The following is a 57,671-nucleotide window of genomic DNA, read 5'->3' on the forward strand; positions in this document are numbered from 1 at the left end:
CCCGGCGTGCTGTCGGGCGCGCGCGGGCTCTCCCACGTTGGCGAGCACTCCCTCGGCTGGCTCGCGCTCGCCGGCGCGGGCGCGCTCGCCGCACACCGCCGAGGTGACGCCATCGCACGTCGACGCTATGTCGAGGCCGGGGCGGGAGCGTTCACCGCGCACGCCGCATCCGTCGTCATCAAGCGGATCGTGCGACGACGTCGTCCGAACCACCCGGACATCCGCGTCGGAGTCGGCACGCCGAGCAAGCTGAGCTTCCCGTCGAGCCACGCCACGTCGACGACTGCCGCCGCGATCCTGCTGGGCCGAGCCGCCGGTCTGCCGGCCGCCGCGCTGCCCGCCGCGCTGGTGCCGCCCATGCTCGTTTCACGTTTGGTGCTCGGTGTCCATTACCCTTCCGATGTGGCTGCGGGTGCGATCGTCGGGGCGCTCACGGCCGGAGCGGTCATCGCCGCCGATGCGAAATACGAGGAGCAGTAGATGAGCGAGGAGCCGAACGACACCGGCGTCACCGGTCCGCCGAAGAGTCTTCCGGCGGGACTGATCAAGGCGCTGCGTCCCCGGCAGTGGGTCAAGAACGTCCTGGTCTTGGCCGCCCCGATGGCCGCAGGCAGCGACACGCTGACCGACGGTGCGGCCATGGGACGTGTCGGGATCGCCTTCGTCGCCTTCTGCCTGGTCGCGTCATCGATCTACCTGATCAACGACGCACTCGACGTCGAAGCCGACCGCGCGCATCCGACTAAACGGTTCCGGCCGATCGCGGCGGGCGTGGTGCCCCGCAATCTCGCGTTCGCGCTCGCCGTGGTGCTCGCCGTCGCATCTGTCGGCATCGCCTTCCTGGCCAACTGGCAGACGGCCGTCACCATCGCCGTCTACCTGTTGATTCAGCTCGGCTACTGCTTCGGGCTGAAGCATCAGGCCGTCGTCGACGTCTGCATCGTCTCGTCCGGCTTCCTGCTCCGTGCGATCGCCGGCGGTGTGGCCGCCGAGCTGCCGGACGGTCTGTCGCAGTGGTTCCTGCTCGTGATGGCGTTCGGTTCGCTGTTCATGGCCGCGGGCAAGCGTTACGCAGAACTGCAGCTCGCCGAGCGCACCGGTGCGAAGATCCGCAAGTCGCTGCAGTACTACACGACCACCTACCTGCGTTTCGTCTGGACGCTGTCGGCGACCGCCGTCGTCCTCTGTTACGGGTTGTGGGCATTCGACGCCAGCCACGAGGAGAACGTCTTCTACGCGATCTCGATGGTGCCGTTCACCATCGCGATCCTGCGGTACGCGGTCGACGTCGACGGTGGCCAGGCCGGCGAGCCCGAAGAAGTCGCGCTCGGCGACCGGGTGCTGCAGGCACTCGCCGTGGCGTGGGTGGTTCTCGTGGCTGTGGCCGTCTATGTCCCGGTCTGAGACAGAGCGTTCCTCACTGCGTGACCGCCTGAACGGCAGTCGCTTGATCGCGCCGGTCGCGAGCTTCTCGATCGGTGCGATCGCGGTGACCGTGCTGTTCGCGATCGGCGCCTGGCAGCGCCGATGGATCGCGGACGACGGACTGATCGTGCTGCGCACGGTGCGCAACCTGCTCGCCGGGAACGGCCCCGTGTTCAACGCGGGCGAGCGTGTCGAAGCGAACACGTCCACGGCGTGGACCTACATCATGTGGTTCTTCTCGTGGGTCACCGGAGCCGAGCACACTGAGTACGTCGCGCTCTGGGTGGCGCTGATCCTGTCGGTGTCCGCGATCCCGCTCGCCATGTACGGCACGGGACGCCTCTACGGCGCGCGGGTCACGTCAGCAGGCTTCGGTCTGCTGCTGCCGCTCGGCGCGATCGTCTACATCGCGCTACCGCCCGCCCGCGACTTCGCGACGTCCGGCCTGGAGAACGGACTGACGATCTTCTGGGTCGCGGCGCTCTGGTGTCAGCTGATCGCATGGGCGCATCGCCGCGGCAGCGAACCGACCCGGTGGTCGCGGACCGCCTTCCTGCTTCTCTCGTTCACCGCTGGCCTCGCGCCGCTGATCCGTCCCGAGGGCGCCATCGTCGGCGTCCTCGTCCTGCTGCTCCTGTTCTGCTCGCAGATCAGTTGGAAGATGCGGGTCGCGATGGTCGTCGTCGCAGGCGCTCTGCCCGTCGGCTACCAGATCTTCCGCATGGGCTACTACGCGGTGCTCGTCCCCAACCCGGCGATAGCCAAGGACGCCAGCGGGTCCAAGTGGTCGCAGGGCCTGCAGTACCTCGGCAACCTGTTCGGCCCGTACGCCCTTCTGCTGCCGGTGATCATCGCGGCGGTCGTCGGGGTGCTGCTGGCCGCGGTCGCCCTCCTGAATCGGTCCACGACCGTCGAGGAGGCCGACGGCGTGGCCGGGGACGGCCCGTCGGCCGAGCGTGACGACGACCTCCCCGAGGTTCTCGACGATCACGCTGCACCGTCGTCGCGTGAACGGTTCGTCCGGCGTGCCTCTTCACTGTCGACCGGCTGCCAGAGTTCCCGCGCGGTCGTCGCGACGATGCTCGTCGCGGGACTGATCCTGTCGGTCTACTGGGTTCGTCAGGGCGGCGACTTCATGCACGGCCGTGTCCTGCTCACCCCGTTGTTCATTCTGCTGCTGCCGGTCATGGTGGTTCCCGTCGTCGTTCCGGCAACTGTGCGGACCCGCAGCGGACAGCTGCGGCTCGCGGCAGCGGTCGCCGTCCTCGCCGGTGTCGGAGCCACCGTCTGGTGGGGTGTCGCCGTCCACGCGAACACCCTGCCCAATGCGGGAACTACGATCGGCCGCAACGGGATCGTCGACGAACGAACCTTCTATGTCACGAACATGGCGAACGAGAACCCGGTGACGGCGGAGGACTACCTCGAATATCCGCGCATGAACGCGATGGTCGAGACGATCCGTGACGTGCACACGACGGGCGGCATCATCCTGCCGTCGCAGAACTTCGACGAGTGGTACGTCGCGGCGCTGCCCGACAAGATGCCGCCGGGTGTCCCGCGACAGACCACCGTCTACTTCCTCAACCTCGGTATGACGAGCATGAACGCGCCGTTGGACGTCCGAGTGGTCGACCAGATGGGTCTGGCGTATCCGCTCGCCGCGCACACGGCGCGTCTGGAGGACGGACGCATCGGGCACGACAAGGACTTGTCGAGTGCATGGGTCGTCGCCGAATCCGGTGGGGTGATCACTCGCCCTGGCCTGCCCGCGTATATGTCGAGGGATCAGGTGAAGTTGGCACGGGCCGCGTTGAAGTGCCCCGACACGCAAGAGCGATTCGCGTCATATCAGGACACGTGGACGTTCGCGCGGTTCAAGGCCAATCTGACCGACTCGCTGCACTTCAGCGGGTACCGGATCGCTCGCCAGCCCGAGTACGAGATCCTGCGGTGCGGTCTGCAGATGCCCGCGAACCTCGATGAGAAGTAACGAAGCGGATCCTGTGATCTATATGAGTGAGAGATACGACAAGAGCTTGCCGTCGATGATCTCGAAACGGTAACGTCCTTTCGCGATCGATCGATAAGAGTGTGACAAGGTTCGACCCCCGTGGGTCGGATGCGAATCGGATGGCTGCACCAGTACCGACACGCGTGATTCGAATCACAGCGTTTGGGTTGGGGTGCTGCTCCCGATAAGCTTCGTCCATCCGATGCGGATGTGGCGTGAGTGAATCGCGAGAGGCACCGGCCGACAGAAGGTCCGAGGGTGGGGAGTCCACCTCCGGGTCGGAACAACGTTAGGGAGATTTCAGTCAATGCGTGAAGCGAAGAGCACGCGGCGCCTCGGGCGCAAGGTGACGGCGGTCGTCCTCGCGGTCGTCACCGCGCTGGGCATGATGAGCACGGCCATCGGTTCGGGCAAGGCAGACGCGGCCCCGGGGTTCCAGGAGTTCTGGATCGATGCGTGCGGAATGCCGACTAACGGCGCATTCGGCAACAAGTCGATGGCTCCGGGCAAGGTCAAGGTCCGTGCCTGGAAGAAGAACTCGAACCAGCGCACCGTGATCCTGCTCGACGGCATGCGTGCCCGCTACGACCGCAGTGGCTGGGAGATCGAGAGCAACGTTCAGAACCTGGTGAACCACGGCGTCAACGTCGTCGAGCCGGTCGGCGGGCCGAACAGCTTCTACACCAACTGGGATGCGCCCTCGAACTTCAACGGCCAGAAGAAGCGGTACATGTGGGGTTGCGTCATCGACAACCGCCTGGTGCCCGCTCTCCGCAGCCGCGGCTTCAAGGGCAAGCGCAACAAGTACGCGATCATGGGCCTGTCCATGGGCGGTAGTGCCGCGCTCGTCCACGCTGCGAAGCGCAAGGACCTCTACTACGCAGCAGGCTCGCTGTCGGGTTACAACTTCCTGACCGCTCCGGGCATGCGCACCATGCTCCGTGTCGCGATGCTCGACGTCGCACCGGCGCCCTGGAACATCGACTCGATGTGGGGCGCTCCGTGGAGCCCCCGCTGGGCTGCCAACGACCCGGCACGCATCATCAACCAGCTGCGCGGCCTCAAGCTGTACATCGGTGCCGGCAACGGTCTGTTCGGTCGCTACAACTACCCGCAGAACGTCATCGACGACTTCTTCAAGGGCACCCCGCTGGAACTCCTGGCATTCGCCCAGACGAAGGCTTTCGAACTGAGCGCGACGGTCCAGGGGCTGCGTCCGATGACCTACTACGCCAACGGCACCCACGCCTGGGGCTACTGGCAGGACATGGTGTGGAACGCACTGCACCGCGGATTCTTCCGCTGATCCGAGTCTGACTCGCTTCACGACGAGGCGCCTCCCGTACGGGAGGCGCCTCGTTCTTTTTGTGGGCTCGTCCCGTCGACGTATCCGTGTGTGGCGGCACGCGAGAGTCGACTGGCCGATCAGGAAAACCCCAGGTCGCCGCGAACCGTATGAAACATTAGTCACACAATTCACACGAGTAACAGCGTGGCGCGCACAAAACCCTCTACCTTCAGTGTAGAAAAACCTCAGACACGCGTGCGCGGACAGCGCGCGGAGACGAACCCGGGGCACCTCGAGGAGCACGAAGTGAAGATCTGGAAGACGGCGGCCATGCCGCGCAAGGTCGTGGCGGCGGTGGCTGTGGCCGCGAGCGCGACACTCGTGGTCGGCGGTGCGCCGATCGCGCATGCCGACCCGAACCCGGCGCCGACCACGCAGGTCGCGCCGAAACCGGAAAAGAAGACTCCGGAGAAGAAGGCGCCGGAGAAGAAGAACGATCGATCGAAGAAGAACGATCGGTCGAAGAAGAACGATCGGTCGAAGAAGCGCGCAGACAACACTCCGGCCGCCAAGCCGACGGCGCCTGCGACGGTGACGAAGGTCAATTGGTACTCGGCGCACCGCGTCGCGCTGTGGGTGCATTCGCCCGCGATGAACACTGACATCCAGGTGCAGATGCTGTTGGCCCGCGACTGGTTCGCCAAGCCCGCCGCGAAGTTCCCGCAGCTGACCATGCTCGACGGTCTGCGTGCGCAGGACGACCAGAGCGGCTGGATCATCAACACCAACGTCGAGCAGTTCTACGCCGATAAGAACGTCAACGTGGTTCTCCCGGTCGGCGGCGAGTCGAGCTTCTACACGGACTGGAAAGAGCCCGACCGCGGCAAGAACTACAAGTGGGAGACGTTCCTGACCAAGGAGCTGCCGCCGATCCTCGAGAACGATTGGCGCTCGACCGACGTCCGCGCCGTCGAGGGCCTCTCGATGGGTGGCAGTGCGGCGATGATGCTCGCCGCGCGGAATCCCGGCTTCTACAAGTTCGCCGGCTCGTTCTCGGGCATCCTGCAGTTGACGTCGTACGGCATGCCGCAGGCGATCCAGTTCGCGGTGCGCGACGGCGGTGGGTACGACTCGGCGAAGATGTTCGGCCCGCCGAGCGATCCCGCGTGGAAGGAACACGACCCGTATCTGCTCGCCGACAAGCTGAAAGGCACCAGCCTGTACATCTCGTCCGGCAACGGCGTCGTCGGCCCGCACGACAAGCCGTCCGACATCCCGCTGCTCGCGACCAACTACTCGGGCGTCGGTCTGGAAGTCCTCTCGCGTGTCACCAGCCAGCAGTTCGCGTCCAAGTTGGGCCGCCTGGGGATCCACGCGCAGGCCGTCTACCGGCCGTCCGGCACCCACACGTGGCCGTACTGGCAGTTCGAGATGGTCCAGGCATGGCCGCAGGTGGCCGGCGCACTCGGACTGTCAGGCGACAAGGTCGCGTGCACCGTGGGCGACGCCTTCAAGAAGGCTCCGCAGATTCGCGGGCTCGGCGGTTGCCTCACCCCCGAGTACGCGGTGCCCGGCGGGCGCGCGCAGGACTTCCGCAACGGTCGCATCTTCACCGGTCCGAAGGGGCCCAAGGTGGTGGGCGGAGCGATCGGCGGCGTCTACGTCCCGACCATGGAGCGGCTCGGCCTGCCGACGTCCGACGAGAAGACCGGGCGGGACGGCGTCAAGTACAACACCTTCGAACGCGGCAAGATCGTGTGGACGCCGCAGACGGGCGCGCGGGTCGAGTGACCTGGGGCACCGCGTGTCTGAACGCTCCCTGAGGATTGTCCGTGCCTTCGGCGTGGGGTCCCGTTCGGGCCCCGATTCCGACTGTCGATGCAGGTAAGGTCGCAACCATGAGTGTGAAGTTCTTCCGCGTCGCGGCGATCACGAGTCTTGCAGTGATCGCCGTGGGTGCGTTGGCGGCGTGCAACGACTCGACGACAACGAGCGCCCCGATCGGCACTGACGCCGTCACCACGACGTCGGTCGACGCATCCGACTCGTCGCTCGCGTCGAAGTCGTCCGCTGACGAGGAAGCCTCGAAGGAGGCCGCGGACGGTGCCTCGCGCGCCAGTTCGTCGGCGCCCGACACCGAACCCAACACCTCGACTAAGGTGCCGAAGAACTTCCCCGGGGTCACCACGCCGAGCGGTTCCAAGCTGACCAGCGCGGAGAAGGAGTACCTGGCCGAACTCAAACGCCAGAACGTCGAGTTCATGGGCGACACCGACAACAACGTCGCACTCACCATGGGGCAGTACGTGTGCGCCCAGCGTGCACAGAAGACCGATTCGACGATGATCAAGGCGTTCGTCACTGCCGCGATCGGCCCAATGACCGATGGTGAAGCGCAGGCGAAAGGGCAGGCGGCCAAGGTGATCAACGCCGCCGATCGTAAGCTCTGCTGACCAGGTGAGAAAACGAAAGGGATCCGCTTCCCGCAGTCTCGGGAAAGTCGCGTTGATCGTCGCGTTCCTCGGGCTCGTCGCTGTCGCACTGGTGGCGGTCCTGTTGTTCGTGCTGTTGAAGCCGCCACCGCCCGAACCGGGCGGGAAGACCCCGCCGCCGAGTTCGGGTGCGCCGGAACGCCCCGACACCCAACCCGCCGACTGTTCGGACGTGCTCGCACTCGTCGTGCCCGGCACCTGGGAGTCGAAGGCGAACGACGACCCGCACAATCCGACGGCCAACAAGCGCTCGCTGATGCTGAAGGTCAGTTCGCAACTTCAGGAACAGTTCCCGGAGAGCACCGTGGACGTCTACACCGTTCCGTACATGGCGAAGTTCCGGAACCCGGCCAACCTCGGCGACCGGCAGGCCACCTACAACACGTCGCGCGCGCAGGGACGCAAGCGCGCCGAGGAGAAGATCGCCGAGACCTCCGAGCACTGCCCGCTCACCAAGTACGTGTTGATGGGCTTCTCCCAGGGCGCCGTCATCGTCGGTGACATCGCCTCCGACATCGGCAACGAGCGTGGGCCGCTGCCTGCACAGGATCAGGATCTCGTCCTCGGCGTCGGATTGATCGCCGACGGCCGTCGCCAATCCGGCCAACAGCACGATGTGGGGCCCAGCCCGGACGGCGTCGGCGCCGAGGTGTCGCTCGGCGGATTCGGGTCGCTCGTGCCCGGCACCACGATGAGTGGCGCCCGGTCGGGCGGATTCGGCACACTCGCCGACCGCACGTATTCGATCTGTGCCAAGGGTGATCTGATCTGTGATGCGCCGACGGTCACCGCACCGCTCAAGGCCATCGGTCAGTTCGCCGACGCCGCGAACAATCCAGTTCACGCCATGTACGCGACCACCCGGTACTGGGAACTCGACGGTGCTCCGGCGACGGAGTGGATGGCCGATTGGGCCGCTCGTCTGATCAACCGACAGAACTGACGGGTAACTTTCCCGCCGAGTCCCGTGCCCGATCACGCTGCGTGGTTGGGAAGACGCGGTGTACCTGCGGTAATCTGCTCGGGTTGAGGCCCCGGCCGTCCGGCCGGGCACACCTGAGACGAGGAGACGCTTCGTGAGCACTTCGGACTCGGCGACGCATAACGCCGACGGGTTGCGTAAGTTTCGTTTCGGTGCAGGCGGTGAAGGGAACAAGGACGAGGGCGGCGCGCGCAAGTTCGTCAAGCTCGCCCAGACCGCCGAAGAGTACGGGTACGACACGTTCGCGATCCCCGACCACCTCGGAAACCAGGTCGGCCCGCTCGCCGCACTCGGGGCGTTGTCCCAGGCGACCAGCACGATTCGGCTCGCCACCTCTGTCCTCGCCAACGGTTTCCGTCATCCGGCCCTCCTCGCGAAGGAGGCGACGACCATCGACGTCCTGTCGAAGGGGCGTCTGGAGCTCGGTATCGGCTCCGGCTGGATGAAAGAGGAGTTCGACAAGGCAGGCATCGAGTTCGGCACCCCGGGCGAACGCATCCGACGGCTCGACGAGGCGCTGACCATCCTGGATGCTCTGATGCGCGGCGAGACCGTCGACTTCGACGGCGAGTTCTATCAGATCAACGGTCTGCAAGGCACACCCCGGCCGCGTCAGGGCCCGCGACCGCCGATCGCGGTCGGTGGCGGCGGCCCGAAGATGCTGGCGTTGGCGGCCAAGCACGCCGACATCATCTCGGTCGCGACCGGCACCACCAAAGAAGGCCTGCTGCGACTGTCGGACATGACGATCGCCAAAACGATCGAACGCGTCGACCGGATCCGGGAAGCCGCAGGCGACCGGTTCGACGAGATCGAACTCAACTGGACGATCGCCACGATCGTCGTCACAGATGACCGAGTCGCGACCGCCGAGATGGCGCTCAAGGCGCTCGAACAGGGATATCCGCCGAACATCGCACGTGACGTCGAACTCGGCGTCGACGACATCCTGTCGTCGCCGTACCTGGCGTTCGGCACGTTCGAGGAGATCGCCGAGCAGATCCGCGAGGTCCGTCGCCGGACCACCATGAGCTATGTGGGGATCTTCCCGACGCAGATGGATGCTTTCGCACCCGTCATCCCGCTTCTACGGGGAGAGTAGAATCAACGAGGTTTTGCGTGTGAACGGGGACCGGCGCGGGTCGAACCGCGCCGTCGAGCACGTGACGAACACACCGGACACCGCGGCCGTGAGCCGCGGATACAGGAGTAATGGATGCTGAACAACGAGCTCGAGGAGTTCCTCGACGAGACCGGCAATCTTCGTTTCGAGGACGACGCGACCCTCGTCGACTACGTCGAGCGCAACGTCCGGGAGAACGGCGACACCCTCGCCTACCGGTACCTGGACTTCAGTCGCGAACGCGACGGCGAGGCCATCGACCTCACGTGGGCGCAGTTCGGTAAGCGGTTGCGCGCCGTCGCGGCGCGCCTGCAGCAGGTCACGAAGCCAGGCGACCGCGTCGCAATCCTCGCGCCCCAGTCGTTGGAGTACGTGATCGGCTTCTTCGCATCGTTGTACGCGAGCACCGTGGCCGTCCCGCTGTTCAGCCCGGACGAGCCCGGCCACACCGACCGGCTCGTCGGCGTCCTCGCCGACTGCCAGCCTGCGGCCATCCTCACCTCGACGAAGTCGGCCGAAGCGGTCCGTGACTTCTTCTCCGACCGGCCCGCCAAGGAACGTCCGCGCGTCATCGCCGTCGACGCCGTGCCCGACTCCGTCGGTTCGGCGTGGACTCCGCCGGAGGCCAGCCGAAACAACCTCGAATCCGTCGCCTACCTCCAGTACACGTCGGGCTCCACGCGGGTGCCCGCAGGCGTCGAGATCACCTATCAGGCGGTCGCGGCCAACGTCCTGCAGATCTACGACTGCATCGAGATCGACCGCAACGCACGCGGCGTCACCTGGCTCCCGATGTTCCACGACATGGGTCTGCTCACGGTGATCCTGCCCGCGCTCGGCGGCCGATACATCACGATCATGAGCCCGATGGCCTTCGTCCGCCGTCCCGGACGCTGGATCAAGGAGTTGGCGGCAGACGCCGACAACTCGCCGACCTTCGCCGCCGCCCCGAACTTCGCGTACGAGCACGCCGCCGCGCGCGGGCTGCCCAAGGACGGCGAAGAACTCGACCTGTCGAACGTCATCGGCTTGATCAACGGCTCCGAGCCGGTCACGGTCAGTTCGATGCGCAAGTTCAACGAAGCGTTCGCGCCCTACGGGCTGTCCGAGAAGGCGATCAAGCCGTGCTACGGCATGGCCGAGGCCACCCTGTTCGTGTCGGCGACGCAGCGCGACAACAAGGCGAAGATCAGCTACGTCGACCGTGACAAGCTGAACGCAGGCGAGTTCGTCGAGGTCGCCGAAGGCACCGACAACTCGGTCGCGCAGGTCTCGTGCGGGCAGGTCGCACTCAGCGAGTGGGCGGTGATCGTCGACCACGAGTCGGCTACCGAGCTCGCGGACGGCCGGGTCGGCGAGATCTGGCTGCACGGAATCAACATGGGCGTCGGCTACTGGAACAAGGACGGGGAGACCCGTGAGACGTTCCACAACGTGTTGGCGAACCCGTTGCCCGACGGCAGCCACGCAGAGGGCGTCCCGGCCGACGGCACCTGGATGCGCACCGGCGACTACGGCGTGTACTACGACGGCGAGCTCTACATCACCGGTCGGGTCAAGGACCTGGTGATCGTCGACGGCCGCAACCACTACCCGCAAGATCTCGAGAGCAGCGCCCAGGAGGCGAGCGTCGCGATCCGTCCGGGCTTCGTGGCCGCGTTCGCCGTGCCCGCCAACCAACTGCCCGACGAGGTCTTCGAAGGAGACTTCAGCGGTCTGGCGCGCGACGCGGACGACGCGTCCGAGCAGCTCGTCATCGTCGCCGAACGTCCCGGGCGCAAGGCCGACCCGCGGGAGGTCGCCGACGCGGTCCGCGCGACGATCGCCGGCCGCCACGGCGTGATGGCGCGCGACGTCCTATTGGTCCCCAACGGCTCCATTCCGCGTACGTCCAGCGGCAAGATCGCGCGCCGTGCCACGAAGGCCGCCTACATCGACGGCACGTTGCGCGGCGGCTACCAGCAGACCGCGTTCCCGGACGCGGGCGAGTAGAAGCAGTCGACCGGCCCGGTGCGTCGCCAGTAGCCACGACGTACCGGGCTTGTCTGTTACCACGGGTCGGGGACCGAGCAGTAGGGTGAGGAACGATGTCTGAGAACACTGCAACCGGTGCGTCCGGTGACCCCGAGAACACTGGCGAGACCGCCGGCGGCCTGACCGTCGACGAGTTGCGGGACTGGTTGCGCCAGTGGGTCGCGAACGCGGTCGGCCAGCCCATCGACACGATCCCCGTCGAACGTCCGATGGAGGAGCTCGGCCTCTCGTCCCGTGACGCGGTAGCGCTCGCGGCCGACGTCGAAGACAAGACGGGCGTCATCCTCAATGCGACGGCCGTCTACAACCATCCGACGATCGCGTCGCTGGCGACCCGCATCATCGAAGGCGATCCCGAAGCCGACATCGACGTCGACGCCGACCGTTTCTGGGAGCGTGAGCGCGACGACGCCGACGACATCGCGATCGTCGGTCTCGCGACCCGCTTCCCCAAGGCGGGCGAGACACCGGATTCGACATGGCAGGCCCTCATCGGCGGTGTCGACGGCATCTCCGACCTGCCGGATGACCGCTGGCGCGAGTTCAAGGCCGACCCTCGTCTGGCGGAAGCCATCGAGAACGGCAACGTGCAGGGCGGCTACCTCGACGACGTCGCAGGCTTCGACGCCGACTTCTTCCAGATGTCGCCGCGCGAGGTGGAGAACGTCGATCCGCAGCAGCGTCTCGCGTTGGAGTTGACGTGGGAGGCCCTCGAGCACGCCCACATCCCGGCGAGCGATCTGCGCGGCGGCCAGGTCGGCGTGTTCATGGGCACGTCAACCAACGACTATCAGTTGCTGGCCACGCTCGGCCTGAGCGAGGGTGCCAGCGAGACGGCGGCATACGCGTTGACCGGTACCGCGACGTCGATCATCGCGAACCGCGTCTCGTACTTCTTCGATTTCCACGGGCCGTCGCTGGCCATCGACACAGCGTGCTCGTCGTCATTGGTCGCCGTGCACGAAGCGGTGCGCAGCCTGCGCAGCGGTGACTCGAACGTCGCGATCGCGGGCGGCGTCAACATGCTGATCACGCCTGCCGCGACGCTCGGCTTCGACCAGATCGGCGCGATGGCGCCGAACGGTCGCATCAAGGCGTTCTCCTCGGACGCGGACGGCATGATCCGTTCGGAAGGCGGCGGCGTGTTCGTGCTCAAGCGGCTCGCCGATGCGCGGGCCGACGGCGACCGCGTGCTCGCGGTGGTCGCGGGCAGCGCGGTGAACTCGGACGGCCGGTCGAACGGAATCTTCGCGCCCAACCCCGAAGCGCAGGTCCAGGTTCTGCGGTCGGCGTACACCGATGCGGCCATCGACCCGCGGACGGTCGACTACGTGGAGGCGCACGGGACCGGAACGGTGCTCGGCGACCCGATCGAGGCCGATGCGCTCGGCCGTGTCGTGGGGCGTGGACGTCTGCCCGGCTATCCGATGCTGCTCGGTTCGGCGAAGACCAACTTCGGTCACATGGAGGCGGCGGCCGGCGCGGGCGCGCTAGCCAAGGTCGTGCTCTCGCTGCAACACGACGAGCTCCCGGCGTCGCTCAACTACGTCGGACCCAACCCGTACATTCAGTTCGAGACCACGAACCTGAAGGTCGTGACCGAGAACTCGGCGTGGCCGCGGTACTCGGGGCACGCGATCTCGGGTGTGTCGGGCTTCGGTTTCGGCGGCACCAACGCGCACCTCGTGGTTCGTGAGGTGTTGCCGTCCGATCTCGCCTCCACCGTCGTCGATGCGGCGCCCGCTGTGGCTGCGCCCGTCGTCGACGAGGAATTGGACGACGACGAGGACTTCCTCACCGAGGCCGAGCGCGCCGTGCTGGCCGCGCAGGCGAAGACGGCCCCCGAACCGGTCGCCGTCGCCGAGGCCGATCCGGCTGAAGGCTTCGCACTGGCTGCCGCAGAAGGCGCCGTGGTGCCGCTCGTGATCTCCGGATTCCTCGCGTCGCGCCGTCGCAAGAGTGCCGCCGACCTGTTGGAGTGGCTCGAATCCGATGCGGGCAAGGCCACCCCGCTCGTCGACATCGGTCGAACCCTCGCGCACCGTAATCACGGTCGGACACGGTCGGTCGTCATGGCGCGCTCGTACGAGGACGCGGTCAAGGGGGTGCGGGCCGTCGCGGACGGCAAGCAGTTGCCGTTCGTGTACACGTGCGACGCACCCGACGCAGCGTCGGCAGTCTGGCTGCTGTCGGGTTTCGGCTCCCAGCATCGGAAGATGGCCAAACAGCTGTACACCGAGAACCCGGTGTTCGCGAAGTACGCGGACCGGGTCGATGCGTTGATCCAACGCGAACTCGGCTACTCGATGGTCGAGATCTTCCTCGACGACGAGCAGACGTACGCGATCGAGACGGCGCAGATCGGCATCTACACGATTCAGGTGGCGCTCGCCGACACCATGCGGCATTACGGAGCCCAGCCGGGTGTCCTCGTCCCGCACTCGATGGGCGAGGCGTCGGCCGCCTACCTCTCCGGAGGTCTCTCGCTGGAGGATGCGACACGTGTCATCTGCCAGCGCTCGCGTCTGATGGGCGAGGGCGAGTCGATGCTCGTCGGCGACGACATCCGGTTGATGGCGCTCGTCGAGTACAGCGCCGACGACATCAACGACGTCCTCGTCGACTTCCCAGACCTGGAGATCTGCGTCTACGCGGCGCCGACCCACACCGTGATCGGTGGGCCGGAGCCGCAGGTCGACGCGATCGTCGAGCGCGCCGAGTCGGAGGGCAAGCTTGGGCGCAAGCTGCAGACGAAGGGCGCGAGCCACACGTCGCAGATGGATCCGCTGCTCGGCGAGCTCTCGTACGAGATCACCGGGATCGAGCCGCAGCGTCTGGCGGTCGGCATTTACAGTTCGGTCGACCGCGAAGCGTTCTACCGGTCCGGTCACGAGCCGATCCACACGATCGACTACTTCCTCAAGGGACTCCGCCACAGCGTCTGGTTCGCACAGGCGATCGCGAAGTCGGTGGAGGCCGGTCATCGGACGTTCGTCGAACTGTCACCGAATCCGGCCGTCCTCATCTCGGTCGCGGCGACGACATTCGGCGCCGGGGTGCACGACGCCGAACTCGTCGAGACTCTCCGCCGCAAGGAGGATGAGAGCTACGGCCTGGTCAACGCGCTGATGAAGCTGTACGTGCACGGTCACCCGGTGGACGTGGCGTCGCTGTTCGGTTCGGGCCACGACGTGTCGTTCGCGGAGATTCCGCGCACCAGGTTCGACCGCAAGCCGCACTGGCTGACCGGGAGCATCGCGAGCGGGTCGGGTGCCGGTACGGCCCCCGGATCGCACGTCGGGCTGCCCGACGGCCGCCACGCGTGGGAGGTCAACGCGTCGGCGGTCACCGATCCGCGTGAGCTGGTGCTCGCCGCGGCGAAGCAGGTCCTCGGGGCGGAAGCCGCGGTCGTGGCGACCGAGTCCGTGCGACCGATCCCGGCACAGGGCACGGTCACGACGACGTTCACCAAACATCCGGGGGGCGGTGCGCTCGCCGTCCACGCCGATGCGAGCTGCGGCCACGCGCTGCTGTTCGAAGCCGCCGTCACCGCTGGTGCGTCTGGTCTCGCTGATCGAGAGACGCCCGCTGATCGAGCGGAGCCGAGATCTGAGGTGCCTGCCGATCGAGCGGAGCCGAGACCTGACGATGTGGTCGTCGTCGACGACATCGGCGACAAGTGGAGCCCGGACTCGGGGCAGAGCGTCGGCGACCGTCTCGCGATCATCGTCGGCGAGTCGATGGGCTATGACCCGGAGGATCTGCCGCGCGAGATCGCGCTCATCGAGTTGGGTCTCGACTCGTTGATGGCGGTCCGCATCAAGAACCGAGTCGAGTACGAGTTCGACATCCCGCAGCTTCAGTTGCAGGCGATGCGGCAGGCGAACCTGTCGGACGTCGAGAAGTTCGTGCAGTTCGCGGTGACGCACCGCGACCAGCTCGACACCCTCAACGAGGAGGCGGCGAACGGCGGCGAACTGGACACCGCGGCGCTCAACGCCTACATCGACGAGCAGATCGCGAAGGAGGAGGCCGCCCCCGCATCCTCCGCCCCGCCGGTCGAGGCCCCGTCGGTTGAGCCCCCGTCGGTTGAGCCCACGCCGGTAGTGCCCGCCCCGTCTGCAGAGCTCACCCCGCCTGTTGAGAAGAGTCGAGACCTCGAATCCACGGACATGTCGTCGCAGGCTGCGGTCGCGGAGGCGGCGGGCTCGGACGTCCCGCCGCGCGATGCCGCGGAGCGTCTCACGTTCGGTGCGTACGCGGTGGTGACCGGCAAGTCGGCGGGCGGCGTCTTCAACAAGCTGCCGGTGCTCGACGAGGCGACGGCGCAGAAACTGACTGAGCGCCTGAATGAGCGGACGGGCGGCGAGGTCGATGTCGAGGACGTCCTCGACTCGGAGACCATCGAGGAACTGTCCGACTATGTGCGACAGCAGATGGACGACGCGGGCGACATCGACGGATTCGTGCGTTACCTGCGGGTTCCGACGAAGGACGGGAAGCCGCAGCACGTCTTCTCGGGTGCGGCGGGCGACCCGACACCGATGCTGTTGTTCCATCCGGCGGGCGGCAACACGACGGCGTATGAGGCGTTGGTGAAGCGTCTGCCAGAGGACGTGCCGGTGATCGGGTTCGACCGTGTCGAGGGGTCCATCGAGGAGCGCGTCGAGCAGTACATGCCGAAGCTGCGCGAGATCCAGCCGCACGGACCGTACGTCCTCGTCGGTTGGTCCCTGGGCGGCGGACTCGCGTACGGCGCCGCGCAGATGTTGCGGGCGGCCGGCGAGGAAGTGTCATTCGTCGGCCTCATCGACGTGGTGCGTCCGCGGACGGAGGTGCCGGACACCCCGGAGAACAAGCGGGCCCGGCTCGAGCGGTGGAAGACGTTCGCGGTCCGGACGTACGGCCTGGACGAGAACATTCCGGTCCCGATGGATCGTCTCGTCGAAGCCGACGACGACGAGCAGTTCGCGATCATCATGGAGATGATGGCGATGTCGGACGCGAAGATCCCGGGTGGGATCATCGAGCATCAACGGACGTCGTTCATCGACAACCGTGTGTTGAGCAACATCAAACCGTCGCGCTACGACGGCAAGGTGGTCCTGTACCGCGCCGACAAGATGCACGACGGCGCGATCGAGCTGGAACCGCAGTGGGCGGAGATCGACGAAGACGGCCGGTGGGGTGAAGTCGTCGACGATCTGGAGATCCTGCACATCGGTGGAGATCACCTGGGCATCGTCGACGAGCCACATATCGCGAAGGTCGCCGCCGATCTGAGCGCGCGTATGGAAAGACTGGAGAAGCCGTGACAGACAATACGACTGCCGGAAGGCTCACCGAGCTGCGACGCAAGCTCGCGATCGCCGAGGAGCCGGGCGGCGAGCGGGCCGTGGCCAAGCGGGAGAAGAAGGGGATCTTCTCTCCCCGTAAGCGACTCGAGATGCTGTTCGACGAGGGGACGTTCGTCGAGATCGGCGCACTGGTGAAGGCTCCCGGCGCGGATGAGAGCGGCTTCGGCGACGGTGTCGTCACCGGACACGGATTGGTGCACGGTCGACCGGTCGCCGCGTTCAGCCACGACCAGACGGTCATGGGCGGCAGCGTCGGCGAGATGTTCGGCCGCAAGGTGTCGACGTTGATGGAGTGGGCGAGCAAACTGGGCTGTCCGATGGTCGGCATCAACGATTCGGCGGGCGCGCGCATCCAAGACGCGGTCACCTCGTTGGCCTGGTACGCCGAGATGGGTCGACGCAACGACCTGCTGTCGGGTCTGGCGCCGCAGGTCTCGGTGATCCTCGGAAAGTGTGCGGGCGGCGCCGTTTACACGCCTGCCAACACCGATGTCCTGGTCGCTGTCGAGGACAAGAGCTACATGTTTGTCACGGGGCCGGACATCCTGAAGGCGGTCAATGGCGAGGAGATCTCGGCGGAGGATCTCGGCAGCGCCCATAACCAGGCCCGCTGGGGAAACATCCATCACGTCGCTGCGGACGAGAAGGCCGCATTCGACTGGGTCCGCGAGTATCTGCAGTACATGCCGTCGAGCGCGTACGAGCAGCCGCCGGTCATCAACCCCGGTCTGGAGCCGGAGATCACCGAGTCGGATCTCAGCCTCAACGAGTTCATGCCCGACAGCGACAACGCCGGCTACGACATGCGCGACATCATTTTGCGGCTGTTCGACGACGGCGCGTTCCACGAGGTCGCCGAGATCTTCGCGCCGAACATCCTCACCGGCTTCGCCCGCATCGACGGACACAGCGTCGGCGTCGTCGCGAATCAGCCGAACGTCATGGCGGGGACGTTGGATACGGACGCGTCGGAGAAGGCGACCCGTTTCGTCCGCATCTGCAACGCCTACAACATTCCGCTCGTGTTCCTGGTGGACACTCCGGGGATCCTCCCGGGCGTCGTCGAGGAGCAGAAGGGCACGATCCGGCGTTCGGGCAAATTCTTGTACGCGTACGTCGAAGCCGATGTGCCGAAAGTGACGGTCGTGCTGCGGAAGGCATACGGCGGTGCGTACGCGGTGATGGGCTGCAAGCAATTGGGCGCCGACATCAACTTCGCGTGGCCGACGGCGAAGATCGCGGTGATGGGCGCCGAGTCGGCTGCCGTCATGCTGACTCGCCGTCAGACGGAGGGCCTGTCGATCGCCGACGCGGACAAGGTGCGGCGGGATTTCGTCGACTTCTACAACGTGATGATGGCGAACCCGTACCTGGCGGCGGAGAAGGGTTACATCGACGCTGTGATCGAGCCCGCCGAGACGCGTCTGCAACTCCGTAAGGCTCTCGCCCAGCTGCGCGACAAGCAGGTCATCCGCACTGAGCGCAAGCACTACCTGATGCCGATCTAGGCACTAGATCGGCCCTGCAGTTAGATCGGGTGTTCAGCTGGATCGGGTGTGCGGCGAGACTACGTGAACTGGTCGTAGGAGAGTTTCGCTGCCATGACGACCACGATGACAAGCAGCGCGTAGCGGACTATCTTGGTTCCGCTGCCGAGGACGAGTCGGGAGCCGACGACGGAGCCGGCGATGTTGGCGACGGCGAGGATCGCGCCGAGCAGCCACATCACGTGACCCTGGGACGCGAACACGGCGAGCGCGCCGACGTTGGTGGCGGTGTTGGCGACTTTCGCCATCGCCGCCGACTGCAGGAAGCTCTGATGCAGTAGCGCGGTGAGCGTGATGATCAGGAACAGTCCGGTACCGGGGCCGAACACGCCGTCGTAGAAGCCGATCACGGCGAGCGTGCACACGGCGACGACGAACCGTGTGCGCGACACCGGTGCGAACGATTCACGGGTGGCGCCGAACTGGGGGCGCAGTGCGACGAATGCGCCGACGGCGAGCATCGCGGCGATGACGAACGGGCGCATCATGTCCGAGCTGACGGCCGATGCGGCGAGTGCTCCGCCGACGGCGCACAGACCCGCGAGCGGCACACTGATCGCCACGATTCGGCGATTCACCTCAACTCTCCGCAGATACAGAACAGCGGCGGTCGCCGTCCCCCAGAACGCGGTCAGCTTATTAGTGCCCAGGGCCGCGGCGGGCACGGCGTTGGGGAACGCGATGAGGAGCAGCGGAAGCAGGACGAGACCGCCCCCTCCGACGACGGCGTCCATCCATCCCGCGACGAGAGCTCCGCCTACGAGAAGGGACAGCAGCGGCATGCTCGGCAGGTCCACGTTCACAGATTACCCAGCGTCCCGTTCGCGGGACTGCTTAGCTTTCGGCTATGGACACCATCGATGGTCTACCGTTGCACCCGCTCGTCGTACACCTCGTCGTCGTCATTGTGCCGTTGGCCGCTCTGGCCGTGGTCGTCGCGGGCCCTGTGGCCGCGGGCGCGTACGTGGATGGGGCCGATGCCGTTGATCCTCGCGCTCGTCGGCCTCATCGCCACGCCGATCGCGACGACGGCCGGTGAGAATCTCGAGGACCGTCTCGGCCTGTCGTCGCCTGCCGTCGACGAGCACACGTCGGCGGGGGACGTCGTGATCGTCGGAAGCGGATGCCTGTTCGGTGCCGCGGCCCTCCTCTACCTGATCGGGCTGCCGCTGGTGACCGGGCGTCTCCGGTTGTCGCAGTCGGCGGTGACGACAGTCGACGCGGCCGCCCGCGTCCTCGCCGTCGCTGCCGCGATAGTTGCCGTCTACCTCGTCTTCCGTGCGGGGGACACCGGGTCCCGCGCCGTCTGGGGCTAGGCGGCCCGTTCCTGTCCGACGACGCAGTCGGGAGCGTCGCACGGGTGCGGTCGGCCCGCCCATCCCTCCCGGTTCAGGACGAGCGTGAGGCGCCCGTCCAACTCGACGATCAGACCGAATTCGGCTGCCAGGTCGGCGCGATAGTGCACGACCACGCCAGGCCTGCGTCGGACGTTCCGGTGCGCGTCGACGCTCACGTGGATCGGCCCGCGGTCGGAGCCGCCACCGGCCCCAGCATGGAGCGCCGATTCGTGGCTCAATGCCGACGGTGCGGTGTCCAGGACGGCACACCACGCTCGCTGCGTCCATGTCAACGGGCCGGTGTGAGCGACGTACACCCCGCGGTGCACGGCCACCCATCGTCGCCGATGTACCTGGCTGCGGATGTGTGCAGTCGTGACACCACAGTCGAGCGCCTGCTGTCGGTTCACGACTCCGCTCTGGCGACGCAGCAGACCGTGCAGACGCCTGAGTGCTTCGTTTCTCCCCCATGAGACGACTATCGTCGTCGACTCGCCCGAGCGAAAGGGACGCCGAGCACCCTGTGGATAACTTCGTCCGAGAGTTGAGACCACATAGTGGTCTCAACTCTCGGACGAAGCCAGGTCAGTATCCCTTTGCGCGCATCGGGGCCGGGTTCTCCAGGCCGCTGACGGTGTGCGAGCCGGTGATGATGTCGGCGGGTCGCGCATCGGGGACCAGCGGGTAGAAGCGTTCCAGACCGCCCCAGTCGCGACCCCAGTCGTTCCGCAGATAGGTCGGGACCAACGTGTACCGCAGGAGCGCCTCCGTGATGCCGAGGGGCCCGCCGTTCACCCCGTCCGACCACGTCTGCGTGTTCTTCCGGGTGGCTTCCGCATCAGGCATGATCCGCCACTTCGGGAGTTCGAGGAGCCCGTGACTGACGGCCATCGGCCGCTGGCACGGGAACACCAGGCCGGGCATCCAATCGATGAACACCGGGTCGGTCCGCCCGACGACGTCGTTCAACGTCGCCAGCGTCGGGAGCCGCGGCGGGGTGATCGCCACCCACTCCTGGACGGCCATCGCGTCGTCGACGACGTGCAGGCGGACCACGGAGGCACGCGGCGGTGCGTCCTTCAACACGAAACGCAGCGTCCGCCAGTTCGACGACGTCGAGAACGCGTCCTGCGGCACCTGCGGAGCCCCGACCGGTACGACGCGGCCGTCCGCTTCCACCCGACCGTATTCGGCGACTACCCGCCGTCCCTGCGTGACGCCACCGAGTTCGCCGACCGCCTCGATCGATCCGGCGGCAGCGACCGACAGCAGTGGACGGTTCTCGCCGGCGTCGCCGGCCTGGACGCCCATGTCGTACCAGCCGGTCGTCAGTTCGCTCGTCTGCTTGGAGCCGTAACTTCCGAGCACGGGCGTCGTCGCCGGATCCAAGCCGTACGGCAGCTTCACCGCGCCTGCCGTTGGCGCGGGTTCGCCGGCCGAGTCGGACTCGCCGGACCCCAGTTCGTCGGACCCCGTGTCGTCGAGCTCGGAGTCGACCGAGTCGCCTCCCGCGGTCGGCGGGGTGATGACGTCGTCGTCCTCCTCGTCGTCGCTGGAGCGGCGCTGATCGAGCGGGTCGATGAGCACGTTCGACGGGACGCCGTCGGCGGTGAACCCGATGTTCGCGGCACCCAGCGCCGCCTTCGCCGATGGTGCGGCGCGTCCGTCGACGGCTGCCGGCTTCAACACCGCCTTGTTCGGGTCGGCTTCGACGAGGACGTCGTTGGCGAGTGCGCACTCGTCGCCGGTCAGGGCGCGGGCGTTCGAAGTGGCCCACGACCAGCTGTCGCGCTGCACCCACGCAGCCTTCACGAACGAGCCGAGCATGATGAGGACGACGATTCCTGCGATCACCGGGATCGGCGAGAAGGTGAACCTGAGCAGGCCTGTCTTACGGGCGCCGGTGCGGACGTCGTCGTCGGTGAAGTCGTCACGGAAGTGGAACCACAGGCCGACGGCTGCCACGCCGAGAGCGAGGACCAGCACCACCCAGCTGAGTTTGATGCCCGCCACCTCGATCGGACGGTCCCACCAGGGGATGCCGTACGACCCGACGTACCACCACATGTTGGTGCCTGCCGTCGCGACCGCCGTCACCAGCAGGACGGCCGCCGCGAAGAAGGTGCGGTTACGGCGAGACCGCAACAGCTTCGGCGCCATCATCGCCGTCGTACCGGCCACCAGGACCGCACCGATCGCCGCGTAGATGCCGAAGTGGTGGGTCCACTTGGTCGGCGTGAACGATGTGAAGAACATCGTGCCGATCATGACGCCGATCAACCGCCAGAACGGTCCGCGTGCGATTCCCGCCGGGTGCCTGCTCGACATGAGACGGAAGATCGCGACGACCAGCGCCAGGATCATCATCAAGATGCCGAACCGGCGCGGGAACGTGCCGTCGCCGGTGTCGAGCACCAGCCAGTAGTAGCGGGTCGGTTCGCGCCACCACTCCTCGGTCGGGCCCACCTCGGTCGCTACCTTGTTGCCCTCCAACAGCGGTGCGAGAGCCTGTGAATAGAAGATCATGAACAGCACCGCGGTGCCCGACGCGAGCAGCGGGGCGACCAGCGCGACGAGGCCGTCGCGCTTACGTCTCGACACGACGCCCTTCACCAGGGGCCGCAGGCCTGCGATGAGGGCGGCTGCCGCCATGAGTCCACCGGGCGCGAGCGCCAACGTGAATGCGGCGGCGATGGTCGCTATCGCGTACGGCAGCAGACGTTTCGTCGCGATGGCGCGTTCGACGCACACCCAGGTCAGCAGTGCGCCGACGGCTTCCGCTGGTTCTGGGCGGATACCGTTGTTGTACGGCATCCAGATCGCCAGGAACACGGTGGCGCCCGCCCAGACGGCGGCCGTCGAGTTGCGGACCGCCCGGCCCAGTCGCGGGATGGCTTCACGACTGATGATCCACCAGCCGAGTAGCCCGAGCAGGAACGCCGGCAGTCGGAGCCACGGGGTCGCCACCGAGATGTGCGTCATCCACGACAGCACCTGGAAGTGCCAGCCGAACGGATCCTGCGGCACGCCGAAGTAGCGGAAGTAGTTGTCGGCGTACCCGGCTTCGCCGGTGATTCGGGCGACGGTGATGTTGTAGCCGTCGTCGGAGGTGTTCCCGCCGATCAACCACCAGGCGGCGAGAACGACGAACACAGCGACGTCGGGGCCGCGGATGGTGAACCAGCCGCGCGGCAGGAACCGTCGGTGGCCGCGGCCGTCCCGCGAATCGAGGACGCCGAGCGCGATCAGCGACAGCAGCGTCATCACGATTCCGACGATGATGACGGCGAGCTTGAGTGGCGTCGGCGAATTGATGAATCGGGTGTCGACTGTCGCGTGCACCGACAGACCGTCGCGCGGTGCGTTCGACGGCAGATCGGAGAACACGCCGACGATCTGCGGGCGCATGTCGGGGTCGGCGTTGCGGTACGAGGTGGCTGCGCCGTCAGGGACGCCGGTGATCGCCGCGGTTACGCCGTCGGCACCGCCGGTCAGGGTGAATGCGCAGTCGGGCGACGACTGTGCGGCGCGGCGGTCAACCGACAGCAGCACGACGTCGCGCACCACCATCGACACCGTATCGGCGGTCGCGCGGACGAACAGTCCACGGGCTGTCGCCTGACGTCCCTGGCTCGGTAGCGTCGACATGAGGTCGCCGCCCTCGGCCGGGAGTTCACGCGCCAGCGAGCAGGGCACCGACGTCGTCATGTCGATGGGCACGAACGACACCATCGGTGCCGTGACGTCGGTGATCGCGTCGTTCTGCGGCCACGCGAGCTCGGCGGTCTTCTGATCGATCGGGAGGATCGGCGTCAGACACGCCATCAGGAAGCCGATCAGGCCCGCGACAATCGCGACGATCTTCGTGACGCGATAGTCGCCGCCGCGCAGACGTCGGCGGGTGCCGGAATCGTTCGGAGCGTCGGTGAGGTCAGTCATTGTTCGGCTCCAGCCGGATCGATCCGGTACGGCTCAGTCCCCATCGGGTGACCGGTGCGGTGTCGACGCGCGCGGTGGCGGCGTCCGGGGTCAACGGGCTCAGTCTCTCCACCGACCCCCAGTCCTCATGCCAGTCGTGGCGTAGATACGTCGGGACGCTGACCTGCGTCGTCGTCGATTCGACGACGGACAGCGGGCCGCCGCCGCTCGCCGCCATCCACGTGCGCGACTGCGAGTTCGCGGTCACGAAGTCGGGCAGGATCCGCCAGTCCGGGACCTCTGCGACCCCGTGCGGGAACGTCATCGGATTCTGGCACGGGAACTGGGCGGCGGCCATGAAGTCGATGAGCGTCGGATCGGTGGAACCGATCATCTCCTGCAGGGTGACCAGTCTCGGGGCGCGCGGCGGGGTGATCGCCATGAACTGCTTCGGGCCGAGGTTGGTGTCGGCGAGTTCGAGCCGCATCACCGTGGCCTTCGCGGGGACCGCCGTCATCGGGACACGCAGATTGCGCCACGGCAGATTCGGGGTGATCGGGCCGGCGTCGATCGGGACGACGTCGCCGCCGACCCGGACGAATCGGCCGTCGGGTCCGCGCTTGCCGAACTGGGCGACGAGCTTCTGGCCGAACCTGGGATTGCCGTCGCGGTCGATGGTCGACACGGCGCCCGCCGTCGAGATCGCGATGATCGGCGATGCGTCGCGCGCGGGCAGCCCGTACCAGCCGGTGGTCAGGTAGGCGTTGGCGGCGAACCCGTAACTGCCGAGGACCGGTGTGGTCGCCGGGTTCAGACCGAACGGCAGCGCGTGCGTGGACCCGTTGACCGTCGTCGGGCCGGATCCTCCGGTGGTGCCAGCGCCGAGCCCACCGATGATGGAGAACGGTTTCGCCACGGAGCCTGCGACATGCATCTGGCCGGCCCGTGCGCTGGACGGCGTCGGGGTGAGATCGTCCAGGATTCCGTTGGGCGAGAAGCCGACCGGCTTGTCTCCGGCGAGTGCAGCGGTCGCCGACGCCCCGTCGGCTGGCACCAGCATGCCGATGTTCGGGTCGGGTTCGGCGAGCACCTGGTCGGCCATGCCGCAGGTGTCGCCGCCGAGGGCGTCGATGTTGTTGGAGAAGACGGTCATCGCGGGGCTGCGGGTGACGACGGCCTTGCCGAAGACGGCAAGGGTCGCGACCACCATGAGTCCGGCGATCAGGACGAGAGGCGTGTGCGCGAACGCCAAGCGGCGTCGGTCTGCGGCGCTGTCGGGCTGGCCTGCGTCGTGGTGGGCGAGGCCCTTGTTGGTGACGTAGTCGTTGCGCAGGTGCTGCCACAGGGCGACGGCGACGGCGACGACAGCGAGGACGAGCAGGACGGACGAGACCTGGATGCCCTTGACCGCCGGAGCCATGTCGAACCAGGTGATCCCGAAGCGGTACGCGTACGGCCACGCGTTCTTCCCGGCGGCCGCGGCGGCCAGCGCGAAGAGCAGGCCGACGGAGAGCAACGAGAGGTTGCGTGAGGACCGGGCTCCGGCCTGTGCGATGGCCAGACAGGCGACTGCGGCCAGTGCGGCGCCGACTCCGGCGAACACACCGAAGTGGATCGTCCACTTGACCGGGGAGAGGAAGAACAGCAGCAGGGTGACGCCGAATGCGCCGATCAGACGCCACGTCGGGCTCGATCCGACACCGGTAATGCTGCGGCGGCGCAGCAGAACGGCTGCGGTGACGATCGCGGCGACGAAGATCAGCAGGACGGGGATGCGTCGGGCGAGCGCGCCGTCGGGGGTGGTGACGGTCAGGAAGAAGTAACGCAAGAATTCCTGGTGCCACGGGATGATCGGCCCGGTCTGATAGCGGGTCTTGACGGCTTCGAGCACGGTCATCAACGTCTGGTCGCGGAACACGATCACCGAGAAGACGGTTCCGGCGGCGACGATCGGCGCGAGGAGAGGCAGCAGGCCCGTCTCTCGGCGACGGTCGAGGAGGACGTGCAGGAGCGGGCGGGCCGCCACGAGCAGGATCGCGACACCGATGACGCCCTGCGGGGCGAGCGCGAGCATCGCGGCGGCGAGTGCCGCGGCGAGCGCGGCGGGCAGTAGCCGTCGCCGCGTGATCGCCGCCTCCGTGGCCCACCACGTCAGCAGCGAGCCGAGGACGATGACCCCTTCGGTGCGCAGTCCCGAGCAGAATGGCAGCCAGAACGCGAGGAATACGGCGGCAGCGGTCGCGACGGCCCACGCCGTCGACCCGAACCGGCCGATGAGACCGGCCTTGCCGGTCCCGGACATGAGGTGCGGCAGGATGATCCGCGAGAGCACGAACCACGACGCCAGCCCGGCCACGAGGATCGGCAGATGCATCCAGACGATGCTCGTCGACACCTGCGACCAGAGGGACAGGAAGCTGTAGTACCAGTCGAACGGCGCTTCGGCGATGCCGTAGAAGCGGTAGTAGTTCGACATGTAACCGGAAGCGTCAGCGGCCCGACCCATCGTGAGGATGTAGCCGTCGTCGGGCGCCGCCGCGCCCAAGAACGTCCAGATGACCAAGACGACGGTCACGACGGCATCGCTCAGCCGAGGACGGACAAGGTCGAGAACCGTGCGTGACTCGGTGAGAAGTCGTGCGGTGTAGCCGTGCACCCGGTCGAGACACCACAGTGCGAACAGGGCGAGCAGCGTCGCGAGGACGGCGATCACCATGGCGACGATCTTGAGTGCTGTCGGCGAGCTCTCGTACCGATTGTCCACGTCGATGCGAGCGTGCATCCCGGCGTCGGCCATCGCCGTCACCTGCGGGGTGCTCATCGATGTGTAGAAGCCGTCTATCTGTGGCCGCTTGCTCGGGTCGAGCTCGCTGGCCGGTCCGAGCCCGGTGAACTGGGCTCCGGTCGCCGTCGCCGACGAGAATATGTGCAGGTCACGGCATTTTCCTGCGGCGATGTCGGCGCGGGACGCGGTCGCGGCGACGTTCGCGCGCATCGACACCGTGATCGACGTCCGATTGGCGGTGACGGCCAGCGTCCGCTGCGAGGCTCCCTTGGCCTTCGCGGGCATCGTCGTCAGGACGGTTGCGCCTTCGGCGGGCAGGGTCGCGAGTGCGGCGCACGGGATCGTTACGTCCAGCGACTGCGCGGTCTGCGCGATGAGGGGTGCGACGACGGACGGATTGTCGGCGTTCAAGTCCTGACCCTGCGGCCAGCTGATCGAGGCGCTGGTCTGAGACACCGGCAGCAGGGGGACGGCGACCGCCGCGAGCACCGCGATCAGCCCGGCGACGACGGCGACCAGTCGGGCCGCACTCGCGGACAGCGCAGCTCTACCGGGCGCTTGCGGATCGGACGGGTCTGGGCTCGACTCTGGCACGGAACTTGACGTTAGTCGACGGTGCCTCAGCCTGGCTAAACGGGCGTTATGGCGGGCGAGTCCGGGAGAACCGGCGTGAAAGGCGCGCCGGACGATGGGCGCGCCGAACCCATCTGGCCGGACTCGGCGAGGAACGCGACCAGGTCGGCGAGGGTTCGGCTCGAACTGCGCGGGCGGTATCCGAGGTGTTCGGTCGCTTTGGTGATGTCGACCGTCGGCTGCGCGAGGAGGGCGGAGATCGACGCACGGGACACGAGATCGGAGCCGAACAGTCGGCTGATCGGCTCGGCGACGGGGACGATTGCCTTGATCACCGGCAGCGGAATCGCCGCGAGGGCACGGAAACGGCCGCACAGGCCCGCGACGGTCCGCATGGCGTCGAAGATTCGGACCTGCTCGCCGCCGAGGAGATAGTTCTCCCCGGTGACCCCGTGCTCGGCGGCGAGCGTCAGTCCGGTCGCCACATCACGGACGTCGACGAGGTCGAACGAGCCCTCGGGGAACAGCGGGACCTTGCCCTGCGCGCCGTCGCGCAGCATGCCGTTGATGCGGGACAGGCCGTGGTCGACCGGACCGTAGACGCCGGTCGGATTGCAGATCACCGCGTCAAGTCCGTCGGCGATCACCTTGCGCAGTTCCTGCTCGCCCGCCCACTTGGAGCGGTCGTACACCGGGAGCGCCGGATCGTCTGAGCGGGCGGAGGTCTCGTCGACGGTCCCGCTGTCGGTGTACTGGTCGAACGAGTGGATCGAACTGCAGTGGACGAATCGTCGGACGCCCGCGGCGAGTGCGGCGCGGGCCGTCGCTGCGACACCCGCGGTGTTGACGCGCCAGGCGAGGTCGTCTGCCTGCTTGAGGGTGATCATCGCGACCAGGTGGTACACGGTGTCGACCCCGGCGAACGCCTCGGCGAGGGCGTCCTGGTCGAAGACGTCGGCGCGGCGCCAGGTGACGTGCGGGTGGTCGAGGCAGTGCGCGGGCGACACCCGGTCGACCGCGACCACGTCGTGCCCGTCGGCGACGAGCCGCTCGACGAGGTTGGTTCCCACGAATCCCGCGGCTCCGGTGACAGCGACCTTCATGCGTTGTCCTTCATGTTCGACGGAAGCGAACCGTGTCGGACGGCCGCAAAATTAGAACACGTTCTAATCTGTGTGGTCAGCTTAAGGCACGGCGAAGCGCGTGCCAACCCCTCGCCGGACGGAGGCGGGCACGGATTTCTTGCGGGGTCAGCGGCGGATCGGCGCCGGACTCCACAGACCGCTGCGGGTCTGCGTGCTGTAGTCGATCTGCGCCGGTGTCGCCTCGTCGTACGGGGTGTAGCGCTCCAACGCGCCCCAATCGCGACCGATGTCGCCCTTGAGGTAGGTCGCGACCGTGTCCGGCCGCTGCGACACCTGGAGCCAGCCGAGCGGTCCGCCGCCGAGGGCGCCCTGCCATGCGCTGACCGCGGCGGCGAGGTCGGCGCCCGGTCGGACCCGCCACTTCGGCGTCTCGACGACGCCCGCGTGGAAGTTGTACGGACGCTGGCACGGGAACACCAGACCGGACGTCCAGTCGACGTGGACCGGGTCGGTGTCGCCGACCGTCTCCTGCAGAGTCGTCATCTCGGGGATGCGCGGCGGTGTGACGACGATGAAGTGGTCCTCGGACAGGTTGTCGTCGTCGGCGACGATCCGTACCGCCGTCGTGTCCGACGGGAGCGACTCCGTCTCGACGCGGACGTTGCGCCAACTCGGACGCGGTCCGGGATCGATCATCTGTCGTTCGCCCGCGACCGTCAGGTCGGCGTCGCGCGTGGAGTCGGTCACCTCGTCGGTCGTGTACTCGAGATGGAGTTCACTGGATCCGAACACGCCTGCCGCCGAGAATGTGACGAGCGGCCGGTTCTGGAAGTCGGCGGGCACCCGGTACCAGCCGGAGGTGAGGTCGGCCGGGCTCTGGTCGACCTCGGAGTAACTGCCCATGACGGGAGTCCGGGCCGGGTCGAGCCCGAACGGCAGGATCGCCCGCGAACCGTTGGTGCCCGCGGCGGCGGCGATCCCTCCGCCGGTTCCGCCGCTATTGGCGATGAGCAGGTCGGGGTCGAGGCCCGCGCCCCAGGCGAGGACGCCGAGCGACCCGGCGGGCGCCAGAGTCTCGAGGTCTTCACGAACGCCGTTCGCGCTGAAACCGCTGGTCGCGGCGCGCTCGGCGTCGGCGGGCGCAGTGGTCGGTCCGGCGAGCGGATCGGTGAGCGAGGCGTCCACCGGGCCCAACTGGTAGAGGTTCGGGTCGTCTTCGACCCACACTTTGTCTGCCATCCCGCACTGCTGTCCGGTAAAGGCTTCGATGTTCGAGCGCGGCACCGAGTACGAGTCGCTCTGGCGAATCCCGGTCATCGCCGCGGTCACGAGCAGGAATGCGGCGATCACGGTGGCCGCGAGGCCCAACGGCGACGCGGTGAGGATTCGGGTGGCTCGTCGGACCGGGCGCGGCTGATGCTCCGACTCGGGGTCGACGCCCGCGAACGGTTCACGGAAGTGGAACCAGAGCGCCAGCGCCATCAGCGCGAGGGACACGTACAGGAGGATCTGGCCGAGGGTGATGCCGCCGATCATCACCTGGGAGGTGCCCCACGGCATGCCCCACGCCGACGCGTAATAGAAGGAGTTCGGTGCGGTGAACGCCAGGCCCGTCACGAAGACGACGAGTGCGGCGAAGATCGTGCGGTTGCGTCTCGAATGAGTCGCGCCCGCGCTCGCCGCGATCGCGGCCAGCGCCGCCAGCGCTGCGGTGAGCCCGGCGAACACGCCAAAGTGGTGGGTCCACTTGGTCGGGGTGAACATCAGGAACAGCAGGGACCCGAAGGTGATGCCGACGATGCGGCGCGCCGGACCGAGCGCGGTGCCGGGTATCCGGGACTTGCGGATCAGGACGGCGCCCGCGACCGCCATCGACAAGATCATGATGACGACGGCGAAGCGGCGCGCGATGGAACCGTCGGCGGAGAACGCGAACAGCGATGAGTACCGGTCGATCTCGTTGTACCACTCGAGCGACGGCCCGAGATCGGTCTTCATCGTCGAACTCTCCATGAAGGCGGCGAGCGTCAAACCGGAGAAGACCGCGAAGATGACGAGCACCCCGGCTGCCACGATCGGCGCGAACAGACTCAGGTACGCGGCCAGCCGCCCCGAACCGGTCTGCAGTCGGACCTCCCGAGCACGCCGGACCACCGCCAAGAACATCGGGCGGGCGCCCGCGACGAGTGCGGCCACCGCCAGCACGCCTGTCGGACCGGCAGCGATGCTGAACGCGCCCGCGGTGCACGCGATCGCGGCGGGCAGCAGTCGGCCGGTCGCGATGGCGCGCTCCACCGAGCACCAGGTGATCAGGGCGCCGAGGCAGATGATCGGTTCGGGGCGCAGTCCGTTGTTGAACGGGAACCACGCGACGAGGAACACCGCAGCGGCCGTCCAGCCGACCGCCGGACGGGTGAGTGCGGCGCGGCCGATACGCGGCAGGATCTCGTGACTGACGATCAGCCAGACCACGATGCCGCACACCAGGGCCGGAATCCGCATCCAGACACTGGCGACCGAGACGTGGCTGAGCCAGCCGAACACCTGGTAGTACCAGCCGAACGGGGCCTCCGGGGCCCCGAACCAGCGGAAGTAGTTGGCCGTGTAGTCACTGTCCTGCGCGACCCGCGACATGGTCAGGAGGTAGCCGTCGTCGGATGTGTTTGGCCCGATGATGTGCCACACCAGCAGGAGCCCGACGACCACGTAGTCGCGCGGCTTCAACCGCCACCAGCGGGCAGGGAAGAATCGTCGGTGTCGGCGCCCGTCGGTGGCGTCGAGCCGGGACAGCGCGACCAGCGAGATGATGACGGCGAGTATCCCGACGATGATGGCCGCCCACTTCAGTGCGGTCGGTGTCGTGCTGTAGCGCGAGTCGATGACGACATGCGCGTTCAGTCCCGGAATGTCGTCGACCCGGCCGTCGAGCTGAGTGAACAGACCGGTCATCTGCGGTCGTTGGTCACCGCCGGTCGCGCTGCCCTCGAGGGCTTCGTCGTCGTCACCGGTCAGCCCGGTGAACTCGGCAGTCACCGCGTCGGACGTCGCGTGGACCTCGATGTCGCGGCATTCACCGGACCGGACGTCGGCGAGGGGCGCCGACACCAACGGCATGTTGCGATTGATGACCTCGACACTGCGAGCGGCCTCAGGGGTCGACCGCTCGCCAGTCACCCGGATGAACAGTCCACGCTGCTGGGCCTTCTCGGCGGACGGCGACGCAGTGGAGAGAAGGACCGACGCACCGTCGGGGAGCCGGTCGACGGCCGTGCACGGAACGCTCGCCGTCAGCTCGATCGGCACATAGGAGAAGAGCGGTGCCGACACCGAGCCGACGGCGTCGGCCTGCGGCCAACTGATCTCCGCGACGGTCTGCTTCACCGGGAGCAGCGGCGTCGCCAGAGCGAGCAGCACGCCGAGCAGACCGGTGACGATCGCAGTTATCTGCGCCCGACGGGCGGTGATAGATGGCACAGGGTGACATCCTAATGCTTGGGGTTGCCCCGGTGCCTGTGGCCGGAGCCCGACGCGTGAGCCGGACTCCGGCCGGGGATCACGCGAACTCGGTGTCCCGGATCGGCACTAGCGGTGTTGTATCGCGGTCGGCGATGTACTTCGGTCGCGGCGATTCGGCCCCGAACGGGGCGAGCGGCGCATTCTCAACACTGTTGAACACGAGGAACACGTTCGCCCGCGAATACGGCGTGATGTTGTTGCTCGACGCGTGCATCGAGTTCGAGTCGAAGAACAGCGCGGCGCCCGCTGCCCCCGTGAACTGCTCGATCCCGTACTCGAAGCCGAGTTCGGTGACGGCGTCGTCGGACGGCACTCCGGCCTTCTGCTTCTGCAGCGATTCGCGGAAGTTGTCGTCCGGGGTCTCGCCGACACACGGCACGAACACGCGGTGTGCGCCCGGCATCAGCATGAGCCCGCCGTTGAAAGCGAAATTGTCGGTCAGCGCGATGGACAGGCTGACCGTGCGCGGGGCGGGCAGACCGTCTTCGGCATGCCAGGTCTCGAAGTCCGAATGCCAGCCGAATCCGGTGCCGACCATGCCGGGCATCGCGTTGATTCGGGACTGATGGACGTAGACGTCCGAGCCGAGGATCTGTCGCGCTCGATCGAGGATGCGCGGAGTCCGCGCCAACGCGTCGATCACCCGGCTGTACCGGTGGACGGCGAAGATCGACCGGACCGCGTCGCTGCCGTGTTCCCGGACGACGGCCCCGGACGCGTCGACTCGCGGGTCGGCGGCGAGCCGCTCGAACTCGGTCCAGCAGGTCTGGACCTGGGCGGGCGTCAACAGCCCGTCCTCGATGTGGAATCCCTTCGCGTCGTACGCCGCGACCTGGTCGGTGGTGAACGGGCCGCCGGCCTCGCCCCACACGGCCGGATCGGGTCTGCGCATCATCGGGGCGGTTTCGGTCAGGCGCGTGCGATAGCGGTCCTGCACATTCGTCGCGGTGGTCAAGGAATCCTCCCTTTTGTAATGCGGTGTACGGGCCGACGGTCGCCGACCCTCCCCTCCACCGCTACCAGAGTTCGCGTCGACGGGCCGGGCCCGTGTTCGGTATTTCCCCTGCTGGTCGAGCGATGTGGAGCTCCCGACTACCATGAGACGTATGTCTTCCGCCCTGCCGATCCTGCTGCTCAACGGCCCCAACTTGAACATGCTCGGAACCCGGCAACCTGACGTGTACGGTGCCGACACGCTCGACGACGCCGTGCGTCTCGCCGAGCGGACGGCCGCCGATGTCGGGTTCGGGCTGCGCGCCTTCCAGACGAACCACGAGGGCGAGATGATCGACGCGATTCACGCCGCCCGCGGCGAGGTCAGCGGCATCGTCATCAACCCGGGCGGTTGGACGCACACGTCGGTGGCTCTTGCCGACGCATTGGTGATCCCGGATGTTCCGATCATCGAGGTCCACATCAGCAATGTCCATGCGCGGGAAGCATTTCGGCATCACTCATACATCTCGCCGATCGCTGCGGGGGTCATCGCCGGCTGTGGGATCGCCGGCTACGAGTTCGCGGTGCGACGTCTGACGACGCTCGTCGGCTGAGCGGCCGTGCAGCTTGGTCGCCCGACTCGCGCCACGACTGGTCGGCGGTGCTCGCCGGCAGTGTGTCGCGTGTCCCACTATCTCTCGCGATAGGAGTTGCGGGTCGTCGGTCGGGTAGGCTGTAGTCATTCGGTGCCCGGCACCGTGCGTCGTAGAACGCCCCACGCAGACCCCGACTCGATCGCGGGTGCGTGAAATTCATACGGCGAACCGACACGCGGACCGCGTGTTCGCCACTCGATCTACCCGTATCGGCTCTACCGTGCCGTGCGATTGATCCCTGCCAGTAAGGCTATTAATGACTCTGTTCGCTGATCTCGGCGTGCCCGCTCCCATCGTCGACGCGTTGACCGCCGACGGTAAAGCGTCCGCGTTCCCGATCCAGGAGAAGACCCTCCCCGACACGCTCGTCGGCCGTGACGTCCTCGGCCGCGGCAAGACCGGCTCGGGCAAGACCGTCGCGTTCGCCGTCCCGCTCGTCGTGCGTCTCGCCGAAGCCGGTGTGCGTCGTCGCTCCGGACGCCCCACCGGACTCGTGCTCGCTCCGACGCGTGAGCTCGCGACCCAGATCGCCACCCAGATCGAACCGCTCGCCGCCGCCGTCGGACTGCGCGTCACCACCGTCTTCGGTGGTGTGAAGCAGGCGCGGCAGGAGCGTGCGCTCGGCGCGGGCGCGGATATCGTCGTCGCCTGCCCGGGCCGCCTCGAAGACTTGATGAAGCAGCGGATCGTCTCGCTCGACGACGTGCAGATCACGGTGCTCGACGAAGCCGACCACATGGCCGACCTCGGTTTCCTCCCGGTGGTGACGCGTATCCTGGCTGCGACGCCCGTCGGTGGCATGCGCATGCTGTTCTCTGCGACGCTCGACAACGGTGTCGACAAGCTGGTCAAGCGTTTCCTGAACAAGCCGGTCACCCATTCGCTCGAGGACGCGACGTCGCCCGTCGCGCAGATGACGCACCATGTATTCCGGGTGTCGGGTGCGACGGAGAAGGCGGCGCTCGTTCACGAACTCGCTTCCGGTACGGGTCGCCGCATCCTGTTCATGCGCACGAAGCATCAGGCGAAGAAGCTCGCGAAGAAGCTGACCGCGGAAGGTATCCCGGCGGTGGATCTGCACGGCAATCTGTCGCAGGCTCAGCGTGATCGGAACCTCGCGTCGTTCGCTGCGCCCGACGGTGCGAAGGTCCTGGTCGCCACCGATGTCGCTGCGCGTGGCGTGCACGTCGACGATGTGGAACTCGTCGTCCACGTCGATCCGCCTGCCGAGCACAAGGCATACCTGCACCGTTCGGGCCGTACGGCGCGCGCCGGTTCGTCGGGCGACGTCGTCACCATCTGCCTGCCCGACCAGTGGGGCGATCTGCGCAAGCTCCTGCAGAAGGCCGCGATCAAGGTTCCGGGTCAGCAGGTCACCGCTTCCTCGCCGGAGGTCCTCGGACTGGTCGGCGAACACGCGCCGCTCCGCCACCTCCCGGTGGCCGCGGCTCCTGCGCAGCAGCAGCGTTCGGGCCAGGGCCGTTCCGGCCAGGGTGGACGCGGATCGCGCGGTACCGGTCGTGGGCGCCGTGGCGGTGCCGCGAGTGGTGGCCGTGGCGGAGCTGCGAGTGGTGGCCGTGGCGGAGCTGCGGGTGGTGAGCATTCGGGCCAGTCGCGTTCGGCGGCGAACCCGAATCGTCGTCGTTCTGCCCGCCGACCTGCCGGAGCACCGTCCTCTCGCTAGGTTCTCTCCTCGTCCGCCGATCTGTGCCACATGCTGGTACGAATCGGCGGACGAGGCGTTTCAGGAGTTATCCACAGATGTCCGACACCCCCTTTTGCTGCGTCTGTGCTCCCGCCAGACTGATGAGATGGGGGAGTTCGACGAGTCCGAGGCGCGACTGCGCGGCCTGATCCGCGAGCAGAGCGGGGTGGTGAGCAGACGTCAGGTGCTGGCGTGCGGATTAGGCACCGCGTACCTGCGACGACAGTTGCGGCGTGGATCGTGGGTCGCCGTGTACGAGGGCGTCTACGTGACGCACACAGGTCCGATGACGTGGGTCCAGCGTGCGTGGTGTGCCGTGCTGGACGCGGCGCCTGCAGCTCTCAGCCACCGATCGGCGTTGTGTGCGGTCACCGGGGTTGTCGGGGAGGCGAATGGCATCCATGTCTGTGTCGATGCCCGGCGGAGTGTCACGCGCAGGCCAGGTGTTGTCGTCCACTACCGGACCGACTTCGACGACGTTGTGGTCCGCGATGCGCATCCTCCCCGCATTCGGACTGACGACGCAGTCCTCGACGTTGCTGCGGGAGCCGCGACCACGACGATGGCGATTGCGGCGCTGGCCGATGCGGTGCAAGTGCGGATAACCACGCCCGGCCGTCTCCTGGATGCGCTCGACAGACGCTGCCGGATCCGGCGGCGAAGACTGTTGCACGAGGTGCTGCTCGATGTCGACACGGGCGCGTGCTCGGTGCTCGAGCATCGATACCTCGCGAAAGTGGAACGCCCGCATGGCCTTCCCGCGCCGCTGCGGCAGGCCCCGACGACCGTCGGCCGACGTGGCTTCCGCGACGTCGAGTATGAGGACTTCGGTCTCATCGTCGAACTCGATGGACGGCTTGGGCACGACGACGCAGTCTCTCGAGACCATGACCTGCAACGGGACCTCGATGCCGCGGTCCTCGGCGACCGCCTGACTCTACGGCTCGGATGGGGGCAGGTCTTCGAGCGGCCGTGTTCGACAGCGTCGGGAGTCGCGCGGGCGCTGGCGAACCAGGGGTGGGCTCAGCGGCCTCGTTCGTGCGGTCCTGACTGTCCGATCGAACAGCCCGAAGCCGACTCGGCAGCCTAGTCCGCCGATCTGTGCCACATACTGGTACGGATCGGCGGACGAAGCGTTTCAGCGCGTAAGCGCCTGCTCGACGAAGGTCTCGATGGCGCCGCACAGCATCGGACCGTGGCCCGGCATGACGACGACGGAGTCGAGGTCGGCGAGGGCGGCGACGGCGGCCTCGTTAGCCGACACGTCGTGGGTGAAGACGTGATCGAGGCATTGCGGACCCGGGCTCTTGGCGATCGGGTGGCCGCTGACCAGCGCGTCACCGGAGATCAGGACTTCGCCGTCCCCGGCGAGGAACGCGCTGTGCCCGCGCGTATGACCGTGCGTCGGGACCGCGACAGGCGAACCGGGCAGGGTCGACGGGTCGATGAACGCCTGGGTGTCGGGGATCCCGTCCTTGTCGAGTGCGCCCAGCCGCACGATCCTGCTCAGCCAGCCGACGACGGCGGGACGGTAGGCGAGCGGTGCGATGGTCGACGCGTCGGCCTGCTCCAGGTAGTCGCGGCGTGCGTGCGTCACCTCGGCCGGATCGGCGAAGACGTCGAACGAGTACTCGCGCCGCAGACGTGCGATGCCGCCGAGATGGTCGACGTGCGCATGGGTGAGCAGCGCGGCGCGGATCTCCTGCGGCGCACTGCCGACCCGCCGCAGTGATTCGAGCACGGCACCCGCGTGCCCGGGGTACCCGCCGTCGACAAGGGTCACGCCGGCCTGATCCTGCAGGATCACCCAGTTGACCGTCGATGTCGACACGAAGTGCGTCTTCGCGTCGCCGTGCGAGATGGTCGTGATCTTCAGGTCCGGCATATCGGATCAGCCTTTCTTGACGACGAGGACGAACGGTCCGACTTCGGTGACGGTGAACATCGGGTCGTCGAACACGGTCGGCGAGAACGTGACCGTGTATCGACGCACATTGGGATCGTTGGGGTAGACGTCTTCGGCCAACCGCAGCGTGTAGCCGTCGGCGCTGTACCGGAAGAGGAACACATCGGGGCTGCGCCACGGTGTGGCGGCCATCGCTGCGGTCAGCTCCTGCGTGGTGGTCGTCGACGACCACTGTTCGATGGCTTGGGCGCGTTTGGTGAAGTCGGCGAGCGGATTCGCATAATGCGAGGTCAAGCCTTGGAATCCCCAGTACGGGTACAGGGACAGGAATCCATAGTCCGCGGTCAAGACCACATTCTGGTTCGCCGGCTTCCCGGTCTGTTCCCGGATCAGACGGTGCAGTTCCGGATAGTACGATTCGGCGCCTGCCGGATGCTGGTCGGCGCGCTGACCGTACCCGTCGGTGTCGGTGTACGCGGTGGTGATCTCTGCGGACAGGTGCGACGGGATCGACTGCGCCAGCGCGACCGCCACGATCGCCGCGAGGACACCGATCGCCGTGCGGACGTCGCCGAACTTCGCGACGGCGGCCCGCGCGAGCTCGACGACGCCGAGAATTCCGGCGGCGGCGAGGACGACGGCGGTCACCGCTTCGAGGCGGAACGAGAGCAGCGTGGAGCCGATCGCCGTTCGCGCCAACGACACACACGTGATGCCGAGGACGCCGATCAACGTCCACGCGAAAGCGAAGCCGATCGTGCGCCGAGTCGCGCGCAGCAGAACCCACAGCAGACCGATCAGGGTGAGGACGCCGACCAGGTTGAGCTGGAACATGGGTAGGCCGACCACTGCGCCGTTCTCCGGCAGATAGTGCTCGGCGCTCCCGTCCGGCGTGACGCTGCTCGACGCGCGTTCCACGAGATAGGGCGTCCATACGATGAGCGCTACTGCGGCGGCGACCGCACCCATCACGGCGAGCCGGACGATCACCGCCAGCTGCTCGGCGCGGCGCTCTGACGTCCCGGGGACCGCGGTGTTCCGACGTCGTAGATACGACTGGACGAGATAGCCGACCGCCATCAGAACGGCGGTGCCCGCGAACAGACCGGTGTACAGCGTGTACACGCACGCCGATACGCCGATGAACAGACCTGCGGCGACGACGGACAGCCAGCCGGTGCGCCCGAGCGTCGTCGGCCCGTCGGTGAGGCGACGGCGCCCCCTCAGCGCGGACGCCGTCACGACCATCATCGGGACGCCGACCAGGATCAGAACGGCCGCGTACGGTTCCGGCGACGCGTAGACGAGGGTGACGGCGGTCGACGCGAGGCCGATGGCAGTACCAGTCGAGACACCGACCATTCGATTCCACAGCGCGGTGCCGAGTGCTGCGGCGATCGCGATCGACAGCACCGCCCACAGCTTGTACGCCTCCCAGCCGGGCATGCCGATGAGGCTCGCGAATCGGCCGCCGAACCAGAACCAGCCCGCCGGGTAGTACGGGGCGAGACCGTCATAGGTCATGTCCGCCAGATGTGGACTGTCGGTGAGCCGCGTCAGGTATTCGGTGCGGAACTGCTGGTCGGCGGACAGGCCGAACAGGTAAAGCTTGGTGGCGCCCAACGGCATGCCGAGCGTCACGGTCACCAGCCCGGCAGAGGCCAGCGACGACACCCAGGACGTCCACGTCCGCGAGCGCCCTGATCGGTAGGCGACGACGGTGAGCGCCGCGACGACGATCACCACTGCCTGCCCGAGGGTGGTGACGGCCCGCGACACGTTCGATGTGTTGAACGCGGGCCAGTCGACGGCGCCGATCACCTTCAGGCCGGCGAAGGCGACGACGGCGGCGAGGACGACGGCGCCGCCCAGTTCGGCAACGTCGCGTGCCCGCGGGTTCTTCACGAACTCGCGTCGGGGTTTTGCGGGGGCGTCGGCGGTGGACTGCACGAGATCAGATGGGCAGCTTGCGGAAGATCGGGCGCGGGACGTGGCGCAGCGCCATCATGATGAACCGGAACGGGCCCGGAACCCAGACGATCTCCTTGCCCTTCGCGACGGCTGCGATCGCCAGACGCGCCACGTCCTCCTTGTTGACGGTGAGCGGGGCTTCGGCGACGTGCGCCGACAGGCGAGTGCGGACCTGACCGGGGCGGATCACCAGGACGCCGATCCCTTCGGAGCGCAGGGCGTCGCCGAGACCGAGGTAGAAGCCGTCGAGGCCAGCCTTGGTGGAGCCGTAGACGAAGTTGGAGCGGCGGACGCGTTCGCCTGCCACCGAGCTCATCGCGATGATCTGGCCGTGACCCTGCTCGCGCATCTTCTCGCCGAGGAGAACACCGACGGAGACGGCCGCGGTGTAGTTGATGTTCGCTTCGAGGACGGCGAGCTTCTGGTCCTGCCAGGCCTGCTCGTCGTCGCCCTGGATGCCGAAGGCGACGACGGCGACGTCGATGTCGCCGCCCGCGAAGGCTGTCTCGATGACGTTCCGGTGGGTCTCGGTGGCGAGCGCGTCGAAGTCGATCTGCTCGACCGACGACGCTCCGGCGTCGGTCATCTGCGCGACGGCTGCCTCGGCTGCCGGGTCGCCGGGGACGGTCGCCAGGACCACGCGCATGGGGCCCTTGGTCAGGTACTCGGCCGCGATGGCCAGGCCGATCTCGGAGGATCCGCCGAGGATCAGGATGGATTGCGGAACGCCGACGGCGTTGAACATGCGTATCTGCTTTCGTCTGTGATGTGTGTAGTCGGCGTCAGGCCAGTTCGAGGCGTCGACCCATATCGGACATGAACACCTGGTTCGGGTCCACGCGACGTCGCGTCGCGATCCAGTCGTCGACCTTCGGGTACATGGCGTGGAAGGTCTCGGCGGTGGTCCGCGAATCCTTCGCCGTGTACAGGCGTCCGCCGATCTCCATGACGCGGCGGTCCAGTTCGGAGACGAACTCGTGCAGGCCGCGTTTGATCGGGAAGTCGACGCAGATGTTCCAGCCGGGCATCGGGAAGCTCAGCGGAGCCTGGTTGCCTTCACCGAACAGTTTGAACACGTTGAGGAAGCTGACGTGTCCGGACGCCTGGATGTCGTAGATGATGCCCTTGAACTCCTCGACGGCCTCCGGCGGAACGATGAACTGGTACTGCAGGAATCCGTGCGAGCCGTAGGCGCGGTTCCAGTTCCCGAACAGATCCAACGGGTGGTAGAACTGCGTCAGATTCTGGATCTTGCCCTGGTAGTTGCCACCCATCCGGTAGTAGGCTTCGCCGACCATCGAGAAGTTCAATTTGTTGGCGAGCCCGTTCGGGAAGATGTCCGGGAAGTTGACGAGCGTGGGCGCGTCGAACTTCAACGGGTCCTTGGCGAGCTTGTCGGGCAGCTGGTCGAGTGTCGCGAGCGACCCGCGCGAGAACGTGCCACGCCCCAGACGCGGGGGCTTGCTGATCGCGTCGAACCAACCGGAGCTGTACGTGTAGTTCTCTTCGGACCCGTCCATGTGGAGAGCGATGGTCTCGTCGAGGCTCTTGGTGACGGAGCCGTCGGCGATGAAGTAGGCGGTCTCGGTGCGCGTCATCTTGATCTTGGCGCGCAGGATGATCCCGGTCAGGCCGATGCCGCCGATCGTGGCCCAGAAGATCGACGCGTCCGGGTCGTCCGTGCTGCCCTCAGGGGTGAGGGTGAGGATCTCGCCGGAGGCCACCAGCAGGGTGATCTCGACGACGTGGTTGCCGAAGCTGCCGGAACTGTGATGGTTCTTGCCGTGGATGTCGCAGCCGATGGCGCCGCCGACCGTCACCTGACGAGTACCCGGCAGCACCGGGACCCAGAGGCCGTACGGCAGCACGACGCGCATCAGCGTGTCGAGGTCGACGCCTGCGTCCAGATCGACGATCGCCGTCTCCGTGTCGATGTCGTAGATCCGGGTGAGCTGAGTCATGTCGATCGTCAGTCCGCCGGAGTTCTGCGCGTTCTCGCCGTACGACCGGCCGAGCCCCCGCGCGATCACTCCGCGTTTCAGATACGACGGCTTGTCCGCGTCCTGGTCGGCGACGCGTGCGACGGCGTCGGCGACGACCTCGGGATACGGCGTGGTCAGCACATGCCCTTCGGTGGGCATCGTACGGCCCCAACCCATCAGAGTCCGAGTCTGGATTGGAAGTAGTTCTGAGTTCGTCATCGTCAGTAGAGGTTACCCGCCTCTCGTGTCCGACCGCCGTCTATGTGATGCCCGTCGTCTACATTCGTCTGTGAAGGCGAGGGAGGCCGCCGGGGGAACCGGAAGGAAAAGCATGATCGTGGTCGGGTACGCAGGCGGTTCGCACGGACGGGCCTGCCTGGAGCAGGCCATCGACGAGGCATCGGTGCGCGGCACCGGTGTGTTGGTGATCAACGCTGTGTCCGAAGGCGGGCGAGGCAGCTCGGCCCGCACCGTCCGGATCGTGGACGCAGACGAGATCGCGCAGGTCCAGGAGCGGCTGGTGGAATCGGGTGTGCCCTTCGAGATCCGGCAGCAGATCGGCGCCGATGCGTCCGAGGAACTTCTACGGGCGATAGACGAGCCGGACGCACAGCTTCTCGTGATCGGGATGCGTCGTCGCACTCAAGTGGGAAAGCTGTTGTTGGGCAGCACGTCCCAATACCTGTTGATCGAATGTGCGAAACCGGTGATGGTGGTGAAGCCGCAGCGGGCTACCGCATGATCCGTTTCAGGAACGGCGTCGAGTCCTTCATGGATGCGAGCACCGTGCCGGAGTGGTCCTGCGTCGGGTAGACGTGGAAGTCGACGGGCTGACCGGCAGCCCTCATCTGTGCGTACAGCGAGATCGCCGACGGTGCCGGGACATCGATGTCCTTCAGTCCCTGGCCGAGGAAGATCGGGCGGTCGTAACCGGAGTACGGGGTGCTCATGTAGTCGACGAGGGCGGCTTGGACGCCGGGGATCGACGCGAGCGGCCGAGTGAACCACGAGTTGATCTCGGCTCCGTCGAGCGCGGACTTGAGTTCGGGGTAGCAGAGCTTCTCGGCGAGCCGAACGACGCGTCGTCCCTTTGCGCTGAGCACACGCTCGGGGTGCAGGTCGCTACGGGCGTCGGCGAATCCGGCGACGATGTAGGCGGCGTACGTGGTGAGCCCCGACGGCAGCGCGACCGGTGGGAACTGCGGCCCCGCCTGCCACACGATGTGCTCGATGTTCGCGGGCGCCCCGGTCGCGACGACGCCGCGGTAGTCGAGCCCGCTGCCCTTCGACAGCGAGGTGGCCCGTCGCGCCGCATTGAGGGCTGCGCCCGCACCCTGCGACTGGCCGACGATCGCCCACGTCTTCGACAGGGGGAGACCCGCCTGTCGGGCTGCGATCACCGAGTCGACGGTCGATGTTGCCGCCACCTGTCCGCTCAAATAGCTCATCAGTCCTGGCGTCCCAAGACCCACGTAGTCGGTGGCCACCACCGCGTAGCCCTGGTCGAGCCAGTGGCCGAGGTATGCGACGTCACGGTCGCTGCGCGGCTGGGCCGACGGCGTACAGGTGTCACCGAGCCCGACAGTGCCGTGCGCCCACGCGATCACCTTGTGTCCGCCCGCGGGAGCCGGTCGCTTCGGGAGGAACACCGCGCCCGTGCTGACCGCGGGCTTCCCGTCGAAGTCGGGAGAGGAGTACAGGATCCGGTAGGCGTCGCCCGCAGCGGGCAGCGTGATCGACGGGTCGAGCGGCGTCTTGGCGAGCAGCGTGCCGTGGGCTCCGATCGGGCCGTCGTAGGAGCGTGCGTCCAGCCCCGACCAGACCGGCGTCGGCGTGGTCTCCGCATGTGCGGCGGGCGTCGTCAACGCCATGCCAGCGACCGTCGCACACGCCAATGCGGTGGCACAGAGACGGCGGGTGAGGCGGTGAGCGGAGAAGGTGACGGGCATAGCTTTGGACCTTAGCCCGCGCGGCCGGTGATCGGCGAAAGGCTGCCCGAATCTGCTGTTCACCGATTCTCCCGCGTCCGTCTGGGCGCGCGGACCGATAGGCTGGTCCGGTGTCAGACTCCACACCCGACGACGTCGACCGCGTTCCGTTCCCTGTGCACCCCGCACACGACGACTTCGCGACGCGGCACGCTCCCATGCCGATCGAGCTGCCGTTCGACGACGAAGAGGCGTCGACGAGCGTCGATCTCAAGACTCAGTTGGTTCGCTTCGTCGCGACCGGCGTGCTGTCAGCGGTGTTCGACTTCGCGCTCACCCTGCTACTTCAGAGCGTCGCCGGAGCCCCGTACTGGCTGGCGAAGGCATGCGGTTTCATCCTCGGCACCACCATCGCGTACCTGATCAACCGGCGTTGGACATTCCGGGCCGAACCGAGCAAGGCGCGTTTCATCGCCGTCGTCCTCCTGTACGCGGTGACGTTCTTTGTCAACATCGGCCTGTACAGCCTGCTGATGCACGAGTGGGGTTCGTCTCTCGTCGCCAGCGCTTGCGCTTTCGTCGTCGCGCAGGGCGTGGCGACCGTCATCAACTTCGTCGTCCAACGAACTGTGATCTTCAAGATCAGGTGATTCTGACCTCAAGTTCCCCGCGCAGCCTCGGCATCGCTCCACGGCGGATGGTGGCGCTGAGCGGGGAACTTGAGGTCAACAATCGCAGCAGTCGCAACAATCGCAGCAGTCGGAGCCGTCGCATAGCGGCGAGCGGTACTTGTCCGTGCAGTGGTTCCAGTGGGTGGTGCACAGCGCCGGACCGCAGAACGTCACGCCGCTGAACGGGAGAATCCGCTGGTACCACGATCGGTTCGGTGGGAACGGCGGCGGATACGGCCATCCCTCCGGCCAGTCGAGAGGCTGCTGAGGAGGCCACGTCTGCAGGCCTGATCCGATCGCCTCGATCCGCGCGCGTTCACCTGCGCGGCGACGACGCCGGACGGCCTGGGCGACTCCGTCGACGAGAAGTGCGCGCAGAAGTCGGTCGTCGTGGAGTGCGAGATCCCGGTACCGGTGGGCGACGCGGGCGGCCAGCATCGTCGACCCCGCGAGCGCGAGTTCGTCGGACGTTCCGGTCGCGGTCAGCGGGTTGAATGCTCCGACTGCGTCGTCGGCAAGCCGATCGTCGACGGCGTCGAGGAGATGCGCGAGGCGACCGTAATCGGCTCCGATGTCGGCGAGCACGTCGCGGTTGGCAGGAGCTTGGGCCAGGTCGGCGCTGGAGGCGAAGACGGCGGCGCAGGCCTGCGCGGTCGGTTCGGTCAGCGCATCGAGGTCGGTCGACGTCGTCTCGATTTCGGCCTGACCATGACGGCGTCGGTGTTCGTCGTCAGCCGGGCCGTCTGACCGTAATCGTCGCGCAATGACAGGCATAAGCCGCATAGATGCGCACGCCACTGGTCACGAAGATCGTCGTCGAGCACGTGCCGACACGGCTGGAGCAGTCCGAACATGCGTCGAATCTACTGTCGCGGACCGGGATTCCTTCGGAAGCGCAGTCGAAAGACAGGCCGGCGTGTCAGGAGAACTGCACGAGCGCCGTGCACTTGCCGAACACGCGTTTGCCGTTGACCGTCGCACCGAACGTGATCAGTCCGCGCTTGGTCTCCGGGTACAGCGTCTTGATCTTCGCCGTGTACTCGACGAAGGCCGCATCTGTCGGCGGAACGTAGACGGCGCTCGAGAAGCGGGCGCTGAGCTCGCGGAATGCGGCGGGATCGCCGACGAACTCCGACAGGTAGCCGGCCGCTGTGCCCAGGGTCAGCATGCCCTGCGCGACCACGGTGTCGAGCTTCGCGGCGGCGGCGAGCTCGTCGCTGTAGTGGATGGGGTTCGGGTCGCCTGCGACGCCGACGTAGTTGACGAGGTCGCCGCGCGTGAACTTCTGCCTGCGCGGCGGGATCTCCTGGCCTTCGGTCAGTGAGTCGAACGCGATCGCGCCGAACGCCCGCGGCTCGTCGTCGGGGATCTCGGCGGCTTCAGCGGGGACCAGCGGCAGCACGTGTGACCCAGCAGGCGAGAACATGACGTCGTCGACCATCGACTGGAACTCGTCGGTCAGACCGTCGCCGGACTCCCCGGGGCCGGCGAGCGTGGTCCACGACTCTTGCATGACGCCCTTGTCGAGATCGCGGATGACAGTCTTGCCCGTGAACAGGTCGGCGCCGGCCGCGGACTTGTAGGAGTCCAGCGACACGTCCGACTTGAGGCGGTCGCCCGCGGTGACCGGCTTGTGGAACACGAACCGCTGCTCCACCTGCAGGACACCCGACTTCAGCGGGTTGCCTGGGATCATCTCGAACAGCTGGGCCTGCGCCTTGGTGCCGTCGAGGACGACGATCGTCAACGGTGCGAGCAGCCGGTCGTGGCCTGCGGCGGCCGACTTCGCCTCGTCCCAGTGGACGGGGTTGTCGTCGTGCAGGGCCCGAGCGAACTCGCGGATCTTCTCGCGGCCGACCTCGTAGTAGTCCTGAGTCGTGAACACCTTGCCGATCTCTGCTTCGATGGCCTTGGTGCGATCGGTTCCACTACTAGTCATGAGTAACCATTCTACCGAGCGGTAAGCACGAGAATTACCACGCGTCTGCGTTATGACCCACTATTCACCTTCGCGATCACGTTCTCGCCGTACCAGTCGAGGTGTTCGATCTTCTTCTCGAGCGGTTCGGTGTCGTTCCCGACGACGTACGGGAGACGGAATCCGACGATCACATCGGTGATGCCCTTGTCCTCGAGGCGCTTGCAGCCGTCGATTGTGTACGCGTCCATCGAGATCACGTGGATCTCGAACGGGTCGTTCTCCTTGCCCTCCGCTTTGCGGATCGCCGCGATCTTGTCGAGCAGGGCGTCGAGTTCCTCGCCGGGGCCGCCGCCGTGCATCCAGCCGTCGCCGCGGATCACCGCGCGCCGCAACGCGAGGTCGGCGTGGCCGCCGACGAGCAGCGGAATCGGCTCGGTCGGCGTCGGCGACATCTTGATGCTCGGAATATCGTAGAACTCGCCGTGGAATTCGAAGTATCCGCCGGAGGTGAGGCCGCGGATGATGTCCATGCACTCGTTCATCCGCTTGCCGCGGCGTTTGAAGTCCACGCCCATGATGTCGTAGTCCTCCGGCCAGGGGCTGGTGCCGACACCCAACGACAAGCGGTTGTTCGTCAGATAGGCGACTGACGCAGCCTGCTTCGCGACGAGGGCGGGCGGCCGGATCGGCAGTTTGAGGACGAACGGTAGGAAACGCAGCGTCGTGGTCACCGCGCCCAGCGCCGCCGCTTGGATGAACGTTTCGATGAAGTCCTTGTCTTCCAAGAACTCTCGGTTTCCGTCCGGGGTGTACGGGTAGGTGGCGTCCGACACCTCCGGGTACGCGATCGAGTCGGGGATGGTCATCCCGGCGAAGCCGGACTTCTCCGCGGCCTGCGCGAGTGGTGCGTAGTAGCTGACGTCCGTCATGGCTTCGGCATAGGTGAATCGCATGACAGTCAGGGTAGAACACGTTCTAGTTAGATGTCGATGGATTGATTACGACGAGGCGACGCCGAGAAGATCGGTACGCTCAGCGGCCTCCGAGGGCAGTATGCCCTCGGAGGCCGCTGAGAAAGCCGAATTTTTACACAGAGCCGGCGAACGCGCCGATCAGCGCGTGTCGGGGCGTGCGAACCGTTCCCCGCGCCCCAACTTGCGGAGGCGCATCCACTCGCGGAAGCCTGCGACGTCACGCTGCTGGACGAGGAAGAACCATCCGAACCGCGCATACTCCTGGGGCAGGAGCTTGCGCATGCCGGGTTGGCTCATCAGGTAGCCGCGGTTGCGGTAGGTGAAGTACCGCTTCACCTCGTTGTCCGGGTACTGCGTGTGCATACGGCCGCCGAGGATCGGCCGGAACTCGTCGCTGCCGTCCGGGTGCAGATACGCGGTGGTCAGACAGGTGCCGAAGGCGATTCCCGAACGCGCGAGCCTGCGATGCATCTCCACCTCGTCGCCGCGGAAGAACAATCGAAGATCGGGCACGCCGATCCGTTCGATCGTGTCCGCGGAGAACAGGGCGCCGTTCATCAGCGACGCGATACCGGGGAGAAGGTCGTCTGACCGCTCCGCTCCGGGCTGGGTGTCCGCGAACAGTTCGGAGCGCTTGCGCCGCCAGACGAGTCCACGTCGTAGCGGAAAAGCCAGTGCATCGGGGTCGGCGATGTTGACGACCACCGGAGACACCTGACCGAGAGCGTGGCGGTCGGCGCAGTCGAGCAGCATCGTGAGGACCTCGGGGCCTTCGGGGCGGCCGTCGTCGTCGGCGCACCACACCCAGTCGGCTCCGAGCGCGAGCGCGTGCAGCATGCCGAGCGCGAATCCGCCCGCACCGCCCAGGTTGTGCTTCGACGGGATGTATGTGGTCTCGACCGGCTGGCCGTCGACGAGTTCGCGGACGGTCGGGTCGGCGTCATTGTCGACGACGATCAGGTGGTCGACGGGTCGGTTCTGATTCGCGACGACGTTCAGCGACTCGGCGAGCAGTTCGGGCCGTCGATGAGTGACGACGACGGCGACGACAGTGGTCACCGCGCGGCCTCGTCGTTCTCGGCGAGCACCTTGCGGACTTGGGCTGCGGCGTCGGGGCCCTGGTACGCGCCGACCACCTCTTCGATGCCGCCGTCCATGCGCACCTGGCCGTGATCGATCCACAGCGCGCGATCGCACAGTTGGGCGAGGAACTCGTTGGAGTGGCTGGCGAACACGAGGATGCCGGAGCGTTCGACCAGGGCCTGCAGTCGGACGCGGGCCTTCTTCATGAACTCGGCGTCGACGGCGCCGATGCCCTCGTCGAGGATCAGGATCTCGGGGTCGATGCTGGTGACCACGCCGAGCGCGAGCCGCACACGCATGCCGTTCGAGTAGGTGCGCAGCGGCATCGACAGGTAGTCGCCGAGCTCGGAGAACTCCGCGATCTCGTCCGTCTTGCGCAGCATCTCCTTGCGGCTCATACCGAGGAACATGCCGCGGATCAAGATGTTCTCGTACCCGGAGATCTCCGGGTCCATGCCGACGCCGAGGTCGAAGACCGGCGCGACGCGGCCGCGTACCTTGCAGGACCCGCGTGTCGGCTCGTAGATCCCGGACAGCAGACGCAGCAGCGTCGACTTGCCTGCGCCGTTGTGGCCGACGAGGCCCACGCGGTCACCGTGCTCCAGGTGAAGGTTGATGTCGCGGACTGCTTCGACGACGACGGTCTTCGACCCGTTGGAACCGATGACGCCGCCGGCGGCGCCGATGACCGCCTTCTTCAACGAACGGGTCTTGGCGTCGAAGATCGGGAAGTCGACGCATGCGTCCCACGTGTCGACGCGGATGTCGGTGTTGTCTGCCACGGGTGTGTCTCCTAAACCCAGTACGCCACGCGGGCACGGTAGTTGCGCATCACGATGAGGGCGGCGGCGCACCCGAGCGCAGTGCACCCGAGCACGATGCCCCAGTGATAGAACTCGACGTGTTGGCCGAGCAGTGGTCCGCGGGAGATCTCCAAGTAGTGGAACATCGGGTTGAGCTCGACGAGCTTCATCCGGCTCGATCCTTCGCTGCCCACTGCGTCGAGGGTCTGCGCCGACCAGATGATCGGGGTCATGAAGAAGACGAGACGCACGGTGGTCGTCAGAAGCTGACCGATGTCGCGGAATCGGGTCGACAGGATGCCGAAGACGATCGTGGCCCACGTCGCATTCACGGCGAAGAGAGCTATCGCTGGGATCACGAGCAACGCCGACCAATCGATGGGTTGCGGAAACACCGCGAACACGATCGCGTAGATCACGATGTTGTGCGCGAAGATGATGAGGCTCCGCCATACCACCCGGTACACGTGGACGCTGATCGGCGCAGGCAGCTGTTTGATCAGACCTTCATTGGTGGAGAAGACGACCGACCCGTCGAGGACCGACGTCTCGATGAAGCCCCAGAAGATGAAGCCGAGCAGCACGTACGGCAGGAACACCTTGATGTCCTGGTTGAACAGTTCGCCGTACAGGATGCCCATGGCGACGGCGGTGACGCCGGTCGCGATGGTGATCCACAACGGTCCGAGGACCGAACGCTTGTAGCGCTGTTTGATGTCGGTCCAGCCCAGGTGCAGCCAGAGTTCGGAGGTTCGGAAACCGTCGACGAGATCCTGGATGCCTCGTCCGAACGTTCGCGAATCCGAGGTGGGCGGGGGCGGCGGGACAGTTCGACCGGCTGCTCCGCCGTCGTTGGCTACGGCTGACACAACGTCACAGCATACCGGCGGGTCACAGATACTGACCGGTGCTGTGGGTGTCGGACATGTCACCGGGGCCGAGGGGGAGTACTCCCTGCCGCATCTGCTCGAGTTGGCTGCGTGCCGCCATCTGCTGTGCGAACAGCGCGGTTTGGATGCCGTGGAACACGCCTTCGAGCCATCCGACGAGCTGGGCTTGCGCGATGCGCAACTCGGCGTCGGTCGGTGTCTGATCGTCGGAGAAGGGGAGCGCGAGCCGGTCGAGCTCTTCCCGCAGTTCAGGGGCGAGACCGTCCTGCAGTTCGGCGATCGACGTGCGGTGGATGTCGGCGAGGCGGGTGCGGCTCGCGTCGTCGAGGGGAGCGGCGCGAACCTCTTCCAGGAGTTGTTTGATCATGGTTCCGATCCGCATCACCTTGGCGGGCTGTTCCACCATGCCCGCGACGGGGTTCGATGCCGCGTCACCGTTCTCGGCGCCTGCTGCGGCGAATTCGATGGCCGGTTCGTCTGGTGTCGCCGACGGATCCGACGACAGCGGGTTTCCGGGGCCTGAAGTGCCGAACATCTCGGGAAGCATGGTCCCCATTGTGCCGCGTGCGTCGTCGTCCTGACGTGATCGGTGCGAGACAGGTGTCTATCGTTGGGGTCATGCCGTTCGACATCGCCTCCGTGAGAGGACTGTTCCCCTCCCTGGGCGACGGCTGGATCCACCTCGATTCCCAGCGCGGAATGCAGATCCCCGACGCCGTAGCCTCCGCAGTCTCACGCGGCGTCCGGTCGTACCCGGTGCTCGGCGGCGGGCTGTCCCGCCAGTCGTTGGACGCGGCTGCGACGACGATGCAGGCGCGTCAGGCGATCGCCGACCTGCTCGGCGCGGACCCGGCGTGCGTCGTCTTCGGTCCGTCGCGGGGCGCGCTGGTGTCGGCGCTGGTCGAGTCCCTCCCGGTGACGTCGTGGATCGGCGACGGCGTCGTGCTGTCGGTCCTCGACGACGAGGAGAACATCGTGCCGTGGCTGCGTGGTGCGGCCAGGCACGGCGCAGCGGTCCGGTGGGCGCAGATTGACATCGAGGACGGCTCGCTGCCGCCGTGGCAGTTCACCGATCTGGTCTCCGATCGGACGAGCGTGGTGTCGGTGGCGTTGGCGTCGTCGACGACGGGTGCGATCACCGACATCGGGCAGATCGCCGGACATGCCCGCGCTGCGGGCGCGCTCACGGTGGTAGACGCGACGAGTGCGGCGCCGTTCGTCCCGCTGTCGATGAATGAGATGGGCGCGGACGTCGTGCTGGTGAGCGCGGAGCGGTGGGGCGGTCCGCGGATGTCGGCGATGGTGTTCGCTGATCAGTCGCGGATGGCGTCGTTGACGAATGTGTCGATGGACCCGCACGCGACCGGCCCCGCTCGGCTCGAACCATCGCCCACACCCACCGCGTGGCTCGCTGGACTGGTCGCCTCGGTGGAGGTGCTCGCCGGTCTCGATTCGTCGGCGACCGGGAATCGGCGTCGTCGGCTGACGACGTCGATGGACGGCGCCTACGAGTATCTGCAGCGCCTCACCTTCTATCTGGTGAACGCTCTCGACAATCTCGGACACGTCCAGGTGATCGGCGCCGACACGCACCGAGTTCCGCTCGTGAGCTTCCTGGTCGACGGGGTGAGCGCGGAGAAGGTCGGTGTTCGGTTGAACGACAACGGGATCAGCGCGCTGCACGCTGTACCGAACCGTGCTCTGGACGCGATCGGCGTCGCTGACGCAGGCGGCGCGGTGACGGTCGGCCTCGGCGTCTACTCCACGCCGTACGAGATGGATCAGTTGGCGCGGGTGCTCGGTTCGTTCGGCTGAGTGAGACTCGTCGAGGGCGGCCTCGATTGGGAGTGACCGGAACCCCGACCGTATGGTTGCGTTCGAAAGTATGTAGTTCAGGGGGCTGAAGGGGCAGCGGTGTTGCAACAACATGACGGTGACGGGGGACTCGCACCGATTCTCGACAGCGCCGAGCGCGATCTGTGGCAGCAGTTCGTCACGGGCGGTTGGATGCTGTATCGGTCGCTGTTCAAGCAGATCGATTCGTCGTCGGCTTTGACGAGCGCCGATTGGCGCGTCCTCGAAGTATTGGCCACTGCGGAGGGGTTGCGGATCAGCGACCTCGCGGAGGCCACCCAGATTCCACTGAGCACGGTGTCCCGCCAGGTGGCCCGCTTCATCGAGAACGGGTATGCGTCCCGTCTCGAGAACGTTGACTACGATGCCCGCCAGAAGTGGGTGATGATCACCGATTCCGGTCGTGACATGGTGCAGCCGATCCTCGACGAACGCGACCGCGCCGTCCGACGACTCGTCATCGACTCACTGACCCCCGAAGAGTTCGACACACTGTGCCGCACCTTCGGAAAGATCGGCGAGCGAATCGTCCGCGAAGGCCTGTAACGCGACCCTGCTCGACGGCGGAGCCCCTATGGGCGAACACCGCTTTCGATCGAGCGAGTTGAGGGCCTCACTCCATTGTCAGCAGCACTTTTCCGACGGCTTCGCCGGAGTTCAGTCGTTCGTGTGCGGCGTCGGCATCGTCGAAGCGGAACGTGGAGTCGATGATCGGTGCGATATCGCCGCTTTCGATGAGCGGCCAGGTCCGGGCGACTGTCTCGGCGACGATCATGGCCTTGGAACCGGGCCCGGTGACGGGTCGTGCGCGCAGCGTGGTTCCAATGACGGCGGCGCGCTTGGCCATGAGGGCGCCGATGTTGAGTTCGCCTTTGACGCCGCCCTGCATTCCGATGATGACGAGTCGACCGCCGGTGGCGAGTGCTTTCACGTTCTTACCGAGGTACTTGGCTCCGATGATGTCGAGGATGACGTCGGCTCCGCCCTGTTCGGCGAGGACGTCGTCGAACTCTTGGGTCGTGTAGTCGATGAGGACGTCGGCGCCGAGTTCGCGGCAGCGTTCGAGTTTGGTCTGGTTACGTGCGGTCACGGCGACTCGTGCGCCGAGCGCATGCGCGAGTTGGATTGCGTGGGTGCCGATCCCGCTGCTGCCGCCGTGTACCAGGAGTAGTTCGCCAGGTGTGAGGTGTCCAGTCATCACGACGTTCGACATCACGGTGCACGCGACTTCGGGGAGCGCCGCCGCCGAGACGAGGTCGATGCCCCGCGGCGCGGGCATCACTTGTGCTGCCGGAACGGCGACCTTCTCCGCGTAGCCGCCGCCCGCGAGTAGCGCGCAGACGTCGTCGCCGACCGCCCAGCCGGAGACGTCGTCGCCGATCGCCGAGATCGTGCCGGAAGCTTCGAGCCCGAACACGTTCGACGCCCCCGGCGGCGGCGGGTACTTCCCTGCACGCTGCATGATGTCGGCGCGGTTGACGCCCGCCGCCGCGACATCGACGATCACCTCGCCGGGTGCCGGCTCTGGATCGGGTAGATCGACGATGTCCAGGCTCTGCGATTCGGGGATGGCGCGCATGACTCCAGTCTTCCACCGATCCGGCCGGTGGGCACGCCCGCCGAGCTCATGCGATAGCCTCGTCGGCGGAAGACTTGCTCCGCGTCGCTACGCGACTGCCGCAGATCGCGCGGGCCGTCTTTCGAAGGAAGCGTGGCAGAGCGGCCGAATGCACTCGCCTTGAAAGCGAGCGTGGGTAAAACCACCGGGGGTTCAAATCCCTCCGCTTCCGCAGAGAAGGGCCAGGCTCTTACGCGTTCACCCGCCACGAATGACGAAACTGATGCGCGGGACGCTCTCGCCGCCGCTCTCTCCCGTGCGATACGTGCCGCCATCGAAGTCGGCTCACTGAGCTGCACGTGGGTAATCTGTGTCACACTATTTGCTGGCCGATTGCGGGTTGCTGTTACCGGTTGTAGCGTCAGTCTCATCTGTTGTGGCGATTCGGGAGGAATCGTCCAGGTTGCCCGGGGGTTCACTACTCGTACATGCGAGTACTAGATATCCCTCGGGTCGGGGGCTGTGGCTTTTCTTCCCGCCGTGGTCGCCGTGTGAATGTGGGGGCAATTCGTGAAGAAGTTCATCGGCGTCATGTGCGTTGTTCTGGGCGCGTTGATCAGCGTCGCCGCGTTCGGCGTCCCTGGTGATGCGTCGGCTGGTCCGACGCGGTCGTTTGCTGACAAGTCCGTGACGCGTCATTCTGATGATGGGTGGACAGTACAAACTGTCTAAGTCGGGGGAGAAGATCCGGAGCGTGCCGGCGCTCAGTCGTGGGCATGGTTCGTATGAGGCGTTCTTGTCGTTGCGTGGTGCTGCGCGGATGTCGGGGTCCGGGACGGTGCCGGTGGACGCCGCTGTCGTCTCGACGGGCTTCCAAGTCTCGTGCCAGTGGCAGATGGACGGCGTCAACCTCGGGGTCACCGGCGGCCCGACCGCGCAAATGTCCATCTCCTATCCGCCCGCGATCGTGCTCGGCGCGCAGGTGATGCCGAACATTTCGACAACCCTGAAAAATGGTGTGTCGATCGATGTCCCGTTCGGGCAGAAGCCGTTGCAGGGTCCGTCGGCTGGTGTCCGATTGGACGGAGTCCGTGTGGAGATCTCCGGATGCGTCGGCGCACGCCCAGCTGTGCGGGCGTATGTGCGGGTGGCGATGACGAGCAAGGCGAATGACAACACGTTCAACCTGTACGGCAAACCCCACCTGCTCTAACCCGTGCGCTTACCAAGCACCAGGAACTACTCGAATAGGAAAAACCGATGATGGCACGTAAATCAGTAGGGAGCGTCGCAGCGGTCGTCGCGGTCGCGGGTGTGACCGCATCGCTGGTCGGTACTGGTGAGGCTGATGCGGCGACCCGCCACGGCATCAAGCTCTCGCATTCGCAGACTGTCGCGGTCTCCCAGCACGGGTTAGGGAACGCGTTCTCGGCGATCCCGTACATCCCGAACCTGGTCTACAACCCGGGCTGGGGACGCGGTATCCAACACGCTGCGAACGATGCGGCCCGCCACGGCGGCTGCATCAGCATCGGGATCATCACCAGCCCAGGAGAATCCAATCTCGACTACGTCAGCGTCTACCCAGCACGATCCTGTGCACGCTAGCCGGCACTGAACACACCTGACCACTGAGCACCAGCTATACCGGGGGACGCCGACATGACCACCAACACCAGCACGCAACCGCTGACTACTCCTGATCGGCCCAAGCATTCACGCCAGGCGCAGGCTCAGGATCATCAAACCGGCGCCGTTACGTCGCCAGTAACCAGTCCGCCGCCCCTTCCGCCTAGTAGCGCCGGTCAGGAATCGCCGGGTGTGGATCGGTCAGTGTCGGTGTGGACGATGTTGCTGTTCATCGCTGGGTGCGCGATTTTGGTGGTCGCTGCGTGGAATCTGCCGAACCTGATCCGGTGGGGAGACGACTACGGAACCGTCCTGGTGTTCCTCGCGTTCTTTATGGTGATGTCGATCGGTGGCCGCTGGTTCTGGACCGGTATCGACGCCATCTGGAGCGCTGTCCGCGGCAAGGACCAGTCGTGACCCGCGCGAACAAGACCGCTCGCATGCCTAGCGGGGCGAGACGTCGTGGTCCGGCTCTGGTGGCTGGTATTGGGACACTCGGTTTCACTGGTGCGATGTTTGCTGCCGGGTTCACCGGGGGTGCTGGTGATGCTGGTGCGGATGCGTTGTGTGATCAGATGCGCGCCCAGTACGGGCCGAGCTGGCCCTGCATTAGCGTGCCGACCTACACGCCGCCGCCGACGATGCCGACCCAGCCGAGCACTCCGAATGCTCCGGGAGCCCCGTCGGGGAACGGACCGGTCATCGGCGGTGATCCCGGCCCGGGGCCTGGTCAGGGCAACGGCACACCCATCATCGGCGGAACCACCCCAGGACCCCGCGCGCCAGGAAACACGCGAGCTCCCGGGAACACGCACGTACCCGGTGTACCGACCAGACAGGCACCCGGTGTGACCACGGTTGCACCGGCTCCGACCCAGCGTGAGCGGCCCGGCCAGTCCGATATCGCCCCGTTGCCCGGACGTACAACCGCGCCTGCGGATGTGCCGGTCGGGCAGCCGCATCCCGGATCGAGCAATGAAGCGTTTCTAAGTCCGTCGACGGACGGTGAGCCGACGATCCGGCTGCCGATATGGGTGATCGCCGGGGCTGCGGCCGTGGCTGCGGCCAGCCCGCGCGGGCGGTCGCTGCTCAAGCGTGGTGGTTCCACGCGAGCGACGGTAGGTCCGTCGCGAATGGTGTTGATGCACGACGAATCCTCGCCCACCACCTACCGGTTCGCGATGAACGTCCCCGACGGCGGCTACACCAAGGTCAACCCGGACGGGTCTGCGACGGTCTATGACAAGGACGGCAACGCGATTCGCCAGGTCGCGCGCCCGTGGGCGTTCGACGCGGCCGGGCGGCCACAAAAGACGTGGTACACCGTTGATGAGAACGGTGACCTGGTTCAGCACATCGAACCAGCAGACAACGCACTGTTTCCGATCCTGGCTGATCCCACCGAGACTACTGGCGCGGCCGCTAGCGCTACCGCTGGCGCGTCGGTTGGTGCCTCGGCCGGTTCTGAAGCGCCAGCGGGAGAATCGGCAGGTGAGGGTGACAATGCCATAGCCGGGATGCTGACACCACTGGTTCAGGGAGGCTCGACCGCGAACGGGCTGGGCCCGGAAGCAGGAGCACCCGCTACCCCCACACAGCCTGAGACCGCACCCGATCACATCCCCAACGCATTCGGAGTAGGCGAGCAGAAAGCTGAGCAACCAGCCCCAGATTCATCGGCACAGACCAACTCTGATGCGTTGGGTGATCTCATGAATCCGTCGTTCGACGGATCGGCGACTCCGGAGTCGTCTGAGCCTGAGTTCAATCCGTACAACCCGCTCACCTATCCCGAGACCGGTCAGGGCAGTGACGGGCAGACCCAGTCGGATCAGGCCCAGTCTGATGCGTTGGGCGACTTGTTGATGCCCTCGTTCGACGGGTCGGATAGCCCGGAGTCGTCTGAGCCTGAGTTCAACCCGTACAACCCGCTCACCTACCCCGAGACCAGTCAGAGCGGTGACGGGGACGGGCAAACCCAAGCGGATCAGGCCCAGTCGGATGCGTTGGGTGAGCTCCTGATGCCCTCGTTCACCAAGGAGCCTCAGCCCGACGGGCGCGTCGATGCTCCTGCTGCGGGTCAGTCGATGACCTATACCGAGTGGCTGCGGTACACCAACAATCAACGGTTGGACGGCAGAGTCCATGAGCGGGTCGCCGACGACGGCACTCTGTCCTACTACGATCTGTCTCGCGGCCCCAACGGCGAACAAATCGAAGGCCCCGTCACCGGCTTCGGCACCGCCCTCGAGAACGAGACCGTCTACAACTTCGGCGACGGAACCGGCAAAACCGGGACAGGACAACCAGCAGTACAAGACACCAACGGCAACTGGTGGGTCATCAACCACAACGGCCCGAACGGGAGTTTCACCAGGTCAGCGGTCGTCAACGGTGAGAAGCTGGAGATCGCGGTCACCCCGCTCCCGCACGGTGGCTACCTAGAGTACGACCGTAGCGGCACCAACATCCTGCGCGAGTTCGACCGCCACGGAAACCTTATCGGCGCATACCGTATCAATCCCGACGACCCTGAAGATTCCATCCCGCGCCATATCGGCAAATGGCTCCAACAGCCCGACCGGGCATTCATTATCAGCGAGGGCGGCACCGAACTCGGCGCGCTCGGAGCAGGACTAGCTGAGGCAGCCGACCGCGCCAGCGGATCCCAAGCCGCAACCGTCGCCCGCTGGGCAAAACGATTCAATAGAGCAGGCGTAACCGGAACAGCCCTGACCGAAGGCGCGCAGGCTTTAACCGGAGAAAAGCCCCCAGTACAGGCAATAGCGGACGGCATCGGAATCGCCTCTGCCGGCTACATTGGAGGCACAATCGGGGCGTCTGTGGGAGGTCCCGTGGGAGCTGCCGTCGGTGCCTACACCGGAGCTCTCCTGTACGAACACAAGCAAGGCATAATCGACGCAGTGAAAGACCCAGTCGACGGCATGAAAAAGCTCGGCGGCACCATCGTCGGCTGGCTCAGCTAAAAGCTGTATCAGCACCGCAATCGCTGCAGGAACGAGGATCTGATGAGTGAAGGAACACTCTCATGGATTGTCTTGATCGGCTTCATTGTCCTATTCGTAGCGCCAATGTTTGCTGTTCGCCTTATAGAGAAACTCCGTATGCTGTGGTCTGTTCTATTAGTGCTCGCTGGATCCATCCCTGTAACCGTAGCTATAGTTGTCGACTCTGGAGTTCTTGTTGGTCTCGGCATGATTCCTGTAATGGTCGTCGGATTATGGGGGTGGGCGTTTGTTCAGGCGAACAATTATCATTTCACGAAGAAGAAGTTGAATTCTCAGTTTCCTCGAATATTTCGCGATAACAAGAATGAATTGAAGTAGTTGCCGCGTTAACCAGTGGGCAAATTGAGAAAGTAGGCGTGCATGAGTGATGGGGATCAGGGGCTTGCTGGGTCTCTTAGGGTGCAGGGGTTTATCGACGGGGGTCTGGATTCGGCCAGTTATCAGCCCGTTCCGGAGTTGTGGGCGCGGATTCCGGCGGAGGCGATGGATGTTGTTGCTCCGGCCAATCGTATTGGCAGAGGTTGGTCACCTACCTCGGTGCTCATCGAGTGCAGGTTGGGTGCGATGCCGGGAGATGAGGTCGTCACGCTCGGTGTCGAACACGAGCTCCGGGACGTATTCTCAGGGAACGGTAGCGTCCGTCCACTGGCCGATATCCCGGGCCGTGGAAAGACTGTCGGCCTAGCGGGAGGTTTCCTC

At 66.4% G+C, this 57,671-nt stretch carries 45 protein-coding genes, 1 tRNA gene and 1 pseudogene (2 of these 47 only partly in view); 26 read left to right on the forward strand and 21 right to left on the reverse strand.

The window, feature by feature from the left end; all coding sequences use genetic code 11:
* The 11 genes from L5G28_RS03445 to L5G28_RS03495 form a co-directional block, all read left to right on the forward strand.
* A protein-coding gene (locus tag L5G28_RS03445; protein WP_237000302.1) for a phosphatase PAP2 family protein crosses the window boundary here: on the forward strand, positions 1–480 show its 3' portion. Its footprint begins 117 nt before the window's first position; only the last 480 of its 597 coding nucleotides appear in the window; the start codon falls outside the window, past its left edge; the stop codon is at positions 478–480.
* Positions 481–1,404, forward strand: coding sequence for a decaprenyl-phosphate phosphoribosyltransferase (locus L5G28_RS03450; protein ID WP_236998123.1), 924 nt, complete (start codon positions 481–483; stop codon positions 1,402–1,404).
* Complete coding sequence (locus L5G28_RS03455; RefSeq protein ID WP_237000303.1) at positions 1,391–3,418, forward strand: arabinofuranosyltransferase AftB family protein; 2,028 nt, start codon at positions 1,391–1,393, stop codon at positions 3,416–3,418. The genes L5G28_RS03450 and L5G28_RS03455 overlap by 14 nt, the downstream gene beginning before the upstream one ends.
* 328 nt (positions 3,419–3,746) lie before the next feature.
* Positions 3,747–4,745 carry an alpha/beta hydrolase gene (locus tag L5G28_RS03460; protein ID WP_236998121.1) on the forward strand — a complete coding sequence of 333 codons (999 nt, stop codon included), beginning with the start codon at positions 3,747–3,749 and terminating at the stop codon, positions 4,743–4,745.
* Positions 4,746–5,033: 288 nt separating this feature from the next.
* Positions 5,034–6,518 carry an alpha/beta hydrolase-fold protein gene (locus L5G28_RS03465; RefSeq protein WP_372477156.1) on the forward strand — a complete coding sequence of 495 codons (1,485 nt, stop codon included), beginning with the start codon at positions 5,034–5,036 and terminating at the stop codon, positions 6,516–6,518.
* Between the two features lie 107 nt (positions 6,519–6,625).
* Positions 6,626–7,180 (forward strand): hypothetical protein, encoded by a 555-nt coding sequence (locus tag L5G28_RS03470; protein WP_237000304.1) that lies wholly within the window; start codon positions 6,626–6,628, stop codon positions 7,178–7,180.
* Between the two features lie 4 nt (positions 7,181–7,184).
* On the forward strand, positions 7,185–8,162 hold the full coding sequence (locus tag L5G28_RS03475; RefSeq protein ID WP_237000305.1) for a cutinase family protein: 978 nt from the start codon (positions 7,185–7,187) through the stop codon (positions 8,160–8,162).
* 133 nt (positions 8,163–8,295) lie between these two features.
* Entirely contained in the window at positions 8,296–9,303 is a 1,008-nt protein-coding gene (locus L5G28_RS03480; RefSeq protein ID WP_236998118.1) for an LLM class F420-dependent oxidoreductase, read from the forward strand.
* A 114-nt stretch (positions 9,304–9,417) separates the two neighbouring features.
* Positions 9,418–11,316 (forward strand): long-chain-fatty-acid--AMP ligase FadD32, encoded by a 1,899-nt coding sequence (fadD32, locus tag L5G28_RS03485; protein ID WP_237000306.1) that lies wholly within the window; start codon positions 9,418–9,420, stop codon positions 11,314–11,316.
* Between the two features lie 95 nt (positions 11,317–11,411).
* Positions 11,412–16,673: a polyketide synthase Pks13 gene (pks13, locus tag L5G28_RS03490; protein WP_237000307.1), complete on the forward strand. Its 5,262-nt coding sequence runs from the start codon at positions 11,412–11,414 to the stop codon at positions 16,671–16,673.
* Complete coding sequence (locus L5G28_RS03495; protein ID WP_237000308.1) at positions 16,670–18,223, forward strand: acyl-CoA carboxylase subunit beta; 1,554 nt, start codon at positions 16,670–16,672, stop codon at positions 18,221–18,223. The genes pks13 and L5G28_RS03495 overlap by 4 nt, the downstream gene beginning before the upstream one ends.
* A 59-nt stretch (positions 18,224–18,282) precedes the next feature.
* On the opposite strand, the gene L5G28_RS03500 is transcribed toward L5G28_RS03495, so the two are convergent.
* Positions 18,283–19,044, reverse strand: coding sequence for a TSUP family transporter (locus tag L5G28_RS03500; protein WP_237000547.1), 762 nt, complete (start codon positions 19,042–19,044; stop codon positions 18,283–18,285).
* A gap of 78 nt (positions 19,045–19,122) precedes the next feature.
* Between L5G28_RS03500 and L5G28_RS03505 the strand changes: the two genes are divergently transcribed.
* Positions 19,123–19,578 (forward strand): hypothetical protein, encoded by a 456-nt coding sequence (locus L5G28_RS03505; protein WP_237000309.1) that lies wholly within the window; start codon positions 19,123–19,125, stop codon positions 19,576–19,578.
* Here the strand turns inward: L5G28_RS03505 and L5G28_RS03510 are convergent.
* From L5G28_RS03510 to thpD, 6 genes are all read right to left on the reverse strand, one after another.
* Positions 19,575–20,009: a hypothetical protein gene (locus L5G28_RS03510; RefSeq protein WP_237000310.1), complete on the reverse strand. Its 435-nt coding sequence runs from the start codon at positions 20,007–20,009 to the stop codon at positions 19,575–19,577. The genes L5G28_RS03505 and L5G28_RS03510 overlap by 4 nt on opposite strands.
* 175 nt (positions 20,010–20,184) lie before the next feature.
* On the reverse strand, positions 20,185–23,538 hold the full coding sequence (locus L5G28_RS03515; RefSeq protein ID WP_237000311.1) for an arabinosyltransferase domain-containing protein: 3,354 nt from the start codon (positions 23,536–23,538) through the stop codon (positions 20,185–20,187).
* Complete coding sequence (locus L5G28_RS03520; protein WP_237000312.1) at positions 23,531–26,896, reverse strand: arabinosyltransferase domain-containing protein; 3,366 nt, start codon at positions 26,894–26,896, stop codon at positions 23,531–23,533. Before L5G28_RS03520 ends, L5G28_RS03515 begins: the two co-directional genes overlap by 8 nt.
* Before the next feature lie 35 nt (positions 26,897–26,931).
* Positions 26,932–27,978, reverse strand: coding sequence for an NAD-dependent epimerase/dehydratase family protein (locus L5G28_RS03525; RefSeq protein WP_237000313.1), 1,047 nt, complete (start codon positions 27,976–27,978; stop codon positions 26,932–26,934).
* 147 nt (positions 27,979–28,125) lie between these two features.
* Complete coding sequence (locus tag L5G28_RS03530; RefSeq protein ID WP_237000314.1) at positions 28,126–31,434, reverse strand: arabinosyltransferase domain-containing protein; 3,309 nt, start codon at positions 31,432–31,434, stop codon at positions 28,126–28,128.
* Between the two features lie 79 nt (positions 31,435–31,513).
* A complete protein-coding gene (thpD, locus tag L5G28_RS03535; RefSeq protein ID WP_237000548.1) occupies positions 31,514–32,371 on the reverse strand; it encodes an ectoine hydroxylase in 858 nt (285 codons plus the stop codon).
* A gap of 211 nt (positions 32,372–32,582) precedes the next feature.
* On the opposite strand from thpD, the gene aroQ reads away from it, so the two are divergent.
* The 3 genes from aroQ (at position 32,583) to L5G28_RS03550 (ending at position 35,863) form a co-directional block, all read left to right on the forward strand.
* Positions 32,583–33,026, forward strand: a complete 444-nt coding sequence (gene aroQ / locus L5G28_RS03540; protein ID WP_237000315.1) for a type II 3-dehydroquinate dehydratase — start codon at positions 32,583–32,585, stop codon at positions 33,024–33,026.
* Between the two features lie 298 nt (positions 33,027–33,324).
* Complete coding sequence (locus L5G28_RS03545) at positions 33,325–34,752, forward strand: DEAD/DEAH box helicase (protein WP_237000316.1); 1,428 nt, start codon at positions 33,325–33,327, stop codon at positions 34,750–34,752.
* Positions 34,753–34,879: 127 nt separating this feature from the next.
* The gene (locus tag L5G28_RS03550) at positions 34,880–35,863 is read left to right on the forward strand and encodes a type IV toxin-antitoxin system AbiEi family antitoxin domain-containing protein (RefSeq protein WP_237000317.1); all 984 of its coding nucleotides are present in this window, start codon (positions 34,880–34,882) and stop codon (positions 35,861–35,863) included.
* Between the two features lie 48 nt (positions 35,864–35,911).
* Here L5G28_RS03550 and L5G28_RS03555 read toward each other — a convergent pair whose 3' ends face one another.
* From L5G28_RS03555 to dprE1, 4 genes are read right to left on the reverse strand one after another with little or no spacing between them, the layout of a single operon-like run.
* The gene (locus L5G28_RS03555; protein ID WP_237000318.1) at positions 35,912–36,658 is read right to left on the reverse strand and encodes an MBL fold metallo-hydrolase; all 747 of its coding nucleotides are present in this window, start codon (positions 36,656–36,658) and stop codon (positions 35,912–35,914) included.
* 6 nt (positions 36,659–36,664) lie between these two features.
* Positions 36,665–38,584: an arabinofuranosyltransferase gene (locus L5G28_RS03560; RefSeq protein ID WP_237000319.1), complete on the reverse strand. Its 1,920-nt coding sequence runs from the start codon at positions 38,582–38,584 to the stop codon at positions 36,665–36,667.
* Positions 38,585–38,633: 49 nt separating this feature from the next.
* Positions 38,634–39,395, reverse strand: a complete 762-nt coding sequence (gene dprE2, locus L5G28_RS03565) for a decaprenylphospho-beta-D-erythro-pentofuranosid-2-ulose 2-reductase (protein WP_236998104.1) — start codon at positions 39,393–39,395, stop codon at positions 38,634–38,636.
* Between the two features lie 37 nt (positions 39,396–39,432).
* Positions 39,433–40,851, reverse strand: coding sequence for a decaprenylphosphoryl-beta-D-ribose oxidase (gene dprE1, locus L5G28_RS03570; RefSeq protein ID WP_237000320.1), 1,419 nt, complete (start codon positions 40,849–40,851; stop codon positions 39,433–39,435).
* Between the two features lie 112 nt (positions 40,852–40,963).
* On the opposite strand from dprE1, the gene L5G28_RS03575 reads away from it, so the two are divergent.
* Positions 40,964–41,374: a universal stress protein gene (locus tag L5G28_RS03575; RefSeq protein ID WP_237000321.1), complete on the forward strand. Its 411-nt coding sequence runs from the start codon at positions 40,964–40,966 to the stop codon at positions 41,372–41,374.
* On the opposite strand, the gene L5G28_RS03580 is transcribed toward L5G28_RS03575, so the two are convergent.
* Complete coding sequence (locus L5G28_RS03580; RefSeq protein WP_372477157.1) at positions 41,364–42,581, reverse strand: alpha/beta hydrolase family protein; 1,218 nt, start codon at positions 42,579–42,581, stop codon at positions 41,364–41,366. The genes L5G28_RS03575 and L5G28_RS03580 overlap by 11 nt on opposite strands.
* Before the next feature lie 197 nt (positions 42,582–42,778).
* Between L5G28_RS03580 and L5G28_RS03585 the strand changes: the two genes are divergently transcribed.
* Complete coding sequence (locus tag L5G28_RS03585) at positions 42,779–43,210, forward strand: GtrA family protein (RefSeq protein WP_236998220.1); 432 nt, start codon at positions 42,779–42,781, stop codon at positions 43,208–43,210.
* A gap of 75 nt (positions 43,211–43,285) precedes the next feature.
* On the opposite strand, the gene L5G28_RS03590 is transcribed toward L5G28_RS03585, so the two are convergent.
* The 8 genes and pseudogenes from L5G28_RS03590 to L5G28_RS03620 all read right to left on the reverse strand — a co-directional run bounded on the left by L5G28_RS03590 (position 43,286) and on the right by L5G28_RS03620 (position 49,449).
* Positions 43,286–43,996, reverse strand: a complete 711-nt coding sequence (locus L5G28_RS03590) for a DUF5685 family protein (RefSeq protein WP_308191944.1) — start codon at positions 43,994–43,996, stop codon at positions 43,286–43,288.
* A 5-nt stretch (positions 43,997–44,001) separates the two neighbouring features.
* A pseudogene (locus L5G28_RS19385) lies at positions 44,002–44,085 on the reverse strand (hypothetical protein); the annotation flags it as partial.
* 65 nt (positions 44,086–44,150) lie between these two features.
* Entirely contained in the window at positions 44,151–45,170 is a 1,020-nt protein-coding gene (locus tag L5G28_RS03595; protein ID WP_236998100.1) for a fused (3R)-hydroxyacyl-ACP dehydratase subunits HadA/HadB, read from the reverse strand.
* Between the two features lie 50 nt (positions 45,171–45,220).
* A complete protein-coding gene (locus L5G28_RS03600; RefSeq protein WP_237000322.1) occupies positions 45,221–46,105 on the reverse strand; it encodes a TIGR03619 family F420-dependent LLM class oxidoreductase in 885 nt (294 codons plus the stop codon).
* A gap of 159 nt (positions 46,106–46,264) precedes the next feature.
* Positions 46,265–47,185, reverse strand: coding sequence for a galactofuranosyltransferase GlfT1 (gene glfT1, locus L5G28_RS03605; protein WP_237000323.1), 921 nt, complete (start codon positions 47,183–47,185; stop codon positions 46,265–46,267).
* The gene (gene wzt / locus L5G28_RS03610) at positions 47,182–47,991 is read right to left on the reverse strand and encodes a galactan export ABC transporter ATP-binding subunit Wzt/RfbE (protein ID WP_236998097.1); all 810 of its coding nucleotides are present in this window, start codon (positions 47,989–47,991) and stop codon (positions 47,182–47,184) included. The genes glfT1 and wzt overlap by 4 nt, the downstream gene beginning before the upstream one ends.
* 11 nt (positions 47,992–48,002) lie before the next feature.
* On the reverse strand, positions 48,003–48,881 hold the full coding sequence (gene wzm, locus L5G28_RS03615) for a galactan export ABC transporter permease subunit Wzm/RfbD (protein WP_237000324.1): 879 nt from the start codon (positions 48,879–48,881) through the stop codon (positions 48,003–48,005).
* A gap of 22 nt (positions 48,882–48,903) precedes the next feature.
* Positions 48,904–49,449 (reverse strand): bacterial proteasome activator family protein, encoded by a 546-nt coding sequence (locus L5G28_RS03620; protein WP_237000325.1) that lies wholly within the window; start codon positions 49,447–49,449, stop codon positions 48,904–48,906.
* A gap of 71 nt (positions 49,450–49,520) precedes the next feature.
* Here L5G28_RS03620 and L5G28_RS03625 point away from each other — a divergent pair, with 71 nt between their 5' ends.
* On the forward strand, positions 49,521–50,717 hold the full coding sequence (locus tag L5G28_RS03625) for an aminotransferase class V-fold PLP-dependent enzyme (RefSeq protein WP_236998094.1): 1,197 nt from the start codon (positions 49,521–49,523) through the stop codon (positions 50,715–50,717).
* 99 nt (positions 50,718–50,816) lie between these two features.
* Positions 50,817–51,302 (forward strand): MarR family winged helix-turn-helix transcriptional regulator, encoded by a 486-nt coding sequence (locus tag L5G28_RS03630; RefSeq protein WP_236998093.1) that lies wholly within the window; start codon positions 50,817–50,819, stop codon positions 51,300–51,302.
* Positions 51,303–51,369: 67 nt separating this feature from the next.
* Here L5G28_RS03630 and L5G28_RS03635 read toward each other — a convergent pair whose 3' ends face one another.
* Positions 51,370–52,335 (reverse strand): NAD(P)H-quinone oxidoreductase, encoded by a 966-nt coding sequence (locus L5G28_RS03635; RefSeq protein WP_237000326.1) that lies wholly within the window; start codon positions 52,333–52,335, stop codon positions 51,370–51,372.
* 126 nt (positions 52,336–52,461) lie between these two features.
* On the opposite strand from L5G28_RS03635, the gene L5G28_RS03640 reads away from it, so the two are divergent.
* From L5G28_RS03640 to L5G28_RS03670, 7 genes are all read left to right on the forward strand, one after another.
* A tRNA-Ser gene (locus L5G28_RS03640) sits at positions 52,462–52,546 on the forward strand.
* 522 nt (positions 52,547–53,068) lie between these two features.
* A complete protein-coding gene (locus L5G28_RS03645) occupies positions 53,069–53,527 on the forward strand; it encodes an MspA family porin (RefSeq protein WP_237000327.1) in 459 nt (152 codons plus the stop codon).
* A gap of 47 nt (positions 53,528–53,574) precedes the next feature.
* Positions 53,575–53,922: a hypothetical protein gene (locus L5G28_RS03650; RefSeq protein WP_237000328.1), complete on the forward strand. Its 348-nt coding sequence runs from the start codon at positions 53,575–53,577 to the stop codon at positions 53,920–53,922.
* A 54-nt stretch (positions 53,923–53,976) separates the two neighbouring features.
* Positions 53,977–54,360, forward strand: a complete 384-nt coding sequence (locus L5G28_RS03655; RefSeq protein WP_237000329.1) for a hypothetical protein — start codon at positions 53,977–53,979, stop codon at positions 54,358–54,360.
* Between the two features lie 431 nt (positions 54,361–54,791).
* Positions 54,792–56,930, forward strand: coding sequence for a hypothetical protein (locus tag L5G28_RS03660; protein WP_237000330.1), 2,139 nt, complete (start codon positions 54,792–54,794; stop codon positions 56,928–56,930).
* Positions 56,931–56,972: 42 nt separating this feature from the next.
* Positions 56,973–57,290: a hypothetical protein gene (locus tag L5G28_RS03665; RefSeq protein ID WP_237000331.1), complete on the forward strand. Its 318-nt coding sequence runs from the start codon at positions 56,973–56,975 to the stop codon at positions 57,288–57,290.
* A gap of 42 nt (positions 57,291–57,332) precedes the next feature.
* Positions 57,333–57,671, forward strand: partial view of a hypothetical protein gene (locus L5G28_RS03670; protein WP_237000332.1) — the 5' portion only. Its footprint extends 159 nt past the window's final position; 339 of the gene's 498 nt are visible here — the first part of the coding sequence; the start codon lies at positions 57,333–57,335; its stop codon lies off the right edge, out of view.

Source organism: Gordonia liuliyuniae, from assembly GCF_021739025.1.
GTDB classification, from domain to species: domain Bacteria; phylum Actinomycetota; class Actinomycetes; order Mycobacteriales; family Mycobacteriaceae; genus Gordonia; species Gordonia liuliyuniae.

Coding starts and splice junctions, on each gene's coding strand:
- L5G28_RS03665 (WP_237000331.1), top strand. CDS start 56,973: ATGAGTGAAGGAACACTCTCATGGATTGTCTTGATCGGCTTCATTGTC.
- dprE2 (WP_236998104.1), bottom strand. CDS start 39,395: ATGTTCAACGCCGTCGGCGTTCCGCAATCCATCCTGATCCTCGGCGGA.
- L5G28_RS03580 (WP_372477157.1), bottom strand. CDS start 42,581: ATGCCCGTCACCTTCTCCGCTCACCGCCTCACCCGCCGTCTCTGTGCC.
- L5G28_RS03650 (WP_237000328.1), top strand. CDS start 53,575: ATGATGGCACGTAAATCAGTAGGGAGCGTCGCAGCGGTCGTCGCGGTC.
- L5G28_RS03450 (WP_236998123.1), top strand. CDS start 481: ATGAGCGAGGAGCCGAACGACACCGGCGTCACCGGTCCGCCGAAGAGT.
- L5G28_RS03635 (WP_237000326.1), bottom strand. CDS start 52,335: ATGCGCGCCATCCCCGAATCGCAGAGCCTGGACATCGTCGATCTACCC.
- L5G28_RS03545 (WP_237000316.1), top strand. CDS start 33,325: ATGACTCTGTTCGCTGATCTCGGCGTGCCCGCTCCCATCGTCGACGCG.
- dprE1 (WP_237000320.1), bottom strand. CDS start 40,851: ATGACGAACTCAGAACTACTTCCAATCCAGACTCGGACTCTGATGGGT.
- L5G28_RS03555 (WP_237000318.1), bottom strand. CDS start 36,658: ATGCCGGACCTGAAGATCACGACCATCTCGCACGGCGACGCGAAGACG.
- aroQ (WP_237000315.1), top strand. CDS start 32,583: ATGTCTTCCGCCCTGCCGATCCTGCTGCTCAACGGCCCCAACTTGAAC.
- L5G28_RS03575 (WP_237000321.1), top strand. CDS start 40,964: ATGATCGTGGTCGGGTACGCAGGCGGTTCGCACGGACGGGCCTGCCTG.
- L5G28_RS03470 (WP_237000304.1), top strand. CDS start 6,626: ATGAGTGTGAAGTTCTTCCGCGTCGCGGCGATCACGAGTCTTGCAGTG.
- L5G28_RS03625 (WP_236998094.1), top strand. CDS start 49,521: ATGCCGTTCGACATCGCCTCCGTGAGAGGACTGTTCCCCTCCCTGGGC.
- pks13 (WP_237000307.1), top strand. CDS start 11,412: ATGTCTGAGAACACTGCAACCGGTGCGTCCGGTGACCCCGAGAACACT.
- L5G28_RS03515 (WP_237000311.1), bottom strand. CDS start 23,538: ATGACTGACCTCACCGACGCTCCGAACGATTCCGGCACCCGCCGACGT.
- L5G28_RS03460 (WP_236998121.1), top strand. CDS start 3,747: ATGCGTGAAGCGAAGAGCACGCGGCGCCTCGGGCGCAAGGTGACGGCG.
- thpD (WP_237000548.1), bottom strand. CDS start 32,371: ATGATGCGCAGACCCGATCCGGCCGTGTGGGGCGAGGCCGGCGGCCCG.
- L5G28_RS03595 (WP_236998100.1), bottom strand. CDS start 45,170: ATGACTAGTAGTGGAACCGATCGCACCAAGGCCATCGAAGCAGAGATC.
- L5G28_RS03525 (WP_237000313.1), bottom strand. CDS start 27,978: ATGAAGGTCGCTGTCACCGGAGCCGCGGGATTCGTGGGAACCAACCTC.
- fadD32 (WP_237000306.1), top strand. CDS start 9,418: ATGCTGAACAACGAGCTCGAGGAGTTCCTCGACGAGACCGGCAATCTT.
- L5G28_RS03500 (WP_237000547.1), bottom strand. CDS start 19,044: ATGCCGCTGCTGTCCCTTCTCGTAGGCGGAGCTCTCGTCGCGGGATGG.
- L5G28_RS03455 (WP_237000303.1), top strand. CDS start 1,391: ATGTCCCGGTCTGAGACAGAGCGTTCCTCACTGCGTGACCGCCTGAAC.
- L5G28_RS03505 (WP_237000309.1), top strand. CDS start 19,123: ATGGTCTACCGTTGCACCCGCTCGTCGTACACCTCGTCGTCGTCATTG.
- L5G28_RS03620 (WP_237000325.1), bottom strand. CDS start 49,449: ATGCTTCCCGAGATGTTCGGCACTTCAGGCCCCGGAAACCCGCTGTCG.
- L5G28_RS03585 (WP_236998220.1), top strand. CDS start 42,779: ATGCCGATCGAGCTGCCGTTCGACGACGAAGAGGCGTCGACGAGCGTC.
- L5G28_RS03550 (WP_237000317.1), top strand. CDS start 34,880: ATGGGGGAGTTCGACGAGTCCGAGGCGCGACTGCGCGGCCTGATCCGC.
- L5G28_RS03655 (WP_237000329.1), top strand. CDS start 53,977: ATGACCACCAACACCAGCACGCAACCGCTGACTACTCCTGATCGGCCC.
- L5G28_RS03600 (WP_237000322.1), bottom strand. CDS start 46,105: ATGCGATTCACCTATGCCGAAGCCATGACGGACGTCAGCTACTACGCA.